The organism is Streptomyces sp. NPDC057307, from assembly GCF_042667665.1.
Classification (GTDB): Bacteria; Actinomycetota; Actinomycetes; order Streptomycetales; family Streptomycetaceae; genus Streptomyces.
Genome location: NZ_JBHUZM010000056.1, coordinates 1 through 45645, shown reverse-complemented (window position 1 = coordinate 45645; position 45645 = coordinate 1). Strand labels below are relative to the sequence as shown.

The window sequence follows — 45645 nt, the reverse complement described above, 5'->3', positions numbered from 1 at the left end:
GTGCGGGCCCGTCCTGGGCCGTGGCTGACCGGTCACGCCCGGCACGCCGTGGTGCCGGGCGTAGCTACGCCGCGGGCCGGACCGCCGCGGCGATCCGGATCTCCGCCCGCCGCGTCACCCCGTTGACCGTCACGGTGACCGTGGCCGCGCCCCGCCGCAGCGCCGTCAGCGTCCCGCTGGCCGGGTCGAACGCCGCCACGTCGCGACGGTTCGCCTTGCGCGGGTCACCGATGTGCACGTTCGGCGAGCCCGTCCAGTCCGCGCTCAGCGGGAAGGCGACCGGCACCTCCCTCGTCCCCTGGGTGACGGTCGCCGCGAGCGCCGCCTTGTCGCCGGGTGCCAGTGCGGAGGGCGCGTCGAGCGCCAGCGCGTCGGTGTGGGCGCGTGTCTGTACGGAGACCCAGTCGGGCCCGCCTTCCCACGGCTCGCGCCGGGCCTCGGACTGCTCGCTCCTGGACACCTTGTCGACGCCGACGAGCGACCAGCCGGTGAACCCGCCCTCGTCGGCCGGGGCCGCCGGGTTCTTCCCGGAGTTGCCGTTGATCAGATACGGGACGCCGTCGACGCGCGAGGCGTCGAAGACCCCGACGTGGCTGCCGATGAAGCCGGCGCCCTTGCCGCTCGTACGGCGGAAGCCGGCGAGCCAGTCCTCCAGCAGCGCCGCCTCCTTGCGGTCGCCGAGCTGGCTGCCCTTCTGCACGGTGGGGTCGCGCGGCGGGACATGCTCGATGACCATCACCGAGCTGACGCGCGGGTCGTCGGCCGCGGCGTCCAACTGGGCGCGCAGGGCCTTGATCTGGGCGAAGCCGCCGCCGCGCAGGGAGAGGCTGGAGGTGTCGAGTGTGACGAAGCGTGTTCCGCCGTGGTCGAACACCCGCTGCGCGGGGCCGAATTCGCCGACGAAGTTGTCGATCTTCCCGCCCATCACCTCGTGGTTGCCGGGCACGTAGTACCAGGGCAGTTCGTCTCCCAGCTCCTCGGTGAGCACCTGCCGCGCGAAGGTGAGGTCCGCGGGCGAACCCTCGTCGACCAGGTCGCCGTTGACGACGAGGAAGTCGGGCTTCGCCGCCTTGATCTCGCGCAGTGTCCGACGGGCCTGCCGCACGATCGCGCTGTCGGGTTCGCGGGCCACGAACTGCGCGTCGGACATCACCGCGAACTGCCAGTCCCGGCCCTCGGTCTCGGCGGCCGTGTCGATCAACGGGTCGGCGGGCGGCCGCTGTTCGGGCAGGTCGACGGTGGGCGGAACCTGCGCCGTCAGTCCGTCGATCACGATCTCCCCGGTGTACTGCTTGTCGGCCGCGGTCTCCGCGAGATAGAAGCGGAACACGGACAGCGGCATCGCGGCCCCCTGCGGCACCGCGAACGTCACCAGCCGCCAGCCGGTCCAGGTGACGTAGGGCCCTCGAAGCAACTGGTCCGATCCGGCGGCGTCCTTGAGATGCAGCGTCGGCCAGGCCCCCTTCCCGTCCCCCTTGATCCACATCGTGAAGGACTGCGGCTGGCCCGGCACGGTGATCTGCTGCGGCGGGCTCGCGTACGCCGCGCGGGTCGCGGTCGAGAGTCCGAAGTCGTACGTCAGTTTCAGGCCGGTACCGGTCTGACCTTCGGGTGTCGCCGCGACCGATCCCGCGGCGCGGGCGTGGCTGAACTTCCACGCGGCGGCGTCGTCGAGGGGGGAGACCTGCTGCTCCTGGAGTCCGACGCTCACCGCGAGCGCGGTGGTGACGCCGTCGACGGTCGCCGTGATCCGTCCCGCGCCGCCGCCGGTCCTGGAGGTGACGGTGAAGGCGCCCTTGCCGTCGTCGGCGACGGCGAACAGGGCGCGGTCGTACGCCAGCTTCACGTCGCGCGGCTCCACGGGCGCGGACGTGCCGTGCGCGTCGAGGCCGACGATGCCGAAGGTGCCGGTCGCCTCGCCGTCGGCGAGACCGACACGGGTGGTGGTCGGCCGGATCCGTGCGAGGTCGTCGAGGACGGTCAACTCGATGGATCCGGCGGCTCGTCCGCGTTCCGCGCGGACCTCGGTGGTGCCGCTGCGGCGGGCGGTGAACAGCCCGTCGTCGTCGACCCGGCCGACCGAGGACCGTTCGGTCCGCCAGCGTGGGTCGCCCTGCGCGGGGCCGTACGTCTCGTCGTAACCGGCCGCCGTGAGGGCGCGGGTCAGTCCGGGGAAGACGCGTTCGGGGTGGCCGCCCTTGACGGGGTCGTCGCCGGGCGCGGCTCCGGCGGGCGTACGGGTCTCGACCCAGAAGCCGTCGAGACGCCCGCTGCCGTCGGGCGCGGTGAGGGCGAGGCCGTTGGGGACGGTGCGCTCGCTGCCGTCGGACGGGGCGTTCTCCACCTGGAGCGCGTCGCTGCCGGGTTCGCGGGCGACGAGAGTCGAGGAGCCGCCGCCGTCGAGGTTGAGCGCGTTGTACGCGCCGGCCTCCTTCATCATCACGGCCAGCTCGGTGAGGGTGACACCGCCGCTGTCGGCCTGCCGGCCGTCGACGGTGATCACCCGCATCTCGCTGCCGTCCTTGGAGAAGCCGACGGCGGTGCGGGGTGCGGCGGTGTTGTTGCCCTGGCCCTCGTGGTTCTGCGGGACACCGTCGACGACGAGGAGTTCCCGTCCGCCGACCGCGGTGCGCGGCACGGGCCCGCCGTTGGTGCGCGGGCTGTACTCGACGGCCACCGGGTCCCCGGGGCGCAGTGCCTGGAGCTGTACGGCGCCGGCCTCCCGTCCGACCAGGACGGTGGTGCCGGGCTCGATCGGACCGCTGCCGGGGTTGTCGGTGACGGTGACGACCTTGCCGTCCCGGACCGCCACCTCGGCCACGGGTCTCGCGGTGTCCACGGTGAGCGCGCGGTTGGCCCGGCCCCAGGCCGAGTTGTACGCGCCGATGCCACCGGCCGGTACGTTCGCGGCGTTGTACGCGGCGAGGGGCCACGGTCCGGTGGGCAGTGTCAGGGCGCCGTCGAAGTACAGCTCCAGGACGCGCCCGGCGTTCTCGGGGCCGATCCCGACGGCCCGGTTGGCGCCGGCGGCGGGCGACTGGGTCAGGGCGCCGTCCTTGATGCCGGGCCCCTGCGGCGCGCCGGTCTCGTTGATGTCGAAGAAGTCGGCGTTGATGGCGGCGACGGTGCGGCGGCCCTGGCCGGGGTCGTGGCCGGCGGCGAGTTCGGAGACGCTGCGGCGGTCGGCGACCTCGCCCGAGGAGAGGTAGTCGGCCCGGACGCCACCGCCGTCGAGGTCGACGGAGAGCGCGTCGACGCGCAGCCACTTGTCGGATTCGAGGCGGTCGTACGAGGTGAGGCTGACGCCCGGCGCGACGGGGCGGGAGCTGCGCGCGGTCTCGATGCCGTCGCCGTCGACCACCGATCCGGGGTCGACGGACGGTCTGCCGGCCGGTCTGCTGGCCGGTGGTGGCGCGACGGGGCGCAGCATCTCGGCGGCGTCGTGCGGACGGGGGTCGGGGGTGGAGTCGGCGACGGACGGGGTGATGGCTCCGGTTGTCAGTGCGGTGACCGCCGCGAGCAGCACGACGGACCGGCGGGCAAGACCTGGGCCCACAAGTTCTCCTGTAGTACGGGGGGTTGGCGCGGGTAGTAAGCGCTGTCAGCCGCCCAGCATCGCCGCGTGTGCCCCGGTTCGCCAGAGGTTCACGGACACGTCGGGGAGAACAGGGGGCACCGTGGAAGTGACGTGGGGTGCCCGCCCGAGCGGCGGCGGCACCCGCCGGATTAACTGATGATGCGTCAGAAAGAGCCGAGGAGCACTCAGATCGGTCGACGGCTCGTCACGTGTCGCGGGGCGGGGGCTCCCTGCGCATGAGCAGTAGAGCCATGTCGTCACCGCCGCCGTGCTCCCCCACGAGGTCGCCGAGGCTGTCGGCCAGTTCCTGGATGTCCCCGGGGCCGTCCTGTACGGCCCGCGCGAGCCGGTCGAGACCCGCGTCGAGCGTGGCTCCCGGCCGTTCCACCAGCCCGTCGGTGTAGATGAGCAGGGTGTCGCCGGGAGCGAGAGTCGCCCGCGTGACCGGGTAGTCGGTGCCGCCGCGCCTGGCGGGCCCGTTCACGATCCCCAGCGGCAGTCCGCCCTCGGTGTCGATGGTGACGCAGCTGCCGTCGCGGCGGCGCACCATCGGTTCGAGGTGGCCGGCCCGGACGATCTGGAGTGCTCCTGTCGACAGGTCGACTTCTACATACGTGCAGGTGGCGAAGCGTTCGGTGTCCAGCTCGTGCAGGAAGGTGGAGGCGCGTGCCATGGCCGTGGCGGGCGAGTGGCCCTCGGAGGCGTACGCCCACAGCCCTATCCGCAGTTGTCCCATCACGGCGGCGGCGTCCGTGTCGTGGCCCTGGACGTCACCGATCATCAGGCCGACCCGGCCGCCGGGCAGCGGGATCACGTCGTACCAGTCGCCGCCGACGTCACGTCCGGCCCTGGCCGCGCGGTAACGGACGGCGATCCGGGCCCCGGCGACCTCGGGGATACGGTGCGGCAGCATGGCCTGTTGCAGGCTCTCGGCGAGATCGTGCTCCTGCTCGAAGAGCATCGCGCGCTGGAGGCTCTGGGCGATGCTGCTGCTGAGCGTGACGAGGAGGTTGCGTTCCTCGCCGGTGAATCCGCCGTGCCGGGAGTAGAGCAGTCCCAGGGCGCCGATGGTCCGGCCCTGGACGATCAGGGGCAGGTAGGCGCCGGATGCCACCGGGAGGTGTTCGATGTGCTCCCAGAGCGGCGGGAAACAGCGCCGGAACTCCTCGCGTGAGGAGATGTAGCGGGGCCGTACGGTCCGGACGACCTCGCTCATCGGGAATGGCGCGTCGATCCGCGTGTACTGGAGTTCCGGGACGTACAGCCCCAGCCGCCCCTCGGTGACCGTATGGACACGTCCGTTCTCGACGACGCCGAGCATCACGCTCACCGCGCCGAGGTTGCTCAGCGCCTCGGTGTCCTTCAGCGCGTCGGTGACGTCGTCCACGGTCGTCGCGCGGGCGAGCAGGGCGGTGACGCGGCGGACCATGCTGGTGAGCCGGCGACGGGTCTCGACCAGTTCGGTGCGCAGGGCGGCGTCGTCCAGCTCGCGGGTGGCGTCGCGCACGATGCCGATGACCCGGTACGGGTCGCCCGTCGTACCGCGTACGAGACGGCCCTGGGTGTGCAGCCAGCGGCGCGATCCGTCGCGGAGGCGGATCCGGAAGTACGCCCCGTAGATGTCCTTGCCGCTCTCCAGCGCCCGCCGGATCAGCGTGTCCAGGCGCTCCAGCTCCTCGGCGGGCACCCGGTTGGCGACCGACATGTGGCCGTCGTACTCGTCGGGGCGCAGGTCGAACACGTCGAGGGCACCGGGATCCAGATGCATGCGCTCGCTGCGGAGATCGATGTCGAAGCTGCCCGTGCGGTTGTACGCGAGGGTCAGGTCGGGGCCGGCGGGCCAGTCCGGATCGGGCCGGCCGGACTGGTCGGACTCGTCGGACTCGTCGGGCCGGTCCGGGAGGGGGAGGCCGGGTGGCGGATCGACACTCACGGGCCCCTCTTCCCAGTCGCGGGCACGGCAGGTCGGTTTGTTCCCTACCTTCTGGTGTCAATTGTGTGCGCGGTACCGGTACGGACCGCAAGCGGACGATATGAGCCGGTACAAAATGGTACGAGCCGCTGCCCGGTTCCGCGCGCGCTCAGTGGCCGGTGATCAACCGCTGGAGCGCGGGCGCGTAGAGGTCCGCCAGCTGTTCGGGGGTGGCACGCTCACCGGCGCCGGGGCGGTGGAGGCTGAGGGTGGCCCCGAGGCCGAGGAGCTGGCCGGTGATCAGCTCCGCCCTCAGCTCGCACTGCTCGCCGCCGATGAGACCGGCGAGCCGTGCGGTGACCTGCTCGCGGAAGCGCTCGCGCAGCAGGGTCCGCTCGTCCATGTTGCCGAGGGAGAAGACGACGCGCAGGAGGGGGTCGGAGTGGTTCTCGCGCCGTAGCCGGACCATGGTCAGCACGAGATGTCTGCCGAGGTCGGCGGGCGGCGCGGCGAAGAGCCTGTCGGCGGCGGGCCCGAAGTCGGCGACGGTGTTGAAGAGGCGCTCCTTGGTACCGAAGCGTTTGACGATGAGCGAGGCGCTGACGCCGGCGTCGGCGGCGATGCCGCGCATGGTCACCTCGGCGTACGGGCGCTGGGTGAACGCGCGCCGGGCGGCCCGCAGAATCGCGAGACGACCGGTGCCGGGGTCGGCGGCGGAGTCGTCCGCGGGGTCCGCGCCGTTCGACTTCTCCGCGCCGTTCGACGTCTCCGCAGCGCTCTCTGTGCCACGCTCCACGCCGCGCCCTCCGGGGGACTCCTCGCCCGGGTCCGTCGTCTCGTCGGCCGCACGCCCGGTCGTCGTCATGCGCCCTCCTCGGCGAACGTACGGCTTGCTGTGTGCTCCTTGCCGACGGTACCCGGCTCGGCCGCCACCGCACGGCCCGGCAGGCACAGGGTGACCGCCAGGGCGAGCAGGGCCGCGCCGGCGGCGATGAGGAAGACCAGCAGATAGGCGTGGAGGGTCGGCGCGGTACGGCCGCCGGCCTGAAAGGTGATGTTGGCGAGTACGGCGGCGACCACCGCGCTGCAGAATGCCTGTCCCACGGACCGCATCAGGGTGTTGAGGCCGTTGGCCGCACCGGTCTCGCCCGCCGGTACCGCGCGCATGACGAGCGCGGGCAGGGCGGAGTAGGCGATGGCGGTGCCCGCCGCGACGACGGTCGCGCCACCGATGATCGGCCACAGGCTGTGACTGGTGAAGAAGCGCACCACGTACCCGACCGCCATCACGGCGGCGGCCAGCGCCAGCGCCGTCTTGGGGCCGTACTTCGCGGAGATCCTGGCCGACACCGGCGACAGCGCCACCATGGCGAGACCGCCGGGCAGCAGACACAGTCCGCCGACGACGATGGACGCGCCTATCCCGTAACCGGTGCTCGTGGGCTCCTGGACCATCTGCGCGGTGACGAGGGAGTTCGCGTAGAAGGCGAAGCCGATGAGGAGGGCGGCGATGTTCGTCAGGAGTACGGCCGGGCGCGCGGACACCCGGAGGTCGACCATGGGGGACGTGGTGCGCAGCTCGTACGCGCCCCAGAGCAGACCGATGGCGAGGGCCGCCACGAGCAGGCCGACGGTGCGCGCGGAGGTCCAGCCCCAGTCCGCGCCCTGGGTGACGGCGATCAGCAGGCTGACGAGGGTCGCGGAGAGGCCGAGCGTGCCGACGACGTCGAACCGGCCGCGGGAGCGGAGTGGGGACTCCGGGACGCAGCACAGGACGAGGACGATGTCGACCAGCCCCAGGACGGCCGAGGCCCAGAACATGGTGTGCCAGTCGAAGTTCTGTACGACAAGGGCGGCGACGGGCAGTCCCACGGCGGCGCCGATCCCGAGGGTCGAGCTCATCAGGGCGACGGAGGAGAGCAGTCGGGCGGGCGGGAGTTCGTCGCGCATGATGCTGATGCCGAGCGGTACGACGGCGAGCGCCGCGCCCTGGAGGGCCCGGCCGGCGATCAGTACCCCGATGTGGGAGCTGACGGCGCACAGGACCGAACCGGCGACGAGCACACCGAGCGAGGCGATGAGGACCCTGCGCTTGCCGTACATGTCGCCGACGCGGCCGAGTACGGGCGTGAAGACCGCGCCGGTCAGCAGGGTGATCGTGACGAGCCAGCTGGCCGCCGCCGGTGTGCTGCCCGTCAGGGCGGGGACGTGCGGCAGCAGGGGCACGACCAGCGTCTGCATCACGGCGACCACGACGCCGCAGAAAGCCAGTACGGCGACGAGGAAGCGACGGCGCTGCCCTTCCACGGGCTCCGGCTTCGCTATCTCTCCTGCGGGCATCTGGTCTCCGTCGTTCTGCCGCGGCCTCCGTGACCACACGTCGCGGAGGGGGTGCACAAGCGTTCACCCCGAGGGTAAACACCTGTGCACCCCTTTGTCACATGCCGTTCTCTCACTGATTGGCTCAATTTCGTTACCGAGGGTGAGTTTGCGCGTTGAACGTGCGTGAAGGCCGCGCATCGTGCGGCTGTGCTCGAAACGTTCAAGGAGAAACTTGATGTCGCGTATCGCGAAGGCCGCTGCTGTTCTCGCCGGCACGGGCGCCGTTCTGGCCGGCGGCGCCGGTATGGCCTCTGCCAACGCCGGCGCCGAGGCCGCGGCCGTCGGTTCGCCCGGAGTCCTTTCCGGCAACCTGGTCCAGGTCCCCGTGCACATCCCGGTGAACCTCTGCGGCAACACCATCGACGTGATCGGCCTGCTCAACCCGGCGTTCGGCAACCAGTGCGTCAACGTCGACAGCAAGCACCACGAGGGTGGCTACGGCCGCTGAGCCTCCGTCACCCGGGGACCTACATCCCCGGGTATGACTGAGACATGAAGTGATGGCCTCCCGCATCTCGTGCGGGAGGCCATCACGCGTGGGAGCCGGGATCCGGCTCAGGCGTCGTAGCGGTAGAGGCTCTGGTGGCTGAGCATCTCCGCCGGCTTCGTCCCCCACGGCGGCATCGGCTCGTCCACGCTGATGGCCCGGCCGCGCTGTGGATCGTCGCCGCCGAGCTTGCGCTGCGGCTGATAGGCCGACTTCGGGTGCTTCTTCTGCCAGCGGTCCCAGAGAAGGTCGACAAAGGCGTGGTGGAGCCAGAAGACCGGGTCATGGGGCGCGGTCGCACCCAGCATCTGGCCGCCCACCCACCGGTGGACACGGTTGTGGTTGCGCCACCGCGTCTTGTCGTCGCCCGCCGTCCAGCCTTCGAGGCGGTTGCGGAAACCGCGCGTGACGGTGGAGTCCCAGGGCGCGGCGTCGTAGACCGACTCGTCCATCGCCCAGGCCAGTTCGTCCTTGGTGGGCAGCGCGATCGGGGAGGTGGGGCGGCCGAAGGCGCGGACGAGGAACTTCCGCTCCAGCACCCCGTCGTTGATCTTCCAGTTGCCCGCCGCGTAGGCGAACGCCCCGGTCGTGACCTGCCCGTCGGACGCGCGGCCGTCGCCGCCGAGGAAGTCCTCGGACCAGAGGGACGCCGCCGGTGTGTTGTCGGTCGTCCAGTCCCAGTACGGCACCGTCACCTTGGGGTCGAGGCGCTGAAGCGCCCGCTCGAACTCCATCAGGTACTTGCGGTGCCACGGCAGGAACGAGGGCGCCATATGTCCGGACCGCGGGCCGTCGTCACCGTCGGCCCGGTAGTACTGGACATGCTGGCGGACGAAACCGTCGTAGTCCCCCTGGCGTTTGAGCTCCAGGACCGCGGCGACGAAGCGCTTCTTCTCCGCGCTGGTGAGATCGCGCTGATTCTTTCTGATGTGCACCGTGGAGGGTCCTCCCTGCGGTCAGTGAAGCGCCGGTCCGGCGAGCGAGAGCTGGGTACCGCCGAGGTCGTCGACCGCCGCGCGGGCGGTCGCGAGCGCCGTCGGGAACGATTCGAAGTGGTTGACCACGCTGACGTAGCTGCCGTCGGCGCGGCGCATGAGATGCAGGGGCCGGCCGTCGATACGGACGTCGGCCTCCGTCCCCCGGATGTGGCGGCCGCCGTACATCTCGTCGAAGCGCTCTGCGGGCGGCGGGCCGTCGGCAGCCACGCCGCCTGGGACCGGTGCGGCCGGTGCGGTGGTCCTGCGGGGGTCGGCCCGGAGGATGGGCGTCAGGGCCGCGGCCGTACCGCCGATCGCCCCGAGGGCGAATGCCGCGCGCAGGAAGAGACGCCGGGTGCGGCCGGGCGGGGGCGGGGGCATCGGTGACGCCGGGGGCTCATGGGGTTGGTGCGATTGAGGTGGCACGAGGGCCAGGGACTCCGCAGGCCGTGCCTCGACGGGCCCCGGCTCCAGCTTGGTACCGCCTGCCATGGCGAACCTCCACTCGTCGGCCGTGCCCCGCCACACGTACGCGGCGGGGCACGGACACTGATCCGGTTCGGGGCAGATGGGCCTCTGCCCCGAACCAGTCAACGAGGAGGTCGCAGAACAGTTCTCCGAACTACGTCCGATTGTCGTAGTGACGCCCCGGATTCAGCAGCTGAGGTTGCCGCCGGGCGTGGTGCCGAGGATCTGGACGAAGCTCTGGTACTTGGCGATCCGGCTCTGGACCTGGCCGGGGTTGCCTCCGTTGCACTCGAGGCTTCCGTTGATGCTGCGGATGGTCTCGCCGAATCCACGGCTGTTGACCATCGCGTTGTGCGGGGTCATGGTGCCGGGGCCGTTCTGGGTGTTCCAGTACCAGAGGCCGGTCTTCCAGGCGACGGCCGCGTCGTTCTGGACGAGCCAGGGGTTGTTCAGCAGGTCGATACCGAGGGCGTCGCCCGCGGCCTTGTAGTTGAAGTTCCAGCTGAGCTGGATGGGACCGCGGCCGTAGTACGCGGCCTGGCCGGCGGGGCAGCCGTACGACTGCGAAGTGTCGCAGTAGTGCGGGTAGTTGGCGGTGTTCTGCTCCACGATGTGGACGAGGCCGCCGGTCTCGTGGCTGACGTTGGCGAGGAAGGCCGCGGCCTCCTGGCGCTTGATGGTGTCACTGCCGGTGTTCGCGAAGGCCGGGTAGGCGCTCAGCGCGGCCTTGAGACCGTTGTAGGTGTAGAAGGAATTCCGGCTCGGGAACATCTGGTTGAACTGCGACTCGCTGACCACGAAGCCACCCGTGGGCGGGGGATCCGTCGGGCCGCCACCACAGGCGCCGTTGTCGGCCCAGACGTCGACCGTGCCGGGTCTCTCGTTCTGGGTCCACCACTTCGCCGTCCAGTTGCGGCCGTTGTACGACGCGGTGTCGCCGCCCCAGTAGACGGTGGACGCGTTCCAGCCGGTGGTACAGGCGGCGGCCGACGTGGCTGCCGCCGAGGTCGAGGCGGGTAGGAATACCGCGAGGGCCAAGGCCGAGACCAGTGCGGTGAACAGTGCAAGGATTCGCTGTCGCAAGCGACTCACTCCTTCGCGCGGCCGTCGTTGAGCGACGGCCGCCATGGGGGTGAGGGAACCAAACCGGAATCGCTACTACCTGTCAAGGTCTAGACCAACTGACGATTTTCGGCCGGTCCACTCGCCAATAGGCCGACACACGCCGCCTGTTCGATATGGGTGAGCAGGACATGTCCGCCCCACCGGTCACCGCGAGGCGGACCCGCGACCTGCGACTGGCCCCCACCACAGGGGGAGTTGGCCGGGTCTCGCCATGGATGTGACGCGATCTCGCCCCTGACCGACAGGCGGCGCCGAAGGTACGACCGCCCGCGGTCAGTGGGCAGCCGGGTCCGGCTCCCCCGCGGGCGCCGGGACGGCGCTGCCACCCGGTTCGGGGTACCAGCAGTAACGGACGTCCGGTTCGTTCTCCTCGTTGCCCCGGCCGTCGGTCTTCTCGACCGGGACGAAGCCGTGGCGCTCGTAGAAGCGCCGGGCCGGGCCGTTGATCTGGAACGTCCACAGGGACAGCCCGGCCGGCCGTCGCCGCTTCGCCAGGTCGATCAGGCGGGCGCCGATGCCGCAGCCCCGGTGGTCCGGATCGAGATACAGCTGGTCGACATCGCCGCCCTCGATCACCATCATGCCGACGACCGCCTCCCCGGCGGTCGCCACCCAGGTCTCCTGGGTCGGCAGGACGATGTCGCGGATCCAGGCGTGTACCTGCTGCTCGCTGTGGGGGCGTGTGACGCTCGGGAGGGCGGCCGCGAAGGATCGCAGCCACAGTCCGGAGATGTCGGACGCGTCGGCGGTCACCGCGCGACGGACGACAAGCGTGTTGGTCTGCACAGCGAGCCATCCTGTCATCAATCAGGAATCAGGGAACGATCGAGTCGATGTATCCACCGTCGACACGCACCGCGGCCCCTGTGGTGGCCGACGCGAAAGGCGAGCTGAGGTAGACGACCATGTTCGCGATCTCCTCCGGTTCGATGAGGCGTTGGAGCAGTGACTGCGGCCGGTGCTTGAGCATGAACTCGCGCTGGGCCTCCTCCCAGGGAAGGGACTTGTCGACGAGTTCGTAGACGAAGTCCTCGACGCCGCCGGTGTGTGTGGGCCCCGCGAGTACGGAGTTCACTGTGACGCCGCTCCCCGCCGCCGCCTTCGCGAAGCCGCGCGAGACCCCGAGCAGGGCGGTCTTGGAGACTCCGTAGTGGATCATCTCGGCGGGGACGACGATCGCGGAGTCGCTCGCGATGTACTGGATCCGCCCCCAGCCGCGCTCGGTCATCCCGCCGAGGCAGGCGCGCGTGAGGCGCACGGCGGCGAGGACATTGACCTCGAAGTAGCGCCGCCACTCGTCGTCGCTGATCTCCAGGGCGGGCCGGAAACCGAAGATGCCCAGGTTGTTGATGAGGATGTCCACCTGTGGCACGGCTTCGAGGACCTGCTCGGCGCCGCTCTCGGTGGAGACGTCACCGGGTGCGGCCACGAACTCGGCGTCGGGGTACACGGCGCGCAGGCTGTCGAGCGCGGCGCCCACGGACTTCCCGGAGCGTCCGTTCACCGCGACGCGCGCTCCGGCGCGGGCGAGCCCGGTCGCGATGGCCGCCCCGATGCCCTGGGTGGAGCCGGTGACCAGAGCGGTCTTGCCTGCGAGGTCGATCTGCACGTTCAGTTCCTTCCGGCTGTCTGGTGGGCCAAGGTCATTGTGCGCGGAGGCCCGGGTACGGCACGGTCTGTGGGGCCCTGGTGGAGTGTCGGCTTCCGTCGAGTTCGGATTACGACTGGCACTGCCTCTTGAAGTGAACCCGACAGTGTGTCATATATGTCTAGACCATTGCCCCTTGCTTTCGACGGAGGAGACGATCGTGCGACGGACCCCCACCCAGGTCGCGCTCGTTACCGCTACCGCCCTCACTCTCGTCGCCTGCGGCGGCGGTGACGACAAGGACTCGCAGGCGCCATCGGCACCGACCGGCCTCAGCGTCCAGGCCGGCAGCGCGCTGTCCGCACATGTCATGTGGGCCCAGGCCAAGGACAATGTCGCGGTCAGTGGCTACGTCGTGTACCGCGGGAAGGACAAGGTCAAGGACGTTCCGGCCGACACGACAATGATCGATGTCACGGGCCTCAAGCCGTCCACCGCCTACTCGTTCTCCGTGCGGGCCAAGGACGCCGCCGGCAACCTCTCGCCCCACAGCCAGAAGAAACCCGTCACCACGCCCGCGGTGACCGCCGAGGACAAGAAGGCTCCGGCGAAGCCGGTGAAGCTGCGTGGCAAGCACGACGGTTCGAAGGGCGCCGAGCTGACCTGGAGCGCACCGGGCAAGGGCCAGGGCATCACCTCGTACGACATCCTTCAGGGCGGCTCGAAGATCCACAGCGTGAGCGGCGGCGAGACCGAGGCCAAGGTCACGGGGCTACGGCCGGGCACCGCCTACTCCTTCACCCTCCAGGCCCGCGACGCCGCCGACAACACCTCGCCGGCCAGCGACCCGGTGAAGATCAGCACCCCGAAGGGGCCGGGCGACGACCCGGACACGGCACCGCTCAGCTTCGAGGTCGCGCGCCACAAGAACGTCAAGGAGGGCGCTTACTACCTCGATCTGTCGTGGCTGCCGCCCGAGGTCGACGGTGAGGTGCCCTCGTACGAGATCCATCTCAACGGGAAGCTGACCACCACGCTGGTCTGGGGCAACAAGGCGCCCGTGGGAAAGACGACCGAGAGCGTCTTCGCGGGCAAGAAGCCCGGCGTCAGCTACAAGGTGAAGATCCGCGCGAAGCTGCCGGACGGAGAGTGGGGCAGCTTCTCCCCCGAACTCACCATGGTCACCGGCGAGAAGGCCGCGTCCTGACCGAGCCGGACCGAACCTGTCGGGCCGGGCGGGTCGGGGCCGGGCGTCATCTCACCCGTCGCCGCTGCCACCACGAGGCACGGCGGCGGCCTCCCGGTCCCGGTTGCGCCTGATCCGCAGCCGGGTCAGCAACGGACGCCCCCGCCCGCCACCGTGCGAGACCGGTTCGGCTGTCCGCGCCGGCACGGATGCCGGTGCCGGTGCGGGCGTCGGCGGCGGTGCGGGCGTCGGCGGCGGTGCGGGCGTCGGTGCCACCTCGGGGGCCGTGCCGCTCGGGCGTGGCGCCTCCCGGTCCCGCCGGGCGTCGGCCAGCAGCGCGGTCAGACTGGACCGGTGCCAGCTGATCTCGTCCGGATCATCGGCGGTCAGCAGCCGTTGTACGGTCTCGCGCCCCGCCTCCGATCCCGGACGGCCCGGCGCGAGGTCCGGCCGCAGGCGGTTCAGAGACGCGCGCTCGTAAGGATCCGGTACCAGCTCGGCGAGTTGGAGTGGATCGAGCACGGAACCGACGATCGCCGCACGCTCCCACCGGTCGTCGCTCTCGTGCAGCAGCAGACCGATACGACGGCCACGCCAGTTGCGCGGACGACAGTCCTCCCCCGTCCCCGCCCCCGCAGTTGCCTCGGCCGACTCGACGTCGGTGTCGGCGTCGGCTTCGGAACCACCGGTCGGCGTCCGTGGCTCCGAGCGCGCCCGCGAGTGCATCTTCACCTGTGGCAACCGGCCCGTCAGCAGGCCCGGTTCACCGCTCGCGAATGCCCGTAGCTCCTCGGCCAGATAGAGCCAGACGACCGCTCGATACCGATTGAGATAGAAGCGCACCGGCACCAGATAGCCCGCACGCGCGAGCCGGGTGAAGCGACCGGGGCTGACGTCCATCAGCTCCGCCCCCTCGGCCGTACCCACCGTCCGCACCCGCTCGCGCAGCGCGTCGGGGAAACCCGCCGCCCGCCGCAGCCGCTCGACCTCACCCCGCGCGACCCTCCGGCGGCCGCTCACGGACCCGCCGACGGTACGGACATGCCCCAGCTGTGTGGCCAGTTCGAACTCGCCCCGCCTCAGGCGTAGCTCCTGCGCCGCCCGGCCGGCGGCGAGTGTTTCCGAGATTTCCATGACAGACATCGACGTCTCCCCCGCGAGTGATTGACTACTCTCGGTGACGACCGTATCTCCGCGTCAAGAATCCCGCTTGCCCTGTGGATAACTTCCCGAGGCTCTCTCAGGCGTCCGTCACGGTCGTGTGCGTGGGCCCCGACTGCCTTATCGCGATGCCGAGATGCTCGCCGACGCGATTCACCATCAGCGTCATCTCGTAGGCGATCTGACCGACATCAGCATCCGCGTCACTCAGCACACACAAGCAACTTCCGTCCCCAGCGGCCGTGACGAACAGCAACGCGTCATCGAACTCGATCATGGTCTGCCGCGCCCTGCCCGCGTTGAAGTGCCGACCGGACCCCCGCGCGAGGCTGTGCAGACCCGACGAGACCGCCGCCAGATGCTCGGCGTCCTCACGCGCCAGACCGGAACTGCTCCCGGTCACCAGACCGTCGTTGGACAGCACGAGCGCGTGTCGTATCGGCTCGACCCGACCGGTCAGATCCTCCAGAAGCCAGTCAAGTCCGTCTTCCAACGCCATTCGTGACCACTCTCCCCGTTCAGACAGGTACCGCGCCCTGTGCCCCGTATCTCCCCCGTCGGTCGCCCAGCCTCGCGCACCGACTGCCCACGGGCAAGCGGTCCAGGGGGCTCGGAGCGTCACGCGGAACCGGCCGTTCCCGTCAGCCGGAACGATCACGGCCACGCCGGTCGTATGCCTTCGCAACTCTTCGCCCCGCCGCCGACGACGGACCGCTCCGCGTCCGCAGCCTCCGGCGCCGAGTCACCGTTTCCGTCAATTCACCACCGCAACGCCGTCCCTCGATCGGACCACCTGTCACACGGGAGTGAAACGAACACAGGATTACGGCCACTTTCACGCAGGTCTGTTCATCTCTGCCGTCAACGCGGGATTTCGGTCGAGAATTCGCACCACTCCCCCCCGTTACGGCCACTTGATCAGCAGCGTTCATCCAACGCCCCGCACATCGACGTCGCTCCCGGAGGAACCATGAAGCTCATCCCCGTGCCTCTCGACGTTCACCGCGCGTTCGAGAGACGGCCACTCTCCGCCCGGCCCACGACGCGTCAGGTTGACGCCGGGGGTGGGGTCTCATGAGGCTGCTGAAGCGTCCCAGGCCCGCCGAGAACGCGGTGTCGGACAGCGAACGCGAGTTGTTCGGCGGACCGCTCCGCTACGACACGGGCTGGGCCGACCACGAGTGGGCCTATCTCGAGGTCAGCATGGTGTCCGCCGTTCGCTCGATGCCGAGAATGGTCGCGGGCACCCTGCGGCTCGCGTGGCGGACGGACCGGCCGGCGCTGGTGACCGTCGGCGTCGCCGAGGCCGGCCAGGGGCTGACGGCCGCGCTGGGTCTGCTGGTGGTCAACTCCGTGCTCGGCTCGCTCCTGGCCGGCGGAAGCGCCGCCGACCGGGTCTCCGACGCGCTGCCCGCCCTGATCGTGGGCGCGGTGGTCGCGGTGGCGGGCGCCCTCCTGGCGTCGTGGTCGACGTCGGCGGCCGGCCGACTGGAGCCCAAGGTGGAACGGGCCGCGAACGAGCAGTACTTACGCGCCGCGGCCCGCGTGGAGCTGGAGGCGATCGAGGACGGCGAGTTCCGCCGTCTGATCGACACCGCTCAGCACGGTCCGCCGTCGGCGAGGCGAATGGTCGGTGCCTGCGTCGCCACCATGAACGGTGTCATCTCGCTGCTCGCCGTCGGCGGTGTGCTGACCGTGCTCCACCCGCTGCTGCTTCCGATGCTCCTGCTGATCGCGGCGCCGCGCGGCTGGGGCGCGATGCGGGTGTCGCAGCGGCGGTATCTGTCGGTGATGTCCTGGGTGGAGCATCTGCGTGCCAGCCGTCTCATCGCCGGGCTGCTCATCTCCCGCTCCGCCGCGCACGAGGTACGGGTGCACGGCGTGGGGCGCTTCCTCCTGCGGCACTACCGCAACATGGCCGAGAGCGCGGAGACCGAGGCGACGCGGCTGGCCAAGGACAAGGCCGCTACCGAACTGCTCGCCGCGGCGCTGTCGGGCGTGGCCGCGCTGATCACGTACGGGGCGATGGCCGCGCTCATCATGTCGGGGCGGATGGAGCTGGCCGTGGCGGGCACCGCCGTGATCGCCGTCCGCTCGGGTTCGGCGAGCCTGGGCGCTCTCGTGCTGACCACGAACTCGCTGCACGAGGAGTCTCTGTACGTACGTGACATGGAGCGGTTCCTCGCGGAGGCGGGCAACAGGTCCATCCCGTCCGGCGGCCTCCCGATCCCCGAGCCCACGAAGGTGATCACCCTGGAAGGGGTGTCCTTCAGCTATCCGGACCGGGAAACTCCCGCGCTCGCCGAGCTGTCCCTCACGATCCCGATGGGCTCGGTGGTCGCCCTGGTCGGTGAGAACGGTTCCGGGAAGAGCACGCTCGTGAAGCTCCTCGCCGGGCTGCACCTTCCCGACAGCGGACGGCTGGCGTGGGACGGCGTGGACGTCGCCGAGGCCGACCGCGAGCAGATCTTCGACCGGGTGTCCCTGCTCACCCAGGACTTCGAGCGCTGGCCGGTGACCGCCGGGGCGAACATCGAGATCGGCCGGCCCGACGCCGCCGACGGCGACCTGGCGGCGGCGGCGCGGTACTCGGGGGCGGACCGGATCGCCGAGACTCTACCGAAGGGCTTCCACACCCTGCTGGCCCGCGTGTTCCGCGGGGCGTCCGAGCTGTCCGGCGGTCAGTGGCAGAAGTTCGGCCTGGCGCGTGCCCACTACCGGGACGCCCAGGTGATCGTGGTGGACGAGCCCACGTCGGCCCTCGATCCGGGCTCGGAGATCGCGGCCTTCGACCGGATCCGGGGGCTGGCCGACGAGCGGAGGGCCGTCGTGCTCGTCACGCACCGGATGTCCGGGGTGCGGTACGCGGACCTCATCTACGTACTGCACGAGGGCCGGCTGGTCGAACAGGGCGACCACGAGAGTCTGTTGGCGGCCGGCGGCCGATACGCCTCGATGTTCCACATGCAGGCGGAGCAGTACGGCCACGGGACGGCCGCCGGACCCGGTGTCCCGCACCAGGGCGGATCCGCCGCGCAACCGTCCTGACCGGCGGGTTCGTCCGTGGGCGCCGGACGGGCGGCGCCCACGGACGAACACACCGAAGCGGCGAACCGGCGCGTGTCCCCGGATCTACGCGGCGTCCCGCAGGACATCCCTACGGATGCGCGCGCAGGAGTCGTTGATCAGCCGGGAGACGTGCATCTGCGATATGCCCAGGTCCTCGGCGATGCTGCTCTGTGTCATCCCGCGGAAGAACCTCAGATAGAGGATCTTCTTCTCCCGGTCGGGCAGCCTGCGCAGCCTCGGCTTGACCGACTCACGGTCGACGACCGCGTCCAGCGCCTCGTCCCAGGCGCCGAGGGAGTCGCCGAGCGTGGGGCCCTCCTCCGCGACGGACAGGCTCGCGTCGAGCGACAGCACGCTGAAGCAGTCCATCGCCTCGACACCCATGACCACTTCGTCCTCGGTCATCCCCGCGTGGAAGGCGATCTCCTCGACCGTCGGTGCCATGTTCCCGTGCCGCTGGGCCAGTTCGTCGCGGGCGTCACGCACCCTGCTCCGCAACTCCTGCACCCGCCGGGGCACATGGACGGACCAGAGCCGGTCCCGGAAGTGCCGCTTCAGCTCCCCCGTGATCGTGGGAACGGCGAAGCTCTCGAACGCGGTGCCCCGGTGCGGGTCGTACCGTTCCACGGCCTTGACCAGTCCGATCGCCGCGACCTGCCGCAGATCCTCCAGCGCTTCGCCCCGGTGCCGGAACCTGCCTGCCAGCCGGTCGGCCATCGGGAGCCAGGCGCAGACGATCTCCCCGCGTGTCCGGTCCTTCTCGGGGCCGTCCGGCAGTCCGGCGGCCCGCTCGAAGTCCTCGGAGGTGTCCGGCACGTCCTCGTGCCTCACCCGGTAGGCCATCACCCGAGGGGTCATGATGTTCTTCAGCTCCTCGCTCGACGCGGCCGTCGTCACCGGGGGAGCACACGGCCGGCCGCCGGGCGACGCCCGGAGCGGTACGCCGCTCCACGGACGTGCCTCCTGTCCGAAGCACGAACAGCGTGTGCCCCTGAACATCCCAGGCAAACAGGGGGTGTTCAGGGGCGGTTCGCGTGCGGGGTTCGCTTTCGAGGGCGGGTTCGTGGCGCGCCGGCGCGGCCGGTCCGTCAGCCGTTGCCGTCCGGCTCGGCACCGTGCCAGACGGTCGTGACGTTGCAGAATTCGCGGATCCCGTGTTCCGACAACTCCCGCCCGTAGCCGGAGCGCTTGACGCCGCCGAAGGGGAGCGCGGGGTGGGAGGCGGTCATCCCGTTGAAGAAGACGCCACCGGCCTGGAGGTCGGCCACGAAGCGCCGCACCTCCCCGTCGTCGCGCGTCCAGACGTTGGAGCTGAGACCGAAGGGAGTGTCGTTGGCGACACTCACCGCCTCGTCGAGATCGGCCACACGGTACAGGGTGGCCACCGGGCCGAACGCCTCTTCGTGGTGGATACGCATGTCGGCGGAGATATCCGTAAGGACGGTGGGTTCGTAGTACCAGCCACGGCTCAGGCCGTCGGGACGCCGCCCGCCGCAGCGCGCCATCGCGCCTCGGTTGACCGCGTCGTCGACCAGTTCCTCCAGGTCGGCGCGGCCCTGCTCACTGGCGAGCGGACCGACATCGGTGGACTCGTCCATCGGGTCACCGACGGTCAGCTTCCGCATCCCGGCGACGAAGCGTTCACCGAACGCGTCGTAGACGTCGGCGTGCACGATGAAGCGCTTGGCCGCGATACAGGACTGTCCGTTGTTCTGCACCCGGGCGGTCACCGCGGTCCGCGCGGCCCGGTCGATGTCCGCGGACGGCATGACGATGTACGGGTCGCTGCCGCCGAGTTCCAGTACGGTCCGCTTCACCTCGTCGCCGGCGACTGCGGCGACGGAGCGCCCGGCCGGCTCACTGCCGGTCAGGGTCGCCGCGGCCACCCGGCGGTCGCGCAGGATGCCCTCGATGGCGTCGGACCCCACGAGCAGCGTCTGGAAGCAGCCCTCGGGGAAACCCGCCCTCCTGAAGAGGCCGTCGAGATACAGCGCGGTCTGCGGGACGTTCGACGCGTGCTTGAGCAGACCGACGTTGCCCGCCATGAGGGCGGGGGCGGCGAACCGTACGACCTGCCAGAGCGGGAAGTTCCACGGCATGACCGCCAGCACGACGCCCAGCGGGCGGTAGCGGACGTAGGCGCGTGCGGCGCCGGAGTCCTGGACGTCGGCGGTCGACGGGTGCTCGTCGGCGAGCAGTTCCCGTGCGTGCCGCGCGTACCAGCGCATCGACTTCGCGCACTTCGCCGCCTCCGCGCGTGCGGCACCGATCGGCTTGCCCATCTCGGTGGTCATGGTGCGGGCGATCTCGTCCTGATCCTCCTCAAGGAGGTCGGCCGCGCGGTTCATCAGCGTGGCCCGGTGGTCGAAGTCCGTGGTGCGATACCGGTCGAAGGCGGCGGCAGCCGCGGCCAGCCGCCGCTCGATCTCCTCGGACCCCAGGGCGTCGAACGTCTTCAGGGTCTCGCCGGTGGCGGGATCGACCGTGGCGATGGGCATGGGACAGTCCTCCTCTGACTCGGTGCTTCGACACTCGCGCGGCGGGGGCGGCCCCGCAACGCGGGCGGGACGGGGCGCGGCAGGGCCGTACGCGGCGGGGGATCATGTACCCATGGCCCACGACCACACGCACGTACAGGAATTCTTCGGTGTCCGGGCGGCGGACTGGGACGCGCGCTTCCCCGACGACGGCCCGGCCTACGCCGCCGCTGCGGCCGCCATGGGGCTGCGTGGCGGCGACAGCGTCCTGGACGCGGGCTGCGGCACCGGGCGCGCGCTGACGGCCCTGCGGGACGCCGTGGGGCCGCGGGGCACCGTGCTGGGCGCCGATCTCACCCCCGAGATGCTCGCGGCGGCCGTACGCAGCGGTCGCGACGCGGTCGGTGCCCTGCTCCTCGCCGACGTGGCACGCCTGCCCCTGCGCGCGAGCTCCCTCGACGCGGTCTTCGCCGCCGGGCTGATCGCCCATCTGCCGGAGCCCGCCACGAATCTGCGGGAGCTGGCCAGGGTCGTACGGCCCGGTGGGCGGCTGGCGCTCTTCCACCCGATCGGGCGGGCCGCGCTGGCCGCCCGGCAGGGGCGGCGGATCACACCGGACGATCTCCGCGCCGAGGGCATGCTGCGTCCGCTGCTCGCGGGGGCGGGCTGGCGGCTCGTCTCGTACGTCGACGAGGACGACCGCTTTCTCGCCCTCGCCGTACGCGAGGGTTGAGCCACCCGGTCGGCCGGGGCGACCCGTACCGAGTGCACCGTCATGTGAACGGGTATCGAACCTACGTAGGAGGCGGGGTCCCCGAGGGATGTGCGGAAGGTGGACGGACGATGTTCGACAAGCTGCGTCGGTTGTTCGTTTCGAACCGGACCGCCGCGCCGGTCGCCGAGCCGGCCGCGTCGTCCCGGAGCCGGACACGGCAGCCCAACCTCTTCGAGGCGGCTGCCACCTATGTCGCGGCGACCGCCGACGACGACCAGGACCGGATGGACGAGGCGTCCGGCTGGGTCTCCCCCGAGGCGCTGTCCTTCGGGGTCAGCGAGCTGGCGTGCCGGGCCGTGATCGCACTGGCGCGGGAGCGGGACGAGTCCCCTCAGACGGTGGCACGCAGCCTCCTGGGGCTGCCCGCCGCGTGACGGCGTGACCCCGACGCGCTCGGCGCTCCCGCCGACCTCTCGACGGCCGGGCGGCCGACTGGCTAAGGTGCGCCGACGACCGATCGGACACGCCCGATCGGATGGGGAGGTGCCGTGACAGGTACGGACGAATCCACCGATGAGGACGCACTGTTCGTGCTGTCGGCCGTACTGCTGACACCCGCGCAGTTCCCCAGCGTGCTCGGCGACGACTTCCCCGAGGCGTGCGCGGCGCTCGGGCTGGAGCCGTACGACCGCGGGTACGGGCTCGTGCTGGGCCAGGACGGTACCGGCGCGCGCTGGACGGTGGCCGTCGACGACGTGTCGCTGGTGGCCGTCGCCATCGCCGCCTGGGACTGCGGCATGGAGTACGACCTGTCTCCCGACGAACGCACGGTGGTCGCGGCGCTTCCCGGCTGGCCGCTGGCCCTCTCCGTCGCGGCGCCGGGGATCCCCGCGCCGCACGATCCCGATCCGGAGCCGGGCGCGGACGACGACGGAGCGAGACCGACGCTCGCGCCGCCCGACACGACGAGCTGGGGGGCGGCGCAGCGCCGGCTCGGCGCGGACGAGATCGCGCTGCAGTGGGAGGCGTGGCGCGCGCAGTTCGACTCCGAGGACGAGCAGCGGCGCACGGACGCGGACGACGGGCCGCCGGCCGAGGACGCGGGCGGAGACGGGGACGCGGACGCCGCATCCGCCGAGAACGAGCGCGACGACGGCGACGACGGCGATACCGACGAGGCTGCCGCGGAGAAGCCCACGGCGGACGCGACGGTAGCGGCGGAGGACGGCGGCCCCGGCGGCCTCGGAGTGCTCCACGAGGGCGTACGCCGCGTGCTGAAGGAGCTGCACGGCTATCTGGAGGCGTCTCCCCCGCTGGGCCGGGTCCGCTCCGGCTTCGCGCCCGCGGGCGCGCGGATGCTGCGGGCGGACGGACCGGGCTGGTCCCTCGTCGCCAGGACCGACGACATCGCCTACATCCTGCTGGACGACGAACCGAACGAAGTACTGCCGGTGGGCCGCGGGCCCGAGCTGCCGAAGCTCCTCGAAGCGCTCGACAGGATCGCTGTCCGCCCGTCCTGACCTGCGCGGCAGTGCACGAAGCCCCGTACGCGGTCCGGACCGATGACACGGTCCGGTGTACGTACGGGGCCTTCCGCGGGTCAGCGCCGGGTCAGCGGCCGATCTCCTTGCGCGTGATGCGCTTGAGCCGACGACGCTGCGACGGGTCGAGCATCAGATAGGCCACGGCGGGCACGCCGAGCACCACCAGCAGCGACATCCAGAATCCGATGAATGGAATCAGGAGAAGACCGACGGCCACTCCCCCGACAGCGATCTTTGCCCTAGTCGACATTTTCGACGCCTCCTCCGCGGCCGAAGCCGCTCACTGCTGATAGAACGCTCGCGGGCGTCCGCCAGTTCCACTATGCGCCGCCGACGTGCGCGGCGCCCCGGTGAGCGGCTCTCGGTCGCGCGGAGTCAGGCCGCCTCGCGCAGCGGCGCGCCCACCTCGTGCAGGTGTCCGAGCGCCTGGCGGTAGGAGTCGACGAGGCTCGTCTCCACGTAGGCGACCTCCATCTCCTCGCAGTACGCGCGGACCACCGGCTGGGCGAGCTTCAGGTGAGGACGGGGCATGCTCGGGAAGAGGTGGTGCTCGACCTGGTAGTTCAGGCCGCCCAGGAACCAGTCGGTGAAGAATCCGCCCCGGATGTTGCGAGAGGTCAGGACCTGCTTGCGCAGGTGGCCCCAGCTCGCGAACTCCTCCTCGGTCGGGATCGTCATGCCCTTGTGGTTCGGCGCGAACGCCATGCCCAGGTGGAGGCCGTAGATCATCTGGTGGATGAGCAGGAAGACGACGGCCTGGCCGACGCTGAGCGTGGTGAACAGCAGCGCGAGGTAGGCGATGACGTGCACCACGAGCAGTGAGCCTTCGAGGAAGCGCTCACGCGGCTTCTGACGCTGATTGGCGCGCGAGAAGACGGACTGGAATCCGTACACCTTGAGGGCGATGCCCTCCAGCGTCGTCAGCGGGAAGAACATCACGGCCTGGTGGCGGGTGAGCCAGCGGCGGAATCCCTTGCGACCGCCGGTCTGGTGCTGCGCGAAGACGAGGATGTCGGCACCGACGTCCGGGTCCTTCTCCAGGTGGTTGGGATTGGCGTGGTGGCGGTTGTGCTTGTCGTTCCACCAGTCTTGGCTCATTCCGAGCAGAAGATTGGCGTGGAAAAGCTGTACGAGACGGTTCCTACCGCGAGTGGTCGCTATCTGGGCGTGGCCCGCGTCATGCGCGATGAACGACATCTGGGCCGACACGAGCGCCAGCGCCGGGGCCAGGAGCAGCGCCCACCAGGACTCCCCGATCAGCACCAGGCCCGTCACGATCGCCGCCAGTTCAATCAGGTTGACGGCGATACCCCGGGCGTACCAGGCGGTCCGCCGATCGAGGAGGCCCTGCTCCCGGACAGTCCGCAGAAGGGGCGCGAAGTCGCTGCCGCCTGTGCGGGCGGCAGGGGGGCCGGGGTTGGTGGTCTCCGCGACTTCTGCGGGGGCCTGGGGCATGTCGGTCTCCGGTCTGTAGGCCGACGATCGTGTAGATCGTTTAGGTAGAAAATGGCAGGGCTGTGAGGCTGTTCGAGTGGCGCTGTTGGAGCTTGATCGCGCCGATCGGGAGAAACGTACGCGGAGTTGGCCCTCCAAAGCCATGCGGCCAACACCCCGAGGCGATGGGGGTTATTCCCGACCAGGGGGGTGGTGCTGCCTACACCCCCCTCGTCCGCCCATGATTCTTGTCACTGTCCGCTGCCACCCAACGGCGTTCCGCCCGAGGTACCCTCGGCCGCTCCACCTTCACTAGTCAAACTTGAGGAATGTGTCATCTCCGTACACAGGCCCCCTGCGGCTACGCCCTCCCAGATCGCCGAACTCGCCCGCTGCCACGCGCTTTTCGTGCCCGCCGACCCGGCCCGTGCCGGCCGGATCGCCTTCTGGCACCCGGACGGCGCCGCTCTGCCCGACCTGCCCGGCGTGCCGGACACGGCGGCCTCGCAGGACTCCCCGCACTCCCCACACTCGCCGGACCCGGCCGGGTCAGCCGGGTCGACCGTGTCGACCGCTTCCGTCGAGGACCTGACCGTCGTCGGCGACGACGTACGGCTCCGTACCGTCCGGGCGCTGTTCTTGCCCGTGCGGGACGCGCTGCCGGTGCTGACCCGCGCCAGGGCCTCGGCGCACGCCTCGCCCGCGGCGGCCTTCTGGGGCGCCGCGTCCCTGCTCGCCCTGCAGCTCGCCGCGCGAGGCAAGTTGCTGCCCGGACTCTCGACGGGCGGCCACGACGCCTGGCGGGCCGGGCCCGTCGCCGCCGAGGACCTGGAGCGCATCCGCGCCCTCGCCGCCTCGATGCCGCCGGCAGCGCACGCCGTACCGCTCGACGCCGCGGCGACGGGCCCGCTCCTGCTCCCGGAGCCGGAGCGGCTGCTGCGGCGGTTCCTCGACGCGGTCGCCGACGGTCTCGTACGCACGCCCGCCGCGCCGATCGCCGCCGGATCTCCCGCCTTCGCCGCGCCGGAGCCGCGCCGGCTGCCCGAACTGCGCGGCTGGGCCGCCGACGTGGCGGCCGGACACGACGCGGGCGTCCGGCTGTCGCTCCGGGTCGAGCTGCCCGGCCTGGCCGCCGTACCGAACGGTGACCGTGCGGACGGCGGCCGTTACGACGGCGCCTCCACCGAAGGCGACTCCCCCGACAGCGACGTTCTCGGATCCGCCCCCGCGTTCCGCGCCGTCCTACAGATGCACAGCGTCAGCGATCCGACGGTCGTCGCCGACGCCGGCGAGGTGTGGGCCGGTACGGGGGTCACGGACGCCTCGGGCGAGGCATTCGGCCCCCGGGCCCGGATGGACGCCCTACTGGCGCTCAGGCGCGCCGCACGGGCCTGGCCGCCGCTCACGCCGCTCCTGTCGGCCACGGTGCCCGACGCCATCGACCTCGCCGACGAGGAGGTCACCGAACTGCTCGGGGAGGCATCCCGCGCGCTGGCCGCCACCGGCGTCCTGGTGCACTGGCCGAAGGCACTGGCCCGGAAGCTGACGGCGCGCGCCGTCATCGGTCCGCCCGGTGACGGCCCCGGCCCCCGGTCGCACGGAGCGTCGGGCGACACGCCGGGCGGAGCGCTCGACGACGAGGACGACACGCCGGGAGGCAAGCGCGCGGACAAGGGCGGTTCGGACCTGCCGTCCTTCCTGTCCGCCGACGCGCTGCTCGCCTTCAACTGGCGCTTCGCGCTGGGCGACCAGGAACTGACCCGCGCCGAACTGGACCGGCTCGCCGAGGCGACCCGCCCTGTCGTACGGCTGCGCGACCAGTGGGTCCTCATCGATCCCGAGGAGGCCAGGCGGGCCCGGGAGAGCCAGGACCGCAAGCTCACCCCGGTCGACGCGCTCGGAGCCGTACTCACCGGGTCCACCGAGGTGGACGGGCGCCGGGTCGAGGTGCACGCGTCGGGCTGGCTCGCGGCGCTGCGCGACCGCCTCGCCGACCCGGAGGCCGCCGACCTGGAGATCGGCCAGCCCGCGGCCCTGACGGCGACGCTGCGCGACTACCAGCTGCGCGGCCTCAACTGGCTGCACCGGATGACCTCGCTGGGTCTCGGCGGCTGTCTCGCCGACGACATGGGACTCGGCAAGACCATCACGGTCATCGCGCTCCATCTGCACCGGCAGAGTGACGAGTCGGCGGCGGGTCCCACCCTGGTGGTCTGTCCGACGTCGCTGATGGGCAACTGGCAGCGTGAGATCGAGCGGTTCGCACCCGGCACACCGGTGCGTCGCTTCCACGGCGCGTCGCGCGGCCTGGACGCCCTCGCGGACGGCGAGTTCGTGCTCACGACGTACGGCACGATGCGCCTGGACGCGGCGAGACTCGCCACGGCCGAGTGGGGCATGGTCGTCGCCGACGAGGCGCAGCACGTGAAGAATCCGTACTCGTCGACCGCCGGTCAGCTGCGCACCATCGGAGCCAAGGCGCGCGTCGCCCTGTCCGGCACCCCGGTGGAGAACAACCTCTCCGAGCTGTGGGCGATCCTCGACTGGACGACGCCTGGCCTCCTCGGCCGGCTCGCCACCTTCCGTACGCGTTACGCGCAGGCGGTCGAGGGCGGCGACCCGGGGGCGGCGGAGCGACTGTCCGCGCTGGTACGGCCGTTCCTGCTGCGGCGCCGCAAGTCGGATCCGGGCATCGCGCCCGAACTGCCGCCGAAGACGGAGACCGACCGCGCGGTGTCACTCACCACGGAGCAGGCGGGGCTCTACGAGGCGGTCGTACGCGAAACCCTCGCGGCGATCTCGGCGGCGGACGGCATGGAACGCCGCGGCCTCGTCATGAAGCTGCTGACATCGCTCAAGCAGATCTGCAACCATCCCGCGCAGTTCCTGAAGGAGAGCGACTCCCCGCGTGTCGCAGGGCGTTCGGGGAAGGTCGAGCTGCTCGACGAACTGCTCGACACGATCCTCGCCGAGGAGGCGAGCGTGCTCGTCTTCACGCAGTACGTACAGATGGCGCGGCTCCTCGAAGGGCATCTGGCCGCGCGCGGCGTGCCGACGCAGTTCCTGCACGGCGGCACGCCTGTTCAGCAGCGCGAAGTAATGGTGCGTCGGTTCCAGGAGGGTGAGGTCCCGGTCTTCCTGCTGTCGTTGAAGGCGGCGGGCACCGGACTGAACCTGACCCGCGCGGAACATGTCGTGCACTTCGACCGCTGGTGGAACCCGGCCGTCGAGGCACAGGCGACGGACCGCGCCTATCGCATCGGCCAGAACCGGCCGGTGCAGGTGCACCGCATGATCGCCGAGGGCACGATCGAGGACCGGATCGCCGACATGCTGGCGCGCAAGCAGCAACTGGCGGACTCCGTCCTCGGCACCGGCGGCGAGGCGGCACTGACCGAACTGACCGACGACGAGCTGGCCGATCTGGTCGAGCTGCGAGGGAGTGCGCGATGACCGGAGCCGACAGCGGTAGCGGCGGTCGCGGTGGGGACGGGAACGAGCGCGTCTTCGCCGCCCTGCCGCCCGCGCAGGGGCGCGCCTTCGCGCAGACCTGGTGGGGACGGGCGTGGCTGAAGGCCCTTGAGGACACGGCGCTCGACTTGCAGCAGCTCAAGAAGGGGCGCAAGCAGGCCCGTGAGGGGGCGGTCGGCGCGGTGTCCGTACGGCCCGGGAGGATCACGGCCGTCGTACGGGACAGGGACGGCACGGCGCAGCGCAGCGACGTGCTGCTGCAGCAGCTCGGTACGGAGGAGTGGGACCGGTTCCTGGACATGGCGGTCGAGCGCTCGGGGCACATCGCCGCGCTGCTGGACCGGGACATGCCCCCGCATCTTGTGGAGGACGCGGCGGGCGCCGGGGTGGAACTGCTGCCCGGCATCGGCGACCTGGAGCCGGAGTGTGACTGCGACGCCTGGGACCTGTGCCCGCATACGGCGGCCCTGTGCTATCAGGTGGCGCGGCTGTTGGACGAGGATCCGTTCGTCCTCCTACTGATGCGAGGCCGGGGCGAGCGGCAACTGCTCGACGAGTTGCAGGTGCGCTCGGCGCGGGCCGCACGCACGCGCCAGGGCCCGGCCGAGGGCACGGCCGAAGGCGGCGGGAGCGCCGACGAGCCGGCGGGGATAGCCGCGGACGAGGCCTTCGCCGCGCGGGACATCCTGCCGCCGCTGCCGCCTCCCCCGCCGGTCCCGGAGGAGCCGGGCCCGCCGCCGTCCCTGGACACGGAGGCGGAGCCTCCGCCCGGGATTGACGCGGACGCCCTGGAGTTCCTGGCGGCCGACGCGGCGGGACGGGCACTGCGGCTGCTGGTCGACGCGGTCGCCGCCGGGCACGAACGGCAGCCGCTCGACGTGGAGTTGACACCTGGCCAGGACGCCGTCCGGCTGGCGGCCGCGTGCGGCGATCCGCTGATCGCGGTACGGCTCGCCGGGGGCACGGGCCGGCAGCGCGCCGAACTGGACCTGGCGGTGGACGCCTGGCGCCACGGCGGCGCGGCGGCTCTCGCCGTACTGGAGGAGGAGTGGCAGCCGGAGCCCGAGGCACTGGCGCGTGCGAAGGCGGACCTGGCGGGGGCCTGGGAGGACAGCGAACGGCCGCGGCTGCGTCCGGGGGTGGCGGGGCGCTGGACGGTCGTGGGAGCGGACGCGCAGCTCCGCTACGGGCGTGACGGGCGCTGGTGGCCGTATCGCAAGGTCCGGGCCCGCTGGGCCCCTTCGGGGCCGCCGGCCCTCGATCCGGCGTCGGCGCTGGCGAGCCTGGGGGCGGAGGTCTGACGGCGGCGGTCCGACGGCATGGGGCGGGGCGGGCCTGTCCCCCAACCCGCCCCTTCCCGGCGGTGTCGATATGCGGCTCCGCCGCGCGAGGGGCTCCGCCCCGGACCCCGCGCCTCAAACCCCGGCGGGGCTGAAGCTGCCCGGCCCGCGCCTCCAACAGCGGCGGGGCTGAGCAGCCCCCTCGGGCTCAAGGCGTCGGCGGGCTGAGAGCCGCCCGGCGGGAGCCTTGCCCGGTGGCGTGCGCGGGGCGAACATGGGGAAGCCGGTGCAGTCGTGGCCTCGGGAGGCCGAGTTGACCGACACATGGGTGGCCCTGGAAGAAGGAGCGGATCCGGCGGAGCGGCGCGGAGCGCTGCGGCGCGCGTACGAGTCGTTCGCGACCGCCGGCCGGGTCGACCGTCCCGTACGCCCCGTGGTGGCCGACTCCTGGCAGCGTTCCACCCGCGCCCGCGTCCGTCCCGAAGGGACGGCCAGTGTCGAGCTGTCCGACGACGATCTCGGCGGCTACCGGGACGCGCACCCGCTGGCACGCGTGATGCCGCTCTTCCGCGAACTCATGGGCGCCTACGCGTCGGACGGCGAACACCTGATCGCGGTGTGCGACGCGCACGGGCGGCTCCTGTGGGTCGAGGGGCACGCCGCGACCCGCGCCCAGGCCGGCCCGATGAACTTCGTACCCGGTGCCCGCTGGTCCGAGGCGGCGGCCGGTACGAACGCGCCGGGTACCGCCATCGCCGTCGACCGGCCCGTCCAGGTGTTCGCCGCCGAGCACTTCCTCCGCCCCGTGCACCCCTGGACCTGCGCCGCCGCGCCCATCCACGACCCGCGCACCGGACGGCTGCTGGGCGCCGTGGACATCACCGGCGGTGACCGGCTGGCCCATCCGCACAGCCTGGCGTTCGTCGGCGCCGTCGCCAGGGCCGCCGAGTCACAGCTCGCCCTGCTGGCCCCGCCCCCGGCTCTCGGATCCGTACAGCTGTCGGTCCTCGGTCGGGACGAGGGACTGCTTGTCGTGGACGGCCGCAAGTCCCGGCTGAGCCGCCGCCACAGCGAGATCCTGACGGTGCTCTCGAACCGTCCCGAGGGCATCTGCGGCGACGAACTGCTCATGGAGCTGTACGAGGACGAGTCCGTCACGCCCGTCACCCTGCGCGCGGAACTGTTCCGGCTGCGCGGACTGCTCGGCCCCGACCTGCTGCGCTCACGGCCGTACCGGCTGGCGGCTCGCGTCGACACGGACTTCGACACCGTCGCCCGGAAGCTGGCGTCCGGAGCGGTCACCGGCGCCATGGGCGCGTACGCGGGGCCGCTGCTGCCCTCCTCCCTGTCCCCCGCCGTCGTACGACTGCGGCGCAGGCTCGCCGACCAGCTCAGGGCGGCCCTGATCGCCCGCGGGGATCCCGGGCTGCTGGCCGACTGGGCGTACAGCCCCTGGGGCGAGGACGACCTCCCGGCGTGGCACGCCCTGGCCGGCGCGCTCCCCGCGCGGCAGCGCCCCGCCGCCCTCGCGCGCGTGCGCGAGCTCGACGCGTGGCAGGGGTCCTGACCCGTACCGCCGGGCCCCACCTCCGTACCGGCCTGCCCCCGGGCGCTCCGGGCCGTCCTCCACGATCCTCCGATCCCTCCCGTTCCTCCGGTCCCTCCCGGAAGGCGGACCCGGCCCCGGCTCCTTACTCTCTGTTGATAGAGCACCACAGTCGACTCACGCGGTGCCCATTCGTCCGAACCCGAGGAGTCCGCCATGCCGGAGCTGTTCATCGGTGGCAAGTGGACCACCGCCGTAGGCGGTCAGGTCCGCGAGATCCGCTGCCCGGCGGACGGCACACTCGTCGCGACCGTCGACGAGGCGGACCAGAAGGACGCGGCGGCCGCGATCGAGGCCGCCCGTGACGCCTTCGACCGCGGCCCCTGGCCGGGCACGCCCGCCGCCGATCGAGGCAGGCTGCTGCTGCGCGTCGCCGAACTGCTGGAGCGCGACAAGGCGGCGTTCGCGCGGGCCGAGTCCCTGGACACGGGGAAGCGGCTCGTCGAGAGCGAGTACGACATGGACGACATCGCGAACTGCTTCCGCTACTTCGGGAACCTGACGGCCGCGGGCGGCACCGACCGGGTCGTCCACACGGGCGACCCCGGCGTGGACAGCCGGGTCGTGCACGAACCGGTCGGCGTCTGCGCGCTGATCACCCCGTGGAACTATCCGCTGCTGCAGACTTCCTGGAAGGTGGCGCCCGCGCTCGGCGCCGGCAACACCTTCGTACTGAAGCCGAGCGAACTGACCCCCCACACCGCGATCATGCTGATGCGGCTGCTGACCGAGGCCGGGCTGCCCGACGGCGTGGCGAATCTCGTCCTCGGCGCCGGTCCCACGGCGGGCGCGCCGCTCAGCGAGGATCCCCGCGTCGACATGGTGTCCTTCACCGGCGGTCTGGTCACGGGCCGCCGCATCATGGCGGCCGCCGCTCCGACGGTGAAGAAGGTCGCCCTGGAGCTGGGCGGCAAGAATCCCAACATCGTCTTCGCTGACGCCGACTTCGAGAGCGCGGTCGACTACGCGCTGACGGCGGTGTTCCTGCACTCCGGTCAGGTCTGCTCGGCCGGGGCACGGCTGCTGGTCCAGGACGAGCTGCACGACCCGTTCGTGGACGAGCTGGTCCGCCGGGCCAAGACGATCCCGATGGGTGGTCCGTTCGACGAGCACGCCCGCACCGGGCCGCTGATCTCGGCGGCGCACCGCGACAAGGTCGAGGCGTACGTGGCGGCGGGGCTCGCCGAAGGCGCCGTACTGCGCTGTGGCGGCAAACGCCCCACCGACCCGGAGCTGCGCAACGGGTTCTTCTACCCGCCGACCGTGCTGGACGACTGCGCTCCGGGGATGTCGGTGGTGCGCGACGAATCGTTCGGCCCCGTGCTGACCGTCGAGCGGTTCAGGGACGAGGACGAGGCGGTCGCGCTCGCCAACGACACGGTGTACGGCCTGACCGGGGCGGTCTGGTCGCAGGACACCGGGCGTGGGCAGCGCGTGGCGTCGCGGATGCGGGCGGGCACCGTCTGGATCAACGACTTCCACCCGTACGTGCCCCAGGCCGAATGGGGCGGGATGAAGCAGTCAGGCTTCGGGCGGGAGCTGGGGCCGGCCGGGCTGGGCGAGTACCAGGAGGCCAAGCACGTGTGGCGCAATCTCTCGCCGAGTCCTCAGGGGTGGTTCGAGTGAGTGAACCAGGCGCGCCTGACACACCGGACGCGGCGGGTACACCAGGGGCGCCGGGCACCCCGGGCACCCCGACGGGATCCGGCGGCACGGGCCGGACGGATCCCACGACCCCCGCGAGCCCCACATCCCCCACGGATTACACGGATCACACGGATCCCACGGCCCCCGCGAGGACCCAGACCCAGGACGACGACGACGCTCTGGGCGCGCTCGGCTACCGCCCCGAACTGAAGCGGACCCTCGGCAACTTCCACACCTTCGCCGCCGGAATCAGCTACATCTCTATCCTCACCGGCACCTTCCAGCTCTTCTACTTCGGCGTCAGCTTCGGCGGCCCCGCCTACTGGTGGTCCTGGCCGATGGTCTTCGTCGGGCAGCTGATGGTGGCCCTGTGCTTCTGCGAGCTGGCCGCCCGCTACCCGGTGGCCGGCTCCATCTACAACTGGGCCAAGAACATGGGCGGTCCGCACGTCGGCTGGCTCGGCGGCTGGATGATGATGACGGCCACCATGGTGACGCTGTCGGCCGTGGCGCTGGCGTACCAGATCACGTTGCCGCAGATCGACAGCCGGTTCCAGTTCATCGGGGACGGCACCGGCAAGTACGACGCCGCCGGCAACGCCGTACTCCTCGGCTCCGTTCTCATCCTCTTCTCCACCACCGTCAACGCCTTCGGCGTCAAGCTCATGGCGCGGATCAACTCCGCCGGTGTCTTCATCGAGCTGCTCGCCGCCGTCGCGCTGATCATCTTCCTGGCCGCGCACATCACCCGTGGCCCCGGCACCGTACTGACCGACACCCACGGACACGGCACCGGCCAGACGCTCGGCTACTTCGGCGCGTTCCTCACGGCGTCGCTGGCGTCCGCGTATGTCATGTACGGCTTCGACACGGCCTCGTCGCTCGGCGAGGAGTCGCACAACCCGCGCCGCAACGCGCCGCGCGCGATCCTGCGCGCGCTGATCGCCTCCTTCTTCATCGGCGGGCTCATCCTGCTCTTCGCCCTGCTGGCGGTGCCGAATCTGGCGGACAAGCAGTTGTCGACGGGCGGTCTGCAGTTCGTCGTTCTCGACACGCTCGGTTCGACCATCGGTGACGTGTTCCTGTGGTGCGTGGTCATCGCGATCACCGTCTGCGTGCTGGCGGTCCAGGCGGCCGGGATCCGGCTGATGTTCGCCATGGCCCGGGACAACAACCTGCCCGCGGGCTCGAAACTCGCCCGCGTCAGCCCGCGTTTCCGCACACCGGTGGTCCCCGCGGTGGTGATCGGTGTCGTGGGCGTCGTCATCCTGCTCGTCAACGTCAACCAGCCGCAGATCTTCTCGGTGATCACGAGTATCGCGATCATCATGATCTATCTGGCCTATCTGCTGGTCACCGCGCCCATGCTGGTCAAGCGGCTGCGCGGCCGGTGGCAGCCGATGGAGGGCAGCTTCTCGCTGGGCCGGTTCGGACTGCCCGTCAACATCGTCGCCGTGGTCTGGGGCGCCGCGATGTCGCTCAACCTCGCCTGGCCGCGCGCCGAGGTGTACAACGCGACCGGCCCGCAGCACTGGTATCTGCGCTGGGGCGCGTTCGTGTTCATCGGCATCGTCGCGGTCGGCGGCTTCGCCTACTACTGGTTCGTCCAGCGGCACAAGACGGGCGTGCTGGCGGAGCACCGCTTCGAGGCGGCCGACCCGACGACACCCGCCGAGCCACCGACCGGCTGAGGCCCCCCTGTACCCCAACGCCCCCGGATCCCTGCACCCCTGGACCCCTGCATCTGGAGAAGCGATGTCCGCAGCACGCCCCGTGGCCGAGTTCGACTACGTCGTCGTCGGCGGTGGTACCGCCGGGGCCGTCGTCGCCGCGCGCCTGACCGAGGACCCCGACGTCACCGTCTGCGTACTCGAAGCCGGCCCCTCGGACGTCGGCGACGACAGCATCCTGAAGCTCGACCGGTGGATGGCGCTGCTGGAGTCCGGTTACGACTGGGACTACCCGGTCGAACCGCAGGAGAACGGCAACGACTTCATGCGGCACGCCCGCGCCAAGGTCCTGGGCGGCTGCTCGTCGCACAACTCGTGCATCGCCTTCTGGGCGCCGGCCGAGGACCTCGACGAGTGGGGCGCCCTCGGCTGCACCGGCTGGAGCGCGGCCGACTGCTTTCCGCTCTACCGGCGGCTGGAGACGAACGACGCGCCCGGCGACCACCACGGCCGCTCGGGCCCGGTGAACATCATGACGATCCCGCCGAACGACCCTTGCGGCAGTGCTCTGTTGGAGGCGTGCGCGGCGGCCGGGATCCCCACCACACCGTTCAACACGGGCCGGACGGTGCTACGGGGAGCGCACTGGTTCCAGATCAACTCCCGTCCGGACGGCACGCGTTCGTCCGCCTCCGTGTCGTATCTGCATCCGGTCCTCGGCAAGCGGCCCAATCTGGAGGTACGCACCGGACTCCAGGCGAAGCGGCTGTTGTTCGACGACGCCACCGATCGGCGCCGCTGCACGGGAGTGGAGTATCTGGAGCCGGACACCGTCCACAGCGGCTCCGTCGCCGCGCGCCGTGAGGTCGTGGTCTCCTGCGGGTCGATCGATTCGCCGAAGCTGCTGATGCTGTCGGGCATCGGCCCGGCCGGGCATCTGCGGGAGAACGGTGTCGAGGTACGGGTGGACTCCCCCGGAGTCGGTTCCCATCTCCAGGACCACCCGGAGGGCGTGATCATGTGGGAGGCGCAGCGGCCCATGGTCACCAGGTCCACGCAGTGGTGGGAGATCGGGATCTTCGCCGACACCGAGCCGGGCCTGGACCGGCCCGACCTGATGTTCCACTACGGCTCGGTGCCTTTCGACCTGAACACCTACCGGCGCGGCTATCCGACCACCGACAACGCCTTCTGTCTGACGCCGAACGTGACCCGCGCCCGCTCGCTCGGCACGGTCCGGTTGCGTACGCGCGACTTCCGGGACAAGCCGAGGGTCGATCCTCGCTATTTCACGCATGAGCACGATGTCCGCGTGATGACGTACGGGCTGCGGCTCGCCCGCGAGATCGTCGCGCAGGAGCCGCTCGCGCCGTGGAAGGGACGGGAGTTGGCGCCGGGGCCGGACGCGCGGTCCGACGAGGAGCTGCTCGACTACATCCGTAAGACGCACAACACCGTCTACCACCCGGCGGGCACGGTACGGATGGGACGGGCGGACGACGCCGACTCGCCGCTGGACCCGCAGTTGAAGGTGAAGGGCGTGACGGGGCTGAGGGTGGCCGACGCGTCGGTGATGCCGTTCCTGCCGGCCGTCAATCCGTGCATCACGACGATGATGATCGGCGAGAAGTGCGCGGACATGATCAGGGCGACCTGAGCGGTACGTCGCGGACCGCGGCGCAACCTGGTCGCAACGTCCGCGCTCCTAGCCTCGCGGTGAGCGCCGTCCAAGGCGGGCGGCACCCTCACCGGGAGGCCACAGAGATGACCCGATACGCAGCGCCGGGTACCGACGGCGCGATCGTCTCGTACGAGTCCCGCTACGACCACTGGATCGGCGGCGAGTACGTCCCGCCGGCCCAGGGCAAGTACTTCGAGAACCCGAGCCCGGTCAACGGCCGCCCCTTCACCGAGATCGCCCGAGGCACCGCCGCCGATGTCGAGCGCGCACTGGACGCGGCCCACGGCGCCGCTCCGGCCTGGGGAAAGACGTCCGCGGAGATACGCGCGGGCATCCTGAACAAGATCGCCGACCGGATGGAGGCGCATCTGGAGGAGCTGGCCGTCGCCGAGAGCTGGGAGAACGGCAAGCCGGTACGCGAGACACTGGCCGCCGACATCCCGCTCGCCATCGACCACTTCCGCTATTTCGCGGGCGCGCTCCGGGCCCAGGAGGGCTCACTGAGCGAACTGGACGACGACACCGTCGCGTACCACTTCCACGAGCCGCTCGGCGTGGTCGCGCAGATCATCCCGTGGAACTTCCCGATCCTGATGGCGACTTGGAAGCTGGCGCCCGCGCTGGCGGCGGGCAACGCCGTCGTCATCAAGCCCGCCGAACAGACCCCGGCGTCGATCCACTTCTGGATGAGTCTGGTCGCGGATCTGCTGCCGCCGGGTGTGGTCAACATCGTCAACGGCTTCGGCGTCGAGGCGGGCAAACCACTCGCCTCCAGCGCACGGGTGGCGAAGGTCGCGTTCACGGGCGAGACCACCACGGGGCGGCTGATCATGCAGTACGCCTCCGAGAACATCAAGCCCGTCACACTGGAGCTGGGCGGCAAGAGCCCGAACATCTTCTTCGACGACGTCTGGTCGTCGGACGACGACTTCCGTGACAAGGCACTTGAGGGCTTCACGATGTTCGCCCTCAACCAGGGCGAGGTGTGCACGTGTCCGTCCCGCGCGCTGATCCAGCGCGGGCAGTACAGCGAGTTCCTGGAGGCGGGCATCGCCCGCACCGAGGCGATCGTGCCGGGCCATCCACTGGACACGGACACGATGATCGGCGCCCAGGCGTCCAACGACCAGCTCCAGAAGATCCTTTCGTATCTGGACATCGGGCAGCAGGAAGGCGCGAAGATCCTGACGGGCGGTCAGCGCATCGAGTACGAGGGCGAGTTGGCCGGGGGCTACTACGTCCAGCCCACGATCTTCGAGGGCGACAACCGCATGCGGGTCTTCCAGGAGGAGATCTTCGGCCCGGTGCTCGCGGTGACGTCCTTCAGCGACTTCGACGACGCGATCAAGACGGCGAACGACACGCTGTACGGCCTCGGCGCGGGAGTCTGGACGCGCGACATGAACACCGCCTACCGCGCGGGCCGCGCGATCCAGGCGGGCCGGGTCTGGACGAACTGCTACCACGCCTACCCGGCACACGCGGCGTTCGGCGGCTACAAGCAGTCGGGCATCGGCCGCGAGAACCACCGCATGATGCTGGACCACTACCAGCAGACGAAGAACTTGCTGGTGTCGTACTCGCCGAAGAAGCTGGGCTTCTTCTAGGCACCAGGGGAAGGGCACCTGACCGGGGCGGATGCCGGTCAGGTGCCCTGGCCTGTACACCGCCTGGGCCGCGAGTCGAAACGTCCCCTTACCCCCGCTGTCGCCCATCGGTATCCCAGCTCTGACCAGCAGTTGCGGGGCATTCCCGGGCCAGGACGCCAATAAAGCGCCCTCCTCGTCGCCCGTGGACTCCTCCTCCCACCGCCGGTGTCCAACTCTGTCTTCACACAGTGGCGTTGGACGCCCCCGTCCCGTGCGTGCAGCCGACCCCCCGGAATCGATCATCTCGTGGTGCCGCGCCGGGAAACCAGCGGACAGACGTCGGCCGAGCGGTCTGCGGCGCACCGTCCGCGGATCGGGCCGACCGGCAGGCAGGCAGGCAGGCAGGCAGCCCAGCAGTGCCGCGAGACTCGTTCCAACGCCGGGAGATCGGCATCCGGTGCCGGAAACCGGCGGCCGGACGTCAAGCCCTGCTCGCGCCCTCCCACCTGCGGTGCGGCGACGTCTACGCCCTGCCCGGCGACACGGAGTGACTACCGCGCTCACGGACGCGGGGTTCGCGTGCTGGGCGGACACGGCGCACCTGGGTGCCGCTTCCGGCCCCAGTCGCGTTCCGAGGTCGCCGAGGCTCAGGGACCGGAGACTCTCTGGTCCGCCCCCGGACTCGGGCCGGTGTCCGCGGTGACGACACGCAAACCGATCGCGAGCGCGGACAGGAGCAGCTTCAACCGTGGGGCGAAGTCGAACGCGACGTGGCCCCATTCGGGCACTTGCTCGTAGAGCGCGGCAAGGGTGGGCGTCGGGTGTGACACCTGCCATCCGTTCGCGGCCAGCGCGAGCGTCGCCGCGAGGAGTCCGCGCAACTGGTCCGGGGTCATCGAGCTCACGAGGCCGAGGTGGTCGACGATCGCGTCGTACGCGGCGAACGACGCGGTCTTGTACTGGCGTGCGCGTTCCATGTCGACATCGCCCTCGAGCGTCAACGTGACGTGGGTGAGGAGGTCACAAAACACCGGCAGCGTGGTGATCGTGTCCGCGACGACGCCGGCGACGTCCTCCGGTCCGAGGCCGGCTCGCTGGGCCACCGCCGTAGAGATCGCGGCCCGCCACTGACTCCATCCGCGCTCTGCGAGCTCGAGCAACAGCTCTTCCCTGCTCGAGTAGTAACGGCGCACGCCGGTGCGGTGCAGGCCCGCCCGCTCGGTGACTGCCTGCACCGTGATGAATCGGACGCCGCCGAGCTCCGTCGCCAGCGCCTCGGCGGCGCGCAGCAGATCCTCCGACCGTTGCGCTTTGTCCTGCGCCGACCGCGCTCGCTCCTTCATATGAGCACTATAACGCGCGCCGTGATGCGCTAAGCGGGCGACCGTGCTACCGTTCTCATAACGCATCACAAGGAGCGTTAAATCTATAAGCGCCAGTCATCCACTGGAGGAGAGGACAGATCCATGCGGGCAGTACAAGCCACGCAGTTCGGCGACCCGGCCACTCTCAAGCTCGTTACCGGCCTCCCGGACCCGACCCCGGGCCCCGGAGAGATCGCGATCGACGTCTCACACGCCGCGGTCGGCCTGATCGACGTGTTCTTCAGACAGGGCCGGTACAAGGACCAACCCGGCATGCCACAGCCACCGTTCGTACCCGGACTTGAGGTCGCCGGTACGGTCCGCGCACTCGGCGACGGCGTGGCCGGGCTGACCGTCGGGGAACAGGTAGTCGCTCTGTCCGCAGGCACCGGCACCGGCGGGTACGCCTCCGTCTACATCGCCAAGGCTCCGCTGACCGTCTCGATCGAGGGGCGCGGCATCAACCCGGCCCTCGCCGTATCGGTACTTCCGAACGCCGCGATGGCGCACGTCGCGCTGACGCGGGTCGCGCATCTGGTCGACGGTGAGAGGGTTCTTGTGCATGGCGCTCTCGGCGGCCTGTCCGCCGGTTTCCCGGGCGTCGCGAAGCAGCTCGGCGCGTCCCGCGTCGTCGGCACGGTTCGGCCGGGCAAGCTCGCCGCCGCCGAGGCGACGAAGCTTCCCTACGACCGGATCGTGGACTCCACAGACCTGCACGGCGCGCTCGGCGACGAGAAGTTCGACGTGGTGATCGACCCCGTCGGCGGAACGCTCCGCACCCAGAGCCTCGACGTGATGCTGCCGGGCAGCCGTCTCGTCGCCGCGGGCAACGCGTCTGATGACTGGGGCCACCAAGTGGACACCAACCAGCTCTGGTTCCGCAGTGTCACCGTGAGCGGCTACAACGCCGGCGCGTTCCTGCCGGCCCATCCAGAGGTCGTTCCCGCCGCCCTTGCCGCGGCCGTCCAGGCGACCGCTGCCGGCCTGGCGGACACCGACGTCGAAGTTCTGCCGTTCAGCCAGGCCATCACCGCCCACCGGCGCATGGAAAGCCGCGACCTCGTCGGCCGCATCGCGCTCACCCCGGAGGCATGACCATGACCGCAATCGGGCGCCTCGCCGAGCGCATGGCTCCGCTCCCGCCCGCCAGCTCACGCCGGGTCCACGTCGAACGCGGCCTGAAGATACCGATGGATGACGGTGCCACGCTCGTCGCCGACCACTGGGCCCCGCGCGACACCGGCGGACGATCACTCCGCGAGGTGCCGGTCGTCGTCGTCCGCACCGCCTACGGGCGCGGCGGCCCCCTCGGATGGCTCTACGGACCCGTCCTCGCCGAACGCGGACTGCAAGTACTGATGGTCAGCACCCGTGGCACGTTCGGATCCGACGGCGAGTTCCTGGCCATGCGCGGCGAACGCGCCGACGGTCTCGCGACACTCCGGTGGCTCGCCGACCAACCCTGGTCGAGTGGCCGGGTGATCCTCGCCGGATCCAGCTACTTCGGCTACACCCAATGGGCCATCGCCGATGCCGCCCCTCCCGAGGTCAAGGCCATGGTCCCGCACATCACCTCCTCCCGGCTCGCTCTCAGCCTCACCCGGCCAGGCCGCGTCGACCTCGAGACAATCACTAACTTTTCCTGGAACACCGCACCGCAGTCCCACAACGGCTCACCTCTGCCCGCCGCACAGGAACAGCGCGGCTACCTGCTCCGGTCGATGGTCGGCGCGGACCGGCGCCGCATCGCCAACGCCATGAACACCTTGCCGATCACGGACGTCGACCAGGCGATGCTCGGCCGGACATCACAGTTCTTCCAACAGATCGTGAACCACGATCAGAGCAGCATGTACTGGGAGGACTTGGACCGCAGCGGCACCGTCTCGGACGTCACTGTGCCCGTCAGCTCTGTCACCGGCTGGTACGACATCTTCCTCGCCGACCAGCTCCGGGACTTCACCGCCCTCGTTGACGCGGGCCGTGAGCCCCGACTGACCGTCGGGCCGTGGTGGCATGCCGACCCTCGCGGTATGGGCGCGTCCGTCACCGAGGTCGTCGAGTGGGCCTCCGCCGTCGCCACCGGGCAAGAACCCCCACACCAGGCTCCGGTGCGGCTGTACGTGATGGGCGCGGACGAGTGGCGCGACTTCGAAGCGTGGCCGCCTGCCGGGTACGAACCCCAGCGGCTGTACCTCCGCGGCAACGGCACCCTCACCACCACAGCGGGATCCGCGGAACCACCGTCGACGTTCACCTACGACCCCAACGACCCCACGCCCTCCCTGGGTGGGGCCAAACTCACCCCCGCCGGAGCGGGCCCCGTCGACAACCGGAAGCTGGAGGAGCGCCCCGACGTACTCACCTTCACCGGCGCACCACTCACCAACGACCTTGAGGTGATCGGTGAGGTCACCGCGGACATCTGGGTGCGCGCGGACCGTCCCAGCGTCGACGTCTTCGTGCGACTGTGCGACGTCGATCCGAACGGCAAGTCGCTCAACGTGTGCGACGACCTCGTTCACCTCGATGTCAGCGACGACACCACCCGCGCGACAGTGCGGCTCTCACCGACCGCATACCGCTTCAAGAAGGGACACCGGCTCCGCGTACAGGTCTCCGCCGGAGCCTTCCCCCGATTCGCCCGCAATCCCGGCGGCGGTGAACCCGTCGAGAGCGCAACAGCACTGCACAGGACAGACATCGAGGTCTTTCACGACGAAGCGCACCCGTCTGCGGTAGGCATCCCGGCGCGATGAACAGCGGCTGGCGCACCCAGTTGTCCGCCGGCGACTCCATCCGGCTGATGGACCTCGCGATGCGTCACCGGCGTGTCCTGTTCAGGCAGTTCACTTGATTGCCCTCATTGGCTTCGCAGAACTCCCAACAAGGATTCGTCCGGGCCGGGAGATCCGCGCGCGCTCGGGACCTTGCCCGGCGGGAGCCCATCGACGGAGCCTGACGGCGCCGTTCGACCGGTTCATCCCATTGGTGGTTACGGGACGGTCGGTTTGCCCTGTTCACCATTGGGCAGCTTGATCATTCGCGGAGCCTGACCACGAGCGCGCAGCCGATAGTAGACCGACGCACTCATACGGACCTTCGCCAGAACTTCGGAGAGCTTCAGTGCGGGAGGACGGGGCATTGATTGCATCCTTGCGGCTTGAGCAATGCGAGAGGCTTCAATGCTCTTCACGATCGCCGGTTTGGCTGACCGGCGGTCGTGGTCTATGTTGCACACCGAATCAGATGAATCCGGCGGCCTCTCAGCTCATTGCCAGGAAGTCAGCCGGTATGAGCGCAGGGCCGGAGGTCTCGCCGTCCATGAAAAGCACCAGCAGGCCGTCATGCGCCAGGCAGTCAAGGTTTCGCGCTGCGATGCGCTCCGGTGCGCCAACGGCGCGATTCACGTTGCGAGTTGTAGCTCCAGGGTGTGCCGCTACGTGCGCGAGGACAGCCCTGAGCCGACAGTAACCGTGTTGCAGCAGATCCTGGCCGAACAGGCCGGCCGCGCAGACGCAGACGCACAACCCGGCGGACACAGCACTTTAGTCATCCGCCACCTGGCCGGGCCAACCGCCCTGGGCGCCGAGAACAAAGAGAGCCGGGGGAAGTGAAGCGGGCGGATCGAATAGCGGAATCAAGCAGAGGGGCCTCCTACTTAGCGGCCATGCCGGCCAGGCAGTCTGATGTGACGCGAAACCGCGAATCACCCGCAGTCCTAGTCACACCGAACTAAGGCACCGTCTGGCCTGGTGTTTCCCGGGACGTTGTACATTGACATGATTTCTGCGGGAGTCTCCAGTCTTCTGGAGTTCCTTCTTGTCCGCCTTGGGCGAATGCCCGATGACAGCCCGCATGGAGCCCGACACACGTACAAAGATTCAAGAAATACGTCGGGTCGCGAGCCAGGCCCGGTCCGCGGTGTACGACTTCGACGTTGTGATGGGCTGGCGCGTCACAGCCGTCCTCCCGTGGACGTGAAGCGAATCGGATTCGCGCACTCACCTGGTGGTGGCATCGCCCACGGGAGGCGTGAGGATCCTGCGCTACGCGCACCGCTTCGACTGGCCCTCTTCGCGGCACTGCCGACCGTCTCCTCGGCGGCCCGAGGGCATCCAGCCGAGAGAGGGCCACGGCCAACAGGCCAACCACCGTGAGGCCGAGGCTTCAGGCGCACAGGCGCACAGGCGCGCGGTTCGCATGCCGCGTAGACCGTTTCAGTAGCCAACGTGGACTACCTGTTGGCCGCCTTGGCGACCAGACGACTGCGCCACTCCCGCAGACGCTCCATCTTGTAGTCGCCGGCGAACTCGTCGATGCCGTAGACCGTCACCAACTCGGCGGCGATCTCCTCGTCCAGCAGGTCGAGGGCTTCTCGGAACTCGCCCCTGAGTTCCAGCGCCAGGGCCAGTTGGTGGCGGATGGAACGGGTTTCTCCCTGCCGCTTCGGGCCGAAGGCCCTGGATTCTGTGTACAGCGCGCGGAGCAGGCGCACTCCCTCGGCCGGTTTCCCGTTCTCGGCAAGGTACTGGGCAAAATCCGCCCGGCCGCGATGCGTGTCGGCGTGGTCGGAGCCCAGTACCCGGACGGAGTCCTCCACGACGGACCGCGTTTCGATGACGGCTTTGTCCAGGTCGCCGAGCGCGCGGAGGGCGGAGGCGAGCGAACGTCGCGACCTCAGGGTTTCCGGGTCGTCGGCCCCGAACTCCGCAGTCCTGTCGGCCACTTCTGCTTCAGCCAGTCTCACGACGTGGGCATGCTGACCCTGGGTGCTGAGCCACATGGACACCAGTGAGCGGGCGAGGAGGGTATCGGGGTGCCAGCGGCCCAACTTCCTGGTGAGGTAGGCGACATCCCTGTGCACGTCCGGCCAGTCCCTCGGCACCGGCTGCTTCCAGTTCCGGAAGCGCCGGCCGGCCCGCCAGGTACCGGGAGTACGCCGGGGCCTCCTCATATCCCGCCGCCGCAACCACCGCCGCCACATGAACTGGACGCGCCGACACCGCCGTCATTGGCCCAGCCGGAGGTACGGGCGGGTTCCGTAACGGCAACCCGCTTCGGTCTGGGGGCGCGAACCCGCGTCCGGGCGACGCAGCGCTCGCACAGCGCGTCGAACTCGGGCCACTGGTCCTCCCCCGCCCTGCCGTTCGCGATCGCGAGCCAGCCCGCCACCGGCACATGCACGGCCAGGGCGATCACGAACCAGAACCCGCCCGCGTCCGGCTGACGACTGTAGAACCCGATGCCGTAGAGGAGGACGGCGAACAGACCGAACACCGCCGCCCGCCCTTCCCGTTCGCCGGGCATATCGCGCGTCCGACGAGCGGGAAGGTTGCGCCGCGCTGTCCGCCGCAGTTGGGTGCTGAAGGCCGGGAAGCGGCCCGATGCCCTCACCTCCTCCACAGAGCCGCTCCCTCCAGCGTCGTGAACGGCCCTTCGGAGTGCCGCAAGCAGGGGGTGCGATTCCGGTCGCGATTCCCGCACCGCCCGGCTCCGGCCGCGGGAGGAGCGGGGCCTGGCGGACAGCAGCAGGATCCCGGCCTGTGTCGCCGCCCGCTCTCCCTCAAGGCGATACATGGCGAGAACGGGTTTGGCGGCACCAGTTTCGAAAAAGCGTTCAATGGCCTGCCGGTCACGCCGGAGCACGTAGCGGAGGCGGACCAGCGAGTACGCCACGAACGTCGTGAAAGCGCCGGCCCACACGACCGCGAACGCCCAGAAGGTCGGTAAGTCCGTCAGAAAGCCTGGGATCATTCGTCCCCCGCCGATCCATTCGGTCCGTCAGGCTGCCCGGCAAGCGGTGCCCCCGGCTTCCAGGGTGACAGGAACGGCTCCTGCCGCACAGGTTGCCTGCCGGATTCCCGGATGCGCCTACGCTTCCCCCGGCTCGGTTGTCCCACCACCATGCTGGGCAGAGGGCAAGTGGATGCGGGCGTCCTTGACGCAGCAGCGCGTCTTCGGCGAGGGGGTGTCCCTTTCCTCGTTGATGAGTTGATGAGTTGATGAGGGGTACGTTCATGCGCCGGCTCGTGGCTGTCCATCGCTGCCGGATGAGCTCCTGATACATGGGTACGCGGGCCAGCAGGTCGATGAGCCGTACAGCCTCTGTGCGTGGCAGCTTCACCAGTGCCCAGTCCAAGTGGAAAGCGATGAAGCCCTCCCCGCGACAGGCGCTCTCGACGCCTTTCCGGTCGCGGACGGGGGCGGTTGCTTCGTCGACGTTCCGGCAACACGCAGTGGTCGTCATCTCCATCTGCCACAGCGCTTTGACGACGGGGACTGGCGACACCGCCACCAGGCCCGATCCCAGACCAGCCACTGCCGACGACAAGCTGCTCATGCATGATGATCACGAACTACGACTGGAGTACCAGCCGGTCGAGTCCTGGCCTACATACACCGGTGGTGCACGGCGGAGCCAACAGTGGGCAACGCCGGGCCCAGGAGACGCCGGCACCGCCTTTCGGCCGGCGGCGCTCCGGGCTGATGGCCACTTCTGCGGTGTTCGGCATAACAGTGCGGCGTCCTACCTTCTCACCATGCCGTGGATGACACTGGCCAGTGCGGTAGTTGGTGCCTTGATCGCGACCGCTTCCGCAGCTCTGCTCGATCGCAGCCGCTGGCGACGCGAGAGGGACGACCGCCTCCTCGGCATGCGCCAAGTTCTCTACAGCGACTACCTCGCATGCCTCTCCCAGGCGCGCAACGCCTTTCGCGAACTGGCCCGAAACCAGGACCTGGACCCCCTTGAGAAAGAACGCTCTGCCCGCGACAGTTTCGCCCCCTGCTACGGCACGCGCTATCAGATGTCGATCACAGCCGCGTCGGAGGTCGCTACTGCGTCCGAGAACGTCTTCCGCCGCCTTCGTGACGTACGGGATCTCGCTGCGGCCGGCACGCTTGCCGGCGAGGCGGCATACTCCGGTGGTCGCGCCGAGTATGAGGCTGCGCTTACTGGGCCACGTGACGCTATGCGGCGCGATCTCGGAGCCGACCCCGTTCCGGCCTAGGCCCTGTCTTCAAAGTAGCGCCGTCCGCCCGTAGGGCGGGGCCTGCGCCCGCCGCGAAGCGGCTGATGTCTCGTTGGTGCGGTGCATCGCAAGGCGGAGGATCGGCCTCGTACTGGGCGTACTTGGGCGACTCCGACAACGCAGGGGGCACCTCCCGTGGCCCCCTAGGGCCTACGGGGGAGAGGTGCCGTGCCAGGCGTCGCAGGCCAGGCGGGACTTTGA

General features: G+C 70.4%; 34 protein-coding genes and 1 pseudogene. 17 read left to right on the top strand and 18 right to left on the bottom strand.

The annotated features are described in order from the left end of the window. Nucleotides 1–64: 64 nt before the first annotated feature. From ACFUN8_RS20255 to ACFUN8_RS20240, 4 genes and pseudogenes are all read right to left on the bottom strand, one after another. Nucleotides 65–3556, bottom strand: a complete 3492-nt coding sequence (locus ACFUN8_RS20255; RefSeq protein WP_383639231.1) for a phosphodiester glycosidase family protein — start codon at nucleotides 3554–3556, stop codon at nucleotides 65–67. 250 nt (nucleotides 3557–3806) lie between these two features. Beyond that, nucleotides 3807–5402: pseudogene (locus ACFUN8_RS20250) on the bottom strand (SpoIIE family protein phosphatase); the annotation flags it as partial. Nucleotides 5403–5658: 256 nt separating this feature from the next. Next, nucleotides 5659–6354, bottom strand: a complete 696-nt coding sequence (locus ACFUN8_RS20245; protein ID WP_383639228.1) for a TetR family transcriptional regulator — start codon at nucleotides 6352–6354, stop codon at nucleotides 5659–5661. Continuing rightward, nucleotides 6351–7829 carry an MFS transporter gene (locus ACFUN8_RS20240; protein ID WP_383639225.1) on the bottom strand — a complete coding sequence of 493 codons (1479 nt, stop codon included), beginning with the start codon at nucleotides 7827–7829 and terminating at the stop codon, nucleotides 6351–6353. Before ACFUN8_RS20240 ends, ACFUN8_RS20245 begins: the two co-directional genes overlap by 4 nt. 217 nt (nucleotides 7830–8046) lie before the next feature. On the opposite strand from ACFUN8_RS20240, the gene ACFUN8_RS20235 reads away from it, so the two are divergent. Then, nucleotides 8047–8319 (top strand): chaplin, encoded by a 273-nt coding sequence (locus ACFUN8_RS20235; RefSeq protein ID WP_382565776.1) that lies wholly within the window; start codon nucleotides 8047–8049, stop codon nucleotides 8317–8319. 107 nt (nucleotides 8320–8426) lie between these two features. Here the strand turns inward: ACFUN8_RS20235 and ACFUN8_RS20230 are convergent, their stop codons facing one another. The 5 genes from ACFUN8_RS20230 to ACFUN8_RS20210 form a co-directional block, all read right to left on the bottom strand. Next, the gene (locus tag ACFUN8_RS20230) at nucleotides 8427–9293 is read right to left on the bottom strand and encodes a tyrosinase family protein (protein ID WP_383639221.1); all 867 of its coding nucleotides are present in this window, start codon (nucleotides 9291–9293) and stop codon (nucleotides 8427–8429) included. A gap of 21 nt (nucleotides 9294–9314) precedes the next feature. After that, on the bottom strand, nucleotides 9315–9827 hold the full coding sequence (locus tag ACFUN8_RS20225) for a tyrosinase family oxidase copper chaperone (RefSeq protein ID WP_383639218.1): 513 nt from the start codon (nucleotides 9825–9827) through the stop codon (nucleotides 9315–9317). A gap of 162 nt (nucleotides 9828–9989) precedes the next feature. Beyond that, on the bottom strand, nucleotides 9990–10931 hold the full coding sequence (locus ACFUN8_RS20220) for a glycoside hydrolase family 19 protein (protein ID WP_383639215.1): 942 nt from the start codon (nucleotides 10929–10931) through the stop codon (nucleotides 9990–9992). A 270-nt stretch (nucleotides 10932–11201) separates the two neighbouring features. Further along, nucleotides 11202–11714, bottom strand: a complete 513-nt coding sequence (locus ACFUN8_RS20215) for a GNAT family N-acetyltransferase (RefSeq protein ID WP_383639212.1) — start codon at nucleotides 11712–11714, stop codon at nucleotides 11202–11204. Between the two features lie 28 nt (nucleotides 11715–11742). After that, entirely contained in the window at nucleotides 11743–12537 is a 795-nt protein-coding gene (locus ACFUN8_RS20210) for an SDR family NAD(P)-dependent oxidoreductase (protein ID WP_383639209.1), read from the bottom strand. 199 nt (nucleotides 12538–12736) lie between these two features. Between ACFUN8_RS20210 and ACFUN8_RS20205 the strand changes: the two genes are divergently transcribed. Continuing rightward, a complete protein-coding gene (locus ACFUN8_RS20205) occupies nucleotides 12737–13723 on the top strand; it encodes a fibronectin type III domain-containing protein (protein ID WP_383639206.1) in 987 nt (328 codons plus the stop codon). Nucleotides 13724–13774: 51 nt separating this feature from the next. On the opposite strand, the gene ACFUN8_RS20200 is transcribed toward ACFUN8_RS20205, so the two are convergent. Next, nucleotides 13775–14845, bottom strand: coding sequence for a DUF6397 family protein (locus ACFUN8_RS20200; RefSeq protein WP_383639203.1), 1071 nt, complete (start codon nucleotides 14843–14845; stop codon nucleotides 13775–13777). 97 nt (nucleotides 14846–14942) lie between these two features. Continuing rightward, nucleotides 14943–15362: a roadblock/LC7 domain-containing protein gene (locus tag ACFUN8_RS20195; RefSeq protein ID WP_383639200.1), complete on the bottom strand. Its 420-nt coding sequence runs from the start codon at nucleotides 15360–15362 to the stop codon at nucleotides 14943–14945. 575 nt (nucleotides 15363–15937) lie between these two features. Between ACFUN8_RS20195 and ACFUN8_RS20190 the strand changes: the two genes are divergently transcribed. After that, nucleotides 15938–17911, top strand: coding sequence for an ATP-binding cassette domain-containing protein (locus tag ACFUN8_RS20190; RefSeq protein ID WP_383639197.1), 1974 nt, complete (start codon nucleotides 15938–15940; stop codon nucleotides 17909–17911). 84 nt (nucleotides 17912–17995) lie between these two features. Here ACFUN8_RS20190 and ACFUN8_RS20185 read toward each other — a convergent pair whose 3' ends face one another. Then, entirely contained in the window at nucleotides 17996–18790 is a 795-nt protein-coding gene (locus tag ACFUN8_RS20185) for a SigB/SigF/SigG family RNA polymerase sigma factor (RefSeq protein WP_383639240.1), read from the bottom strand. 230 nt (nucleotides 18791–19020) lie between these two features. Then, a complete protein-coding gene (locus ACFUN8_RS20180) occupies nucleotides 19021–20430 on the bottom strand; it encodes an NADP-dependent succinic semialdehyde dehydrogenase (protein WP_383639194.1) in 1410 nt (469 codons plus the stop codon). Nucleotides 20431–20542: 112 nt separating this feature from the next. Between ACFUN8_RS20180 and ACFUN8_RS20175 the strand changes: the two genes are divergently transcribed. From ACFUN8_RS20175 to ACFUN8_RS20165, 3 genes are all read left to right on the top strand, one after another. Next, nucleotides 20543–21142, top strand: coding sequence for a class I SAM-dependent methyltransferase (locus tag ACFUN8_RS20175; protein ID WP_383639191.1), 600 nt, complete (start codon nucleotides 20543–20545; stop codon nucleotides 21140–21142). Nucleotides 21143–21252: 110 nt separating this feature from the next. Continuing rightward, a complete protein-coding gene (locus ACFUN8_RS20170; RefSeq protein ID WP_382565756.1) occupies nucleotides 21253–21558 on the top strand; it encodes a hypothetical protein in 306 nt (101 codons plus the stop codon). Between the two features lie 114 nt (nucleotides 21559–21672). Beyond that, nucleotides 21673–22644, top strand: a complete 972-nt coding sequence (locus ACFUN8_RS20165) for a hypothetical protein (protein WP_383639187.1) — start codon at nucleotides 21673–21675, stop codon at nucleotides 22642–22644. A gap of 91 nt (nucleotides 22645–22735) precedes the next feature. Here the strand turns inward: ACFUN8_RS20165 and ACFUN8_RS20160 are convergent, their stop codons facing one another. Further along, nucleotides 22736–22918 (bottom strand): hypothetical protein, encoded by a 183-nt coding sequence (locus tag ACFUN8_RS20160; protein WP_031228443.1) that lies wholly within the window; start codon nucleotides 22916–22918, stop codon nucleotides 22736–22738. 125 nt (nucleotides 22919–23043) lie between these two features. After that, nucleotides 23044–24123, bottom strand: a complete 1080-nt coding sequence (locus ACFUN8_RS20155) for a fatty acid desaturase family protein (RefSeq protein ID WP_383639184.1) — start codon at nucleotides 24121–24123, stop codon at nucleotides 23044–23046. A gap of 315 nt (nucleotides 24124–24438) precedes the next feature. Between ACFUN8_RS20155 and ACFUN8_RS20150 the strand changes: the two genes are divergently transcribed. The 7 genes from ACFUN8_RS20150 (at nucleotide 24439) to ACFUN8_RS20120 (ending at nucleotide 37064) form a co-directional block, all read left to right on the top strand. After that, nucleotides 24439–27555: an SNF2-related protein gene (locus tag ACFUN8_RS20150; RefSeq protein ID WP_383639237.1), complete on the top strand. Its 3117-nt coding sequence runs from the start codon at nucleotides 24439–24441 to the stop codon at nucleotides 27553–27555. Further along, nucleotides 27552–28874 (top strand): SWF or SNF family helicase, encoded by a 1323-nt coding sequence (locus ACFUN8_RS20145; protein WP_383639181.1) that lies wholly within the window; start codon nucleotides 27552–27554, stop codon nucleotides 28872–28874. Before ACFUN8_RS20150 ends, ACFUN8_RS20145 begins: the two co-directional genes overlap by 4 nt. Before the next feature lie 292 nt (nucleotides 28875–29166). Beyond that, nucleotides 29167–30420 carry a GAF domain-containing protein gene (locus tag ACFUN8_RS20140; protein WP_383639179.1) on the top strand — a complete coding sequence of 418 codons (1254 nt, stop codon included), beginning with the start codon at nucleotides 29167–29169 and terminating at the stop codon, nucleotides 30418–30420. A gap of 195 nt (nucleotides 30421–30615) precedes the next feature. Then, entirely contained in the window at nucleotides 30616–32085 is a 1470-nt protein-coding gene (locus tag ACFUN8_RS20135) for an aldehyde dehydrogenase family protein (RefSeq protein WP_383639177.1), read from the top strand. 200 nt (nucleotides 32086–32285) lie between these two features. Next, a complete protein-coding gene (locus ACFUN8_RS20130; RefSeq protein ID WP_383639234.1) occupies nucleotides 32286–33797 on the top strand; it encodes an APC family permease in 1512 nt (503 codons plus the stop codon). Nucleotides 33798–33861: 64 nt separating this feature from the next. Then, nucleotides 33862–35433, top strand: a complete 1572-nt coding sequence (locus ACFUN8_RS20125; protein WP_383639174.1) for a GMC family oxidoreductase — start codon at nucleotides 33862–33864, stop codon at nucleotides 35431–35433. A 107-nt stretch (nucleotides 35434–35540) separates the two neighbouring features. Next, nucleotides 35541–37064 (top strand): aldehyde dehydrogenase family protein, encoded by a 1524-nt coding sequence (locus tag ACFUN8_RS20120; protein ID WP_383639172.1) that lies wholly within the window; start codon nucleotides 35541–35543, stop codon nucleotides 37062–37064. 629 nt (nucleotides 37065–37693) lie between these two features. Here the strand turns inward: ACFUN8_RS20120 and ACFUN8_RS20115 are convergent. Further along, on the bottom strand, nucleotides 37694–38389 hold the full coding sequence (locus ACFUN8_RS20115) for a TetR family transcriptional regulator (RefSeq protein ID WP_383639169.1): 696 nt from the start codon (nucleotides 38387–38389) through the stop codon (nucleotides 37694–37696). Nucleotides 38390–38512: 123 nt separating this feature from the next. On the opposite strand from ACFUN8_RS20115, the gene ACFUN8_RS20110 reads away from it, so the two are divergent. The 3 genes from ACFUN8_RS20110 to ACFUN8_RS20100 all read left to right on the top strand — a co-directional run bounded on the left by ACFUN8_RS20110 (nucleotide 38513) and on the right by ACFUN8_RS20100 (nucleotide 42027). After that, on the top strand, nucleotides 38513–39505 hold the full coding sequence (locus ACFUN8_RS20110) for a zinc-binding alcohol dehydrogenase family protein (RefSeq protein WP_383639166.1): 993 nt from the start codon (nucleotides 38513–38515) through the stop codon (nucleotides 39503–39505). Next, on the top strand, nucleotides 39502–41169 hold the full coding sequence (locus tag ACFUN8_RS20105) for a CocE/NonD family hydrolase (protein ID WP_383639163.1): 1668 nt from the start codon (nucleotides 39502–39504) through the stop codon (nucleotides 41167–41169). Before ACFUN8_RS20110 ends, ACFUN8_RS20105 begins: the two co-directional genes overlap by 4 nt. A 426-nt stretch (nucleotides 41170–41595) precedes the next feature. Continuing rightward, the gene (locus ACFUN8_RS20100; RefSeq protein WP_383639160.1) at nucleotides 41596–42027 is read left to right on the top strand and encodes a hypothetical protein; all 432 of its coding nucleotides are present in this window, start codon (nucleotides 41596–41598) and stop codon (nucleotides 42025–42027) included. Nucleotides 42028–42647: 620 nt separating this feature from the next. On the opposite strand, the gene ACFUN8_RS20095 is transcribed toward ACFUN8_RS20100, so the two are convergent. Together ACFUN8_RS20095 and ACFUN8_RS20090 are read right to left on the bottom strand one after the other, a co-directional pair. Further along, nucleotides 42648–43196: a tetratricopeptide repeat protein gene (locus ACFUN8_RS20095; protein ID WP_383639157.1), complete on the bottom strand. Its 549-nt coding sequence runs from the start codon at nucleotides 43194–43196 to the stop codon at nucleotides 42648–42650. Nucleotides 43197–43363: 167 nt separating this feature from the next. Further along, nucleotides 43364–44167, bottom strand: a complete 804-nt coding sequence (locus ACFUN8_RS20090; protein ID WP_383639154.1) for a hypothetical protein — start codon at nucleotides 44165–44167, stop codon at nucleotides 43364–43366. Nucleotides 44168–44961: 794 nt separating this feature from the next. Here ACFUN8_RS20090 and ACFUN8_RS20085 point away from each other — a divergent pair. Next, nucleotides 44962–45423, top strand: coding sequence for a hypothetical protein (locus ACFUN8_RS20085; protein ID WP_383639151.1), 462 nt, complete (start codon nucleotides 44962–44964; stop codon nucleotides 45421–45423). The last annotated feature ends 222 nt before the right edge of the window (nucleotides 45424–45645 follow it).

Excerpts from the sequence above, each read along its gene's own strand:
- ACFUN8_RS20120 (WP_383639172.1), top strand. The coding sequence starts at position 35,541 with ATGACCCGATACGCAGCGCCGGGTACCGACGGCGCGATCGTCTCGTAC.
- ACFUN8_RS20225 (WP_383639218.1), bottom strand. The coding sequence starts at position 9,827 with ATGGCAGGCGGTACCAAGCTGGAGCCGGGGCCCGTCGAGGCACGGCCT.
- ACFUN8_RS20185 (WP_383639240.1), bottom strand. The coding sequence starts at position 18,790 with ATGACCCCTCGGGTGATGGCCTACCGGGTGAGGCACGAGGACGTGCCG.
- ACFUN8_RS20090 (WP_383639154.1), bottom strand. The coding sequence starts at position 44,167 with ATGATCCCAGGCTTTCTGACGGACTTACCGACCTTCTGGGCGTTCGCG.
- ACFUN8_RS20155 (WP_383639184.1), bottom strand. The coding sequence starts at position 24,123 with ATGCCCCAGGCCCCCGCAGAAGTCGCGGAGACCACCAACCCCGGCCCC.
- ACFUN8_RS20100 (WP_383639160.1), top strand. The coding sequence starts at position 41,596 with ATGCTCTTCACGATCGCCGGTTTGGCTGACCGGCGGTCGTGGTCTATG.
- ACFUN8_RS20180 (WP_383639194.1), bottom strand. The coding sequence starts at position 20,430 with ATGCCCATCGCCACGGTCGATCCCGCCACCGGCGAGACCCTGAAGACG.
- ACFUN8_RS20235 (WP_382565776.1), top strand. The coding sequence starts at position 8,047 with ATGTCGCGTATCGCGAAGGCCGCTGCTGTTCTCGCCGGCACGGGCGCC.
- ACFUN8_RS20085 (WP_383639151.1), top strand. The coding sequence starts at position 44,962 with ATGACACTGGCCAGTGCGGTAGTTGGTGCCTTGATCGCGACCGCTTCC.
- ACFUN8_RS20105 (WP_383639163.1), top strand. The coding sequence starts at position 39,502 with ATGACCATGACCGCAATCGGGCGCCTCGCCGAGCGCATGGCTCCGCTC.
- ACFUN8_RS20240 (WP_383639225.1), bottom strand. The coding sequence starts at position 7,829 with ATGCCCGCAGGAGAGATAGCGAAGCCGGAGCCCGTGGAAGGGCAGCGC.
- ACFUN8_RS20160 (WP_031228443.1), bottom strand. The coding sequence starts at position 22,918 with ATGTCGACTAGGGCAAAGATCGCTGTCGGGGGAGTGGCCGTCGGTCTT.
- ACFUN8_RS20190 (WP_383639197.1), top strand. The coding sequence starts at position 15,938 with ATGAGGCTGCTGAAGCGTCCCAGGCCCGCCGAGAACGCGGTGTCGGAC.
- ACFUN8_RS20110 (WP_383639166.1), top strand. The coding sequence starts at position 38,513 with ATGCGGGCAGTACAAGCCACGCAGTTCGGCGACCCGGCCACTCTCAAG.
- ACFUN8_RS20195 (WP_383639200.1), bottom strand. The coding sequence starts at position 15,362 with ATGGCGTTGGAAGACGGACTTGACTGGCTTCTGGAGGATCTGACCGGT.
- ACFUN8_RS20170 (WP_382565756.1), top strand. The coding sequence starts at position 21,253 with ATGTTCGACAAGCTGCGTCGGTTGTTCGTTTCGAACCGGACCGCCGCG.
- ACFUN8_RS20095 (WP_383639157.1), bottom strand. The coding sequence starts at position 43,196 with ATGTGGCTCAGCACCCAGGGTCAGCATGCCCACGTCGTGAGACTGGCT.
- ACFUN8_RS20175 (WP_383639191.1), top strand. The coding sequence starts at position 20,543 with ATGGCCCACGACCACACGCACGTACAGGAATTCTTCGGTGTCCGGGCG.
- ACFUN8_RS20135 (WP_383639177.1), top strand. The coding sequence starts at position 30,616 with ATGCCGGAGCTGTTCATCGGTGGCAAGTGGACCACCGCCGTAGGCGGT.
- ACFUN8_RS20220 (WP_383639215.1), bottom strand. The coding sequence starts at position 10,931 with ATGGCGGCCGTCGCTCAACGACGGCCGCGCGAAGGAGTGAGTCGCTTG.
- ACFUN8_RS20200 (WP_383639203.1), bottom strand. The coding sequence starts at position 14,845 with ATGTCTGTCATGGAAATCTCGGAAACACTCGCCGCCGGCCGGGCGGCG.
- ACFUN8_RS20115 (WP_383639169.1), bottom strand. The coding sequence starts at position 38,389 with ATGAAGGAGCGAGCGCGGTCGGCGCAGGACAAAGCGCAACGGTCGGAG.
- ACFUN8_RS20245 (WP_383639228.1), bottom strand. The coding sequence starts at position 6,354 with ATGACGACGACCGGGCGTGCGGCCGACGAGACGACGGACCCGGGCGAG.
- ACFUN8_RS20125 (WP_383639174.1), top strand. The coding sequence starts at position 33,862 with ATGTCCGCAGCACGCCCCGTGGCCGAGTTCGACTACGTCGTCGTCGGC.
- ACFUN8_RS20145 (WP_383639181.1), top strand. The coding sequence starts at position 27,552 with ATGACCGGAGCCGACAGCGGTAGCGGCGGTCGCGGTGGGGACGGGAAC.